Origin of the sequence: Streptomyces sp. NPDC002032, from assembly GCF_042890765.1 — a bacterium.
In the GTDB taxonomy this organism is placed as follows: domain Bacteria; phylum Actinomycetota; class Actinomycetes; order Streptomycetales; family Streptomycetaceae; genus Streptomyces.
This window is the reverse complement of sequence record NZ_JBIASM010000003.1, coordinates 704,723-749,404: the sequence shown is the minus strand read 5'-3', so window position 1 is coordinate 749,404 and position 44,682 is coordinate 704,723. Positions and strand designations below refer to the sequence as shown.

Below are 44,682 nucleotides of genomic sequence, written 5' to 3'. Positions count from 1 at the left end.
AGGGCGAGGGAGACGGGGTTGAAGGGGGCGTCGAGGGAGCCCATGGGGGTGGACTTGGTGATTTTGCCGACTTCGCTGGTGGGGGAGTACTGGCCCTTGGTCAGTCCGTAGATCCGGTTGTTGAAGAGGAGGATCTTGAGGTTGACGTTGCGGCGGAGGGCGTGGATGAGGTGGTTGCCGCCGATGGAGAGGGCGTCTCCGTCGCCGGTGACGACCCAGACGGACAGGTCGCGGCGGGAGGAGGCGAGGCCGGTGGCGATGGCGGGGGCCCGGCCGTGGATGGAGTGCATCCCGTAGGTGTTCATGTAGTAGGGGAAGCGGGAGGAGCAGCCGATGCCGGAGACGAAGACGATGTTCTCCTTGGCCAGGCCCAGCTCGGGCATGAAGCTCTGCACGGCGGCGAGCACGGCGTAGTCACCGCAGCCCGGGCACCAGCGCACCTCCTGGTCCGACTTGAAGTCCTTCATCGACTGCTTCGCCTCGGCCTTGGGCACGAGGGACAGCAGGTGATGGGGAGCGTCGGTCACCTCAGTCATTGATGGCCTCCTTGAGAACCGTCGCGAGCTGCTCCGCCTTGAAGGGCATTCCGTTGACCTGGTTGTACGACTGGGCGTCGACCAAGTACTTCGCCCGGATCAGGGTGGCCAGCTGTCCGAGGTTCATCTCGGGCACCACTACCTTGTCGTAACGCCTCAGGACCTCTTCGAGATTCCTCGGGAAGGGGTTGAGGTGGCGCAGGTGGGCCTGTGCGATGGGGTGTCCGGCGAGCCGTAGCCGGCGGACGGCGGCGGTGATGGGGCCGTAGGTGGAGCCCCAGCCCAGGACCAGGGTCCGGGCGTCCCCGGTGGCGTCGTCGACCTCCAGGTCGGGGACCTCGATCCCGTCGATCTTGGCCTGGCGGGTGCGGACCATCAGGTCGTGGTTGGCCGGGTCGTAGGAGATGTTGCCCGTGCCGTCCTGCTTCTCGATCCCGCCGATGCGGTGTTCCAGGCCCGGTGTGCCCGGGACGGCCCACGGCCTGGCCAGGGTCTCGGGATCCCGCTTGTAAGGCCAGAACACCTCGGTGCCGTCGGCCAGCGTGTGGTTCGGGCCGGTCGCGAACTGCACCCTCAGGTCAGGCAGGTCCGCCACGTCCGGGATCCGCCAGGGCTCGGAGCCGTTGGCGAGGTAGCCGTCGGAGAGCAGGAACACCGGGGTGCGGTAGGTGAGGGCGATCCGGGCCGCGTCGAGGGCGGCGTCGAAGCAGTCGGCTGCGGTGCGGGGGGCGACGATCGGGACGGGCGCCTCGCCGTTGCGGCCGTACATGGCCTGGAGGAGGTCGGCCTGCTCGGTCTTGGTCGGCAGCCCGGTGGAGGGACCGCCGCGCTGGATGTCCACGATCAGCAGCGGCAGCTCCAGCGACACCGCCAGCCCGATCGTCTCCGACTTCAGCGCCACCCCCGGCCCCGACGTCGTGGTCACCCCCAGCGCACCGCCGAAGGCCGCGCCCAGCGCCGCCCCGATCCCGGCGATCTCGTCCTCCGCCTGGAACGTCCGCACCCCGAAGTTCTTGTGCTTCGACAGCTCGTGCAGGATGTCCGAGGCCGGCGTGATCGGATACGAGCCCAGGTAGAGCGGCAGATCCGCCTGCCGCGCCGCCGCGATCAGCCCGTACGACAGCGCCAGGTTCCCCGAGATGTTGCGGTAGGTCCCCGCCGGGAACGCGGCCGCCGCCGGAGCCACCTCGTAGGACACCGCGAAGTCCTCGGTCGTCTCCCCGAAGTTCCAGCCCGCCCGGAACGCCACGATGTTCGCCTCGGCGATCACCGGCTTCTTCGCGAACTTCTGCCGCAGGAACGCCTCCGTCCCCTCCGTCGGCCGGTGGTACATCCACGACAGCAGACCCAGCGCGAACATGTTCTTGCTCCGCTCGGCCTCCTTCCGCGACAGCCCGAAGTCCTTCAGCGCCTCCACCGTCAACGTCGTCAGCGGCACCCGGTGAATGCTGTACGCGTCCAGCGACCCGTCCTCCAGCGGCGACGTCTCGTACCCCACCTTCGCCATCGGCCGCTTCGTGAACTCATCCGTGTTCACGATGATCTCCGCACCCCGCGGCACATCCGCGATGTTCGCCTTCAACGCCGCCGGATTCATCGCCACCAGCACGTTCGGCGCATCACCCGGCGTCAGGATGTCGTGATCGGCGAAATGCAACTGGAACGACGACACCCCCGGCAGCGTCCCCGCGGGCGCCCGGATCTCGGCCGGAAAATTCGGCAGCGTCGACAGATCGTTCCCGAAGGACGCCGTCTCCGACGTGAAACGGTCACCCGTCAGCTGCATACCGTCACCCGAATCACCCGCGAAACGGATGATCACCCGGTCGACGCGGCGGATTTCCTTGCCGGCTCCATCGGCGGCGCGCTCACCGCGCTGGCCGCCGATGGACCCACCGGCCCCGTCGGCCTGCTCGGCCGGGCTACTGACCTGGCTGGTCACTGAACTGGACCTCCTTCGAGGCGCGGACGTTCGTTCCCAAGGCCCACCCTACGTCCGGCAGGATTTCCGGCCCCGGGTCCGCCCGCATTCTGGACCGTCCCTTTCGGGTCGGTCTGTCCGACAGACGTCGTGCTCTACGCGAGTATTCAGATCCCCCGGCCTTCGCCGGCGCGCCGCCCCACCTGACAGAGTGTCAGGTGATCACGACCTCAGATAGGTGAGGACGGCCAGTACACGCCGGTGATCCCCGTCACTCGGGGACAGCCCCAGCTTCATAAAGATATTGCTGACGTGCTTCTCCACGGCGCCGTCGCTCACGACGAGCTGCTTGGCTACAGCGGAATTCGTCCGTCCCTCCGCCATCAGGCCCAGTACCTCCCGCTCGCGCGGGGTCAGGCCGGCCAGGACGTCCTGCTTGCGGCTGCGGCCGAGCAGCTGGGCCACGACCTCGGGATCCAGGGCCGTACCGCCCCGGGCCACCCGGACGACGGCGTCCAGGAACTCCCGGACGTCGGCCACGCGGTCCTTCAACAGGTACCCCACCCCGGTGCTGGAACCGGCCAGGAGTTCGGTGGCGTACTGCTCCTCCACGTACTGCGACAGCACGAGCACGCCTATCCCGGGGTGCTCGCGGCGCAGGCGCACGGCGGCGCGCACGCCTTCGTCGGTGTGCGTCGGCGGCATCCGCACATCGGCCACCACCACGTCCGGCAGCGCGTCCTCGGCGGCGAGCTCCGCCACCGTCTTGATCAGGGCTTCCGCGTCCCCGACGCCCGCCACGACGTCATGCCCCCGGTCGGTCAGCAGCCGGGTCAGGCCCTCCCGCAGCAGCACCGAATCCTCGGCGATGACCACCCGCACCCTGTCGTCCACGCTCAGCAGCTCCCGCGTCAAGTCATCCCGGGACCCCGCCCGGCGGGCCGCACCTCACGCCCCACCCCAAGCATCCCAGCCCCGCCGCCCCTCAGCCCCCGATTCCGCCCCCGCCGCCCATTCCAGCCCCGCCGGCGTTTGAGGCGCGGGGGTCCGGGGGCTGGCCCCCGGCAGCGGACCCGCACCTGCCAGCCTCCCCGGCGCCAGGCTCTGGGCTCGACCCCGATTCCAGCCTCGCCGGCGTTTGAGGCGCGGGGGTCCGGGGGCTGGCCCCCGGCAGCGGACCCGCACCTGCCAGCCTCCCCGGCGCCTGAGGGGAGAACGGGTGAAGGGTGGGGCGGGGAGGAAGCCCCGCGCAGCGGCACCCCCGCCCGACGGCCCCGGCCGCCCGGGGGAGCCCCCGTAACGGCCCGGTCCGGGCAGGGGCGCCCCCCGAGGGCCCCCGTAACGGCCCGGCCAGGGTTCAGGCCCGCCAGGGAAGCTCCGCCGTCACCACCGTGCCCCGCCCCTCCTCCGAGTCGACGAGCAGCACCCCGTCCACCGCGTCCAGCCGCTCCGCGAGCCCCGCCAGCCCCGACCCGCCCCGCGGATCCGCCCCGCCCCGCCCGTCGTCGGAGACCTGCAACAGCAGCCGTCCGCCGGACTTCCACACATCGACCCCCGCCCCCCGCGCCCCCGCGTGCTTGCTGACGTTCTGGAGCAGCTCCGAGACCACGAAGTACGCGATCCCCTCGATCGCGGCCACCGGCCGCCCCGGCAGGTCCACCGCCACCTTCACCGGCACCGCGCACCGCGACGCCACCGAAGACAGCGCCGCGTCCAGCCCCCGGTCGGTCAGCACCGCGGGATGGATCCCCCGGGCCAGGTCCCGCAGCTCCTGGAGGGCGACCTTGACCTCGCCGTGCGCCGCGTCGACCATCGCCGCCGCCCCCTGGGGATCCTCCGTCAGCTTCTCCTTCGCCAGTCCGAGGTCCATCGCGAGGGCGACCAGCCGCGCCTGCGCCCCGTCGTGCAGGTCCCGTTCGATCCGCCGCAGGTCGGCCGCCGCCGTGTCCACGACCACCCCGCGGTCGCTCTCCAGCTCACGGACGCGGTCGTCGAGGCGCGAGCGGCCGAGCAGGCCGCCGATGAGCACCCGGTCGACACCGGTCAGCGCCCGTACGACCCAGGGGGTGGCGAGGGTGATGAGCAGCCCGGCCAGGCAGGTGGCGGCGATGGCCACGGGGGAGTCGAGGTAGAAGGAGTAGTCGTCGTTCTGGAAGAGCTGGAGTCCCGGCTGGTTCGTGAAGGCGGGGAAGACCCAGAACCAGAGCGGGTACAGCAGGCTGCTCCAGCCGTACGCCCAGAGCGTCAGCGCCAGGCAGAAGGAGAACACCGCCCACGGGAAGTGGATCACGGAGTACAGCACGTGCCGCCAGGCGCTGCCGCTCTTGAGCAGCGCCCCCATCGAGGCCAGGGCCCCGCTCTTGCCCGCGCCCCCGCCCGCGCCCCCGCGGCCACCGGCCCGCACCGGCGCCGGATCGGCGAGCGCCACTCCCAGCAGGGCGCGGGCCCGGCCCCGCTCCAGGTGGCCGAAGCCCCGGCACAGCAGGAGCACGCCGGCCAGCACGGGCACGCCGATGAAGGTGACGAGCAGTCCGGCGCCGAGGGCCACGCCGGTGACGGCGAGCGAGAAGTACAGGGTGCTCAGCGGCAGCCCGGTCAGTACGAATCCCAGTTCCCGCCAGGTCCGCGCCGCCACGGGTGCCCGCAGCACCGTGACGAGCCCGCCCCGGCCGCCGTCCCGGCTCCCGCCCCCGCTCATGCCGTTGCCCATGATCCCGTCCCGCCCTCTCCTCGCACCGCTCTGCCGACTCCACCCTGCCGTCCGCCCCTATTCGGAACCATGCGGCGGGTCGGCGTCCCCGCCGGGGGGTTAACCCCACCCCCCCCGGCTCGCCGGGGTCCGCCCCTCCGCCTCGTCCGGGCCCGCCCCCCCCGCCTCGCCCGGGCCCGCGCCGCCCCGGACACGGAAGGGGCCCCCGTCCACCCGGACGGGAGCCCCTCCGCGTCACCTCAAGCCGACGGCTACGCCCGGTCGCACGGCTACGCCCGGTCGCGCCACGGGAGTTCCGCCGTCACCACCGTGCCCCCGCCCTCCGGGGACTCCACCAGGAACACCCCGTCCACCGCCCGCAGCCGTTCCGCGAGCCCCGCCAGCCCCGACCCGCCCCGCGGATCCGCCCCGCCCCGCCCGTCGTCCGAGACCCTGACCAGCAGCCGTCCGCCGGACTTCCACACTTCGACGCCCGCGTCCCTCGCCCCCGCGTGCTTGCTGACGTTCTGGAGCAGCTCGGAGACCACGAAGTACGCGATCCCCTCGATCGCCTCCGCCGGCCGCGCCGGCAGGTCCACCGCCACCTTCACCGGCACCAGGCACCGGGACGCCACCGATGACAGCGCCGCGTCCAGCCCCCGGTCGGTCAGCACCGCGGGATGGATCCCCCGGGCCAGGTCCCGCAGTTCCCGCAGCGCCAGCTTGACCTCGCCGTGCGCCTCGTCGACCATCGCCGCCGCCCCCTCCGGGTCCTCCAGCAGCTTCTCCTTCGCCAGCCCGAGCCCCATCGCGAGGGCCACCAGGCGCGCCTGCGCCCCGTCGTGCAGGTCCCGTTCGATCCGCCGCAGGTCGGCCGCCGCCGTGTCCACGACCACTCCGCGGCCCGTCTCCAGCTCCGCGATGCGCCGCTCCAGCTCGTCCGAGGGGGACAGCAGGCTCCGTACCATCGCCCGGTCCACGTTCGCCATGCCGCGCACCAGGTACGGCAGCACCGGCCACAGGACGAACAGCCCCGCGAGCGTTACCGTGAAGGTCAGCACCCCCCACGGCAGCCGGACCAGCTCGTACAGCACCGTCCGCCAGGCCACCGGGTCCTTCACGCCGGCCCACAGCCAGGCGAAGAACCCGCCCGCGCGCCGCGGCCCGGGCAGCGGGGTCGGCTCGGCCACCCGCACCCCCAGCAGGGCCCGCGCCCGCCCGCGTTCCAGCCGGCCGAGCTGACGGGACACATACAGGCCGCAAGCGAGCAGCGGCAGTCCGACAGCGGTCACGGACAGACCGCCGGCGGTCGCGACCATGAACACCGTGTACGTAAAACCGATCAACGCCAGGGGGAGGTTGCCCAGCAGATGGGCGATCTCCTTCCACGTGACCGCGTCGAACACGGGGCGCACGGGAGGAGGTGAGAGGGCTTGATCGTTCGCGGTCATGCGGCACAGCCTGCCAATTCCGCCCGTCCGATGCCATGGGGCGGCCCGGCGGCAGTGAACGGGGGATAACCCCACCCCGCGCAGCCCAGGCCCTAGACTCCCGTCCGTACCAGATCATCCAGATCATCGACAGTGGCCGAGGAACGAGGAACGGACGTGTCCGACCCAACGGTATCGACCGTGACCTTGACCGTGACCGCGGCCGACTACTTCCGGAGTTATTCGGTCGTCGGCCTCCTCGCCGTCCTCGGCGTGCTCTTCGTCGCCGTGGCCTTCGGCGCCGGCCGCCTGCTGCGGCCCGTGGTCCCGACGCCCGAGAAACTGCTGACCTACGAGTGCGGCGTGGACCCCGTGGGCGAGGGCTGGGCACACACCCAGGTCCGCTACTACGTCTACGCCTTCCTCTACGTCATCTTCGCCGTCGACTCGATCTTCCTGTTCCCGTGGGCGACGGTCTTCGCCGCCGCCGGTTACGGCGCCACGACCCTGGTGGAGATGTTCGTCTTCCTGGGGTTCCTGGCCGTCGGCCTGCTCTATGCGTACAAGAAGGGCGTCCTCGAATGGACGTGACACCTCAGCCTCAGCCGGCCCGGCCGGAGCCGCTCCCGGAGCCGCTCCCGGTACCGCTTCCCGAGCCCAAGCGCCTGGGAGTGCTCTCGCGACTGGCCCCGGAGCCGATGAAGGTGGTCCTGAACTGGGGCCGCCGCTACAGCCTGTGGGTCTTCAACTTCGGCCTCGCCTGCTGCGCCATCGAGTTCATCGCCGCCTCCATGGCCCGCCACGACTTCATCCGGCTCGGCGTCATCCCCTTCGCGCCCGGCCCGCGCCAGGCCGACCTGATGATCGTCTCGGGCACGGTGACGGACAAGATGGCCCCGGCCGTCAAGCGGCTGTACGAGCAGATGCCCGAGCCGAAGTACGTCATCTCCTTCGGCGCCTGCTCCAACTGCGGCGGGCCATACTGGGACTCGTACTCGGTCACCAAGGGCGTCGACCAGATCATCCCGGTCGACGTCTACGTGCCCGGCTGCCCGCCCCGGCCCGAGGCGCTGCTCCAGGGCATCCTCAAGCTCCAGGAGAAGATCGCCCGCGAGTCCCTCGCCGAGCGGTACGCGGCCGCGCCGTCCGTCTCCCAGCTGACCAGCGGGCTCGTCACGCCCCCGCCCGCCCCGGAGGCCGGAGCGTGAACCTCTACGACTCCCTCCCCGACGCCGCCCCGGCGGTCTTCGGCGCCGAGGCCGTGGCCTCGTACGCGTACGAGGTCCTCACGGTCGACGTCCCCGTCGGCTCCTGGATCCCCGCGCTGGAGATCGCCCGCGACAAGCTGGGCTGCACCTACTTCGACTGGCTGAGCGCGGTCGACGAGCCGGGCACCGGGTTCCGGATCTGCGCGCACGTCGTCTCCCTGGAGAACCACCGCGTGCGCCGCCTCCTGCTGCGCACCACCGTCCCGCACACCGCTCCCGCCCTGCCGTCCGCCGTCGCCGTGTACGCGGGCGCCGAATGGCACGAGCGGGAGACGCACGAGATGTTCGGGGTCGTCTTCACCGACCACCCCCACCTCGTCCCGCTGCTCCTCCCCGAGAACTTCGAGGGACACCCGCTGCGCAAGGACTTCGTCCTGGCGGCGCGCGTCGCCAAGGCGTGGCCCGGGGCGAAGGAGCCGGGCGAGGCCCACGACCCCGATGCCCCCAAGCGCCGCCAGATGCTCCCGCCCGGGGTGCCCGACCCGAACGACTGGGGTCCCCTCAAGGGCCAGCTCCCCCCGGCCCCGGCCCGCACCCCCCGCGCGGCCGGCGCCGGCCGCACCCCGCGCGAGGGCGCCCCGCCGCGCCGCACCCGCCCGGCAACGGAAGCCCCGGCCGCCCCGGCCGCCGAGGCCACCGGGGCGCCCGCGACGCCGGAGACCCCGCGCCCGGCCCGCCGCACCCGCTCGGTCTCGGAAGGCTCCGCCAGCCAGGCCACCGCCGCCCCCGGGACGGCCGACGCCCCGGCCCCCGGGGCACCCACGCCCGCGGTCCCGGACGGTCCGGCGGAAGCCCCGGCCCCGCGCCCGGCCCGCCGCACCCGCTCGGCCTCGGAAGGCTCCGCCAGCCAGGCCACCGCCACCCCCGGGGCGGCCGACGCCCCGGCCCCCCGCCGGACGGCCCCCCGCAGCGCGGACGCGCCGTGGCACCACGCGAAGCCCGCCTTCGAGGACCCCCCGGGCCCCGGCACCCCGGCCGCCCCGGACCCCGCGCCCAAGAGCGATCCGGCCGCACCCAAGACCGACCCGGCCGACCCGGCCGAGCCCGAACCCGACACCACCGGAGGCGACGCGTGAACGACGTCCTCGACGTCGCCCTGCGACTGATCGTCGTCTTCGCCGTCTTCCTCGTGCTCCCGCTCGTCATCGGGCAGACCGAGCACAAGGTGATGGCGCACATGCAGGGCCGCCTCGGCCCCATGTACGCCGGCGGCTTCCACGGCTGGGCCCAGCTCGTCGCCGACGGCGTGAAGTTCGCGCAGAAGGAGGACATCGTCCCGGCCAACGCCGACCGGCGGATCTTCCAGCTCGCCCCCGCCGTCGCGCTGCTGCCCTACCTCCTCGTCCTGCTCGCCATCCCCATCGGCCCGGGCGACGGTGCCGTCGGCCAGGTCATCGACGCCGGCCTCTTCTTCGCGCTCGCCGTCATGGGCGTCGGCGTCCTCGGCTCCCTCATGGGCGGCTGGGCCTCCGCCAACAAGTTCTCCCTGCTCGGCGGCCTGCGCACGGCCGCCCAGCTGCTCGCGTACGAGCTGCCCATGCTGCTCGCCGCCGCCTCCGTCGCCATGGCCGCCGGGACGGTCTCGCTGCCCGGCATCGTCGGCGCCTTCGAGTGGTGGTGGCTGCCCTGGCAGATCATCGGCGCGCTGGTCTTCTTCACCGCCGGGCTCGCCGAACTCCAGCGGCCCCCCTTCGACATGCCCGTCGCCGACTCCGAGATCATCTTCGGCGCGTACACCGAGTACACCGGCCTGCGCTTCGCGCTGTTCCTGCTCGCCGAGTACGCCGGCATCGTCGTCCTGTGCGCCCTCACCACCGTCCTGTTCCTCGGCGGCTGGCACGGCCCCTTCGGCGGTGACGGCCTCGGCTGGGTCTGGACCCTGCTCAAGGTCGCCGTCCTCGCCTTCGTCGTCATCTGGCTCCGCGTGAGCTACCCGCGCTTGCGCGAGGACCAGCTCCAGAAGCTCGCCTGGACCGTACTCATTCCCCTCGCGCTCGCCCAGATCGCGCTCACCGGCATCGTGAAGGTGGCGATCCAGTAATGCCCCCGATCCCCGGATCAGGTCTCGCCAAGGGCCTGGCCGTCACCCTGCGCACGATGACCAAGCGCGCGCACACCGCCCAGTACCCCGAGGTGCAGCCCGAGCTCCCGCCCCGCAGCCGCGGGGTCATCGGCCTGTTCGAGGAGAACTGCACGGTGTGCATGCTGTGCGCCCGCGAGTGCCCCGACTGGTGCATCTACATCGACTCCCACAAGGAGACGGTGCCCGCCGCCGCCCCCGGCGGCCGCGAGCGCAGCCGCAACGTCCTCGACCGCTTCGCCATCGACTTCTCCCTCTGCATGTACTGCGGCATCTGCATCGAGGTGTGCCCCTTCGACGCCCTGTTCTGGTCGCCGGAGTTCGAGTACGCGGAGACCGACATCCACGACCTCACCCACGAACGCGACAAGCTGCGCGAGTGGATGTGGACCGTGCCGGCCCCGCCCGCCCTGGACCCGGCGGCCGAGGAGCCCAAGGAGGTCGCCGCCGCCCGCAAGGCCGTGGAGAAGGCCGAAGCCGCCGCGGCCGCCGCCCGGGCCGCCGCCGCCGAGACCTCGCCCGGTACGCCCCCGACCACCACCCCGGAGGCCGACGCGTGAGCATCGCCACCGCCCCCCTGGCAGCCGCGGCCACCGCGGGCCACGGCTTCCTCTCGCCGACCGGCGTCGAGATCGCCTTCGTCCTCGTCGGCCTCGCCACCCTCGGCGCGGCCCTCGTCACGGTCACCACCCGGCAGCTCGTGCACGCCGCCCTGTGGCTGGTCGTCGCCCTCGGCGGGATCGCCGTCGAGTACCTGCTGCTGACCGCCGAGTTCATCGCCTGGGTCCAGGTCCTGATCTACCTCGGCTCCGTGGTCGTCCTCCTCCTCTTCGGACTGATGCTCACCAAGGCCCCCATCGGCCGCTCCCCGGACGCCGACTCGAACAACCGCTGGGTCGCCCTCGGCGTCGCCGGCGTCGCGGGAGCCGCGCTCGTCTGGGTGGTCGTCGACGCCTTCCGCACCACCTGGATCGACCTCGACGGCCCGGCCCAGGGCTCGACGAAGGTCTCCGGCGAGATCCTCTTCCAGCACTGGGTGCTGCCCTTCGAGGCGCTCTCCGTCCTGCTCCTGGCGGCCCTGATCGGCGCGATCGTGCTCTCCCGCCGCAACACCGCCGCCGAGGAAGCCGCCGCCGCCGACCGCGCTGCCGCCGACCGCGCTGCCGCCACCCGCGACGCCGCCGACCGCGCCGCCGCCGACCGCCCCGACGGCCGTACCGGGAAGGGACAGCGCTGATGCACCTCGCCTACCCCGCCGTACTGGCGGCCCTGCTCTTCGCGACCGGCCTCTACGGAGTCCTCGCCCGCCGCAACGCCATCCTGGTCCTGATGTCCGTCGAGCTGATGCTCAACGCCGTCAACCTCAACCTGGTGGCCTTCGACGTCTGGCTGCGCGACACCCTCCACGCCGGCCAGGCCCTCACCCTCTTCACGATCGCCATCGCCGCCGCCGAGATCGGCATCGGCCTCGCGATCGTGCTGATGGTCTACCGCAACCGCGGCACCTCGGACGTCGACCGGCTGCGCGACACCGCGGAGGGCCGCCACGGCGCCCACCCCGACGGCACGACCACGACCACGACCACCACCACCCGGCCGGAGGTCGCCGCGTGAGCACCACGACCCTCGCGGTCCTCGTTCCCCTCCTGCCCTTCCTGGGCGCGGTGGCAGGCCTGCTCCTCGGCCGGACCGCCCCCGGCTTCGTCCGCCCGCTCGCCATCCTGCCGACGCTGGGCGCCGCCGTACTGGCCGTGTTCGTCGCCGTCCGCCAGGGCGGCGGGGCGGCGATCGACACCGCCACCGAGCTGACCCCGACCGGCTCCGTGCCGATCGACCTCTCCCTCCACCTGGACGGCTTCGCCGTCCTCGTCGCCGTCCTCGTCGGGGTCGTCGCCACCTGCGTCCAGCTCTACTCGACGGCCTACCTCCGCGAGGACCCCCGCTACCCCTCCTACGCGGCGCTCGTCTCCCTCTTCACCTCCGCCATGCTGCTCGTCGTCTACTCCGGTGACCTGATGGTGCTTCTGGTCGGCTGGGAGGTCATGGGCATCTGCTCCTACTTCCTCGTCGGCCACTACTGGGAGACCGAGGCGGCCCGCTCCGCCTCCCTCAAGGCCTTCCTCGTCACCAAGCTCGGCGACGTCCCCTTCCTCATCGGACTGTTCGCCCTCGCCGCCGACGCCGGCTCCTTCCGGATCACCAAGATCCTCGATGCCGTTGCCTCCGGCGGGCTCGACCACCCGACGCTGATCGCGCTGCTCCTGCTCGCGGGCGTCGCCGGGAAGTCCGCGCAGTTCCCGCTGCACACCTGGCTCCCCGACGCCATGGCGGGCCCCACCCCGGTCTCCGCCCTGATCCACGCCGCGACGATGGTCGCCGCCGGCGTCTACTTCGTCGCCCGCCTCCTGCCCGTCTTCGCGGCCTCCCGCGCCGCACTGGTGGTCATGGCCGTGATGGCGGCCGTCACGATGGTCGGCTCCGCCCTCGCCGCCCTGGCCCAGGACGACATCAAGCGCGTGCTCGCCTACTCCACGGTCGGCCAGCTCGGCTACATGACCGGGGCCCTGGCCGTCGGCGACCGCGGCGCCGCCGTCTTCCACCTGCTGTCCCACGGCTTCTTCAAGGCGCTCCTCTTCCTCGGCGCCGGCGTGATCATCCACGCCGCCGGGACGAACTCCCTGGCCGCCATGTCCCGCATGGACGGCCTCGCCAAGCGCGTCCCCGACGCCTTCTGGACGATGACGCTCGCGCTGCTCGCCCTCGCCGCCATCCCGCCCTTCGCCGGCTTCTTCTCCAAGGAAGCCGTCCTCGTCGCCGCCGAGCACGCCGCCACCGGACACTCCGCCGCCGCCCCCAGCGCGGCCGGCTGGCTGGTGCTGGTCGCCGGAGTGCTGACGGCCCTGCTCACCGCCGCCTACGCCACCCGGCTGTGGCTGATGGCCTTCCGCGGCCGGGGCGCCGCCGCCCCCGACCACGGCAGGGAGCCCGTCGCCATGACCGGCGTGCTGTGGCTGCTGGCGATCCCCACGACCGCCTTCGGCCTCGCCGCGGGCCCCCTCGCCGACTGGTTCGACGGCAAGGAGCTCACCCCCACCGTGACCACCTCGGTCCTCGGTACGGGAGCCGCGCTCATCGGCGTCATGCTCACCTACGCCCTCTGGCAGCGCGCCACGGCCAAGGCCACCGCCACCGCCCGCGCCGCCACGGGAGCCCCCCCGGCCCCCGCGACGACCGCCCCCGCGGACACCCCGGACACCCCCGCCGCGGTGACGGCCGCCCGCTCCGCCGCCACGGCCGCCGCCGAGTCGGCCGCCGAAGCCCCCGAGGTCGCCGAGGTCGCCCACGACCACCCGGCCGTCCCCGCCGGCCCGGCCCCCGACCCCGGGCGCGCGCTGCTCGGCCCCCTGCACCGGCACGCCGCGGCCGGCTTCCACCTCGACGCCGTCTACGACCGGCTCTTCGTCCGCCCCGTCCGCGCGGCCGCGAGCCTGGTCCGCTTCCTGGACCGCGAGGTCGTGGACACGTACGTCCGCGGCGCGGGTGCCGGACCCCGGCTGCTCGGCAGCCTCGTCCGCCGGGCCCAGACCGGCAACGTGCAGAGCTACCTGAGCGCCCTGCTCGCCGGCGCCGTGGTCCTGGCGATCGCCACGGCCGTCCTCGCCAACGTCAACGCCGGATCGTGAGCCGAGAGTCAGCCGTGATCGATATCAGCCCGTCCGTGATGCAGTTCCTTCTGGCGTTCATCGTCGCCGCACCCCTCCTCGGAGCCGTCGCGGCGCTCCTGCCGGCCCCGCCCGGACTCAAGGGCAAGAGCCCCGAACAGGCCGTGCTCCGCCACGGCGTCACCGTCACCGGAGTCATCCTCGCCGCGGCGATCGCCCTCACCCTGGGCTTCGACCACGACGAACCGTCCCGCTTCCAGGCGACGACGGACATCAGCTGGATCCAGGCGCTGAACATCCGGATCCACCTCGGCATCGACGGCATCTCGCTCCCCCTCCTCCTGATGACCGCGCTGCTGTTCTTCCTCTGCGCGGTGTACAGCTACTTCAAGCTCCCCGAGGGCCCCTCCCCGAAGGCCTTCGTCGCCCTGCTCCTCGTCCTGGAGTCCGGCACCCTCGCCACCTTCGCCGTCCTCGACCTGCTGCTGTTCTTCCTCGCCTTCGAGATGGTCCTCATCCCGATGTACTTCCTCATCGCCCGCTGGGGCGGCGCTCAGCGGCAGGCGGCCGCCTGGAAGTTCATCCTGTACACCCTCCTCGGATCCGTGGTCATGCTCCTCGGACTGCTGCTCATCGGGCTGAACAGCGGCACTTTCGACATGGTGGCACTCGCCTCTGACAACGGCCGCGGACTGACCCACACCACCCAGATCCTGGCCGTCCTCGCCATCGGCATCGGCCTCGCCGTGAAGACCCCGATGTGGCCGCTGCACAGCTGGCTGCCGGACGCCCACACCGCCGCCCCCACCGTCGGATCCGTGCTGCTCGCGGGCGTCATGCTGAAGATGGGCACCTACGGGTTCGTCCGCATCCTGCTCCCCGTCACCCCCGACGGCATGCACACCTTCGCCCCCTACCTCGGCGCCTTCGCCGCCGTCGGCATCGTCTACGGATCCCTCGCCTGCCTCGCCCTCACCCGCAAGGGCAACAAGGGCGACCTCAAGCGCCTGATCGCGTACTCCTCCGTCGGCCACATGGGTTTCGTCCTGCTCGGCATCGCCTCCATGACCCCCACCGGCGTCAACGGCGCGCTCTTCGCCAACATCGCCCACGGTCTGATCACCGGCCTGCTCTTCTTCCTGGTCGGCGCCCTGAAGGACCGCTACGGCAGCAGCGACCTCGACACCCTCGCCGGAGTCACCGGCGCCGCCCTCTACGGCCGCGCCCCCCGCCTCGGCGCGCTCCTCGCCTTCGCCGCCGTCGCCTCCCTCGGTCTGCCCGGCCTGGCCGGCTTCTGGGGCGAGATGCTGGCCCTGTTCGGCGCGTTCGACCCCGCCGAGGGCCTCTCCCGGCCGGCCTTCCTCACCTACATGGCCGTCGGCGCCTTCGGCACCCTGCTGACCGCCGCCTACCTGCTGATCGTCGTCCGGCGGATCTGCATGGGCGACCCGAAGTCCGGCCCCGAGGTCACCCTCGCGGACGTCCAGCACTACGAGTTCGCCGCCTGGACCCCGCTCGTCGCCCTCACCGTCCTCGCCGGCCTGTGGCCCGCGACCCTCCTCGGCCTCACCGACCCGGCCGTCCAGAAGCTCCTCGCAGGAGGCAACGCATGACGGCCCCGACGGCCCTCGCCGCCGACACCCCCAGCCTCGTCCAGTCCGTCGACTGGCTCGCGATCGCCCCCGTGGTGGTCACCGCCGCCGTCGCGCTCGCCGTCCTGGTCGCCGACCTGTTCGTACCCGAGCGCCGCAAGCCGGTCCTCGGCTGGATCTCCGTCGCCGGCCTCGCCGCCGCGACCGTCCTCCTGCTCCCGCTGCGCGCCGGGGACCGGGCCACCTTCTGCCTCACCGGCGACCCCGGCGCCTGCAGTTACACCGCCGACCACTTCGCCCTCGTCGTCCAGTTCCTCGTCCTGGCCGGAGCCCTGGTCACCGCCCTGCTCTCGGTCACCGTCGTGCGCGAGGCGCGCATGCCCGCCGGGGAGTACTGGTTCCTGCTGCTCTCCTCCGCCGCCGGCGCGGCCCTGCTGCCCGCCGCCCGCGACCTCGCGACCCTGATCGTCGCCCTCGAAGTCGCCTCGCTGCCCGCCTTCGCCCTCGTCGGCATGCGCCGCGGCGACCGGCTGTCCTCCGAGGCCGCCCTGAAGTTCTTCCTCTCCTCGGTCACCGCCACCGCCGTGTCCCTGATGGGCGTCAGCTTCGTCTACGCGGCCACCGGCTCGCTGCACCTCACCCAGGTCGCCGGCCGGCTGGAAGACGTCCCCGGCCAGCTCGACACCCTCGCCATGGCCGGCGTCGCCCTCACCCTCGTCGGCTTCGCCTTCAAGACCGCCGCCGTGCCCTTCCACTTCTGGGTCCCGGACACCTACGTCGGCGCCCCGCTGCCCGTCGCCGGCTACCTCTCCGTGATCGGCAAGGCCGTCGGCTTCACCGGCCTGATCCTCGTCACCGTGGTCGCCTTCCCGGCGTACTCCGACATCTGGGGCCCCGCCCTGGCCGTCCTCGCCGCGCTCACCATGACCCTCGGCAACACCGCCGCCCTGCGCCAGTCCGCCGACCGCGCCCACAGCGCCGTGCGGCTCCTGGCCTGGTCCTCCGTCGGGCAGGCCGGCTACCTGCTGGTCCCGATCGCCGCGGCCGCCTACACCGGCCGCGACCAGATCGGCTCCACCGTCGCCTACGCGCTGATGTACGCCGCCGTGAACCTCGGCGCCTTCGCCGTCGCCGCGCTCGTCGCCCGTACGAAGCCGCTGAACCGCATCGCCGACTACCGGGGCCTGTACGCCGAGCGCCCCCTCGCCGCCCTCTCGCTGGCCTTCTTCCTGCTCTGCCTGGCCGGTCTGCCCCCGGGCCTCATCGGCCTCTTCGCCAAGGTCACCGTCTTCCGGTCCGCCGTCGACGCGGGCCTGGGCTGGCTCGCCGTCGTCATGGCCGCCAACGTCGTCGTCGCCCTGTACTACTACCTGCGCTGGACGGCGCTCCTGTTCCGTCCCGCCCAGGAGGGAGCGGGCGAGGAGAGCGCCCCGCGGACGAAGGCCCCCCGGCCGGTCACGGCGGCGATCGCCCTCACCGCCGTGACCGCCCTGGTCCTCTCCGGCGCCCCGCAGCTCGTCCTCCGCTTCGCCGCGGGCACCCTCTTCCCGCAGTGACCCGCACGCGGTAGCCCGTACGCGGTAGCCCGTACGCGGTAGCCCGTACGGAGCAACGCCCGCCGCCGCCCCCCGGCCCCGCCCACGGGGGCGGCGGCCCCGCCGTGCCCGGGGAACCAGACGCCTCCACCTCGCGTTGACCAGGAAGGGAGGGTCCACTGGACCGGAGACCCTCAGATCCTGGAAGGGGTCCCCCGCGCACCATTTGGAGGGCGTACCGTGCACCGCCGGCACAACGGGCTGAAGACCGCCGTACTCCTCGGCGGGCTGTCCGCACTCATCATCCTCATCGGAAGCTTCTTCGGACGGGGCGGCCTGATCGTCGCCCTCGTCGTCGCCCTGGGGACGAACGCGTACGCGTACTGGAACAGCGACAAGCTGGCCCTGCGCGCGATGCGCGCCCGCCCCGTCAGCGAGTTCGAGGCCCCCGAGCTCTACCGCATGGTGCGCGAGCTCTCCACCTCCGCCCGCCAGCCCATGCCACGGCTCTACATCTCCCCGACGGAAGCCCCCAACGCCTTCGCCACCGGTCGCAATCCGCGCAACGCCGCGGTCTGCTGCACCGAAGGCATCCTGCGGATCCTCGACGAGCGCGAGCTGCGCGGGGTCATCGGCCACGAGCTGAGCCACGTCTACAACCGCGACATCCTGATCTCGTCGGTCGCCGGCGCACTCGCCTCCGTGATCATGTTCCTGGTCAACTTCGCCTGGCTGATCCCGATCGGCCGCTCCAACGACGACGAGGGCCCCGGACTGTTCGGCATGCTGCTGATCATGATCCTCGGCCCGCTGGCCGCCTCCGTCATCCAGCTCGCCATCAGCCGCTCGCGAGAGTACGAGGCGGACGCCTCCGGAGCCCAGCTCACCGGCGACCCCCTGGCCCTGGCCAGCGCCCTGCGCAAGCTCGACGCGGGCACCAAGCAGCTCCCGCTGCCCCCCGAGCCCCAGATCGAGACGGCGAGCCACATGATGATCGCCAACCCCTTCCGCCCGGGCGAGGGACTCTCCAGGATGTTCTCGACGCACCCCCCGATGGCCGAGCGCATCGCCCGGCTCGAACAGATGGCAGGACGCAGCCAGTGAAAACCATCCTGAACGTCATTTGGTTCGTACTCAGCGGCGTCTGGCTCTTCCTCGGCTACTGCCTCGCCGGTCTGCTGCTCTGCATCACCATCATCGGCATCCCGTTCGGCATCGCGGCCTTCCGCATCGCGCTCTACGCCCTCTGGCCGTTCGGCTACACCACGGTCGAGCGCCACGACGCGGGCGCCGGCTCCTGCGTCGGCAACGTCCTGTGGCTGATCCTGGCCGGCTGGTGGCTCGCCATCGGCCACATCGTCACCGGCATCGCCCTCTGCGTCACGATCATCGGGATCCCCTTCGGCATCGCCAACTTCAAGATGGTGCCGCTCTCGCTGTTCCCCCTGGGCCGCGAAATCGTCCCCACCGACGCCCCCTTCGCCTCCCGCTGAGCGGAGTTATCCACAGGCCTGGCGGGCCGTCGGGGCGGTGGGTGACCATGGGTGCATGAACGAGACGGAGCAGTTGCCGAAGCAAGCCACCGCCCCCGTACCGCGCTGCGCCCGCGGATCGGGAACGGCCCTCCCCACCCCCCTGGGCAGCGGGACGGGCGGTCGGTCCGCGCTCATATCCGCCCGGCCGACTCCGGGCGCGGCGCTCACTGCCGGGAGGTGAACCGGCCCCGTACGCCGTAGAACAGCGCCCCCAGCGCCAGCACCGCGGCCCCCGTCAGCGCCGGGGCGAGGGGCAGCGCGCAGGCGAGCAGTACACAGCCGGACAGCCCGAGCGCTGCCACGGCCCGGTCCTTGACAGCTGAACCGAGAGTCCAAGCGGAGACGTTCGCGATCGCGTAGTAGGCCAGCACTCCGAAAGAGGAGAAGGCGATCGCGCCCCGCAGATCGGTGGTGGCCGCGAGCACCGCCACCACCGCGCCCACGGCCAGCTCGGCCCGGTGCGGCCCCCCGCGCCTCGGGTGTACGCGGGCCAGCGCGCGCGGCAGATGACCGTCCCGGGCCATGGCCAGGACGGTCCGCGACACCCCGAGCACCAGGGCCAGCAGCGAGCCCAGCGCCGCCAGCCCCGCACCCACCCGGACCACCGGCCCCAGTCCGGGCCACCCGGCCGCGCGCACCGCGTCGGCCAGCGGGGCCGCCGACCCCGCCAGCCCCTCGGCGCCGAGCACCGACAGCGCCGTCACCCCCACGGCGGCGTAGACGCCCCAGGCGATCCCCAGCGCGAGCGGCACCGCGCGCGGGATCGTGCGCTCCGGATCCCGCACCTCCTCGCCCAGGGTGGTGATCCGGGCATAGCCGGCGAAGGCGAAGAACAGCAGCCCGGCCCCCTGCAACAGCCCCGCCGCCCCCAGGTCCGGGCCGCCCAGCCGTCCCGCCCGCGCGGCCCCGGAGGTCAGACAGGCCACCACGACGGCGGCCAGCACGGCGAGGACCACCGCCACGATCAGCCGGGCGATCCGGGCGGACTTGCGCACCCCGCCGTAGCTCGCGGCGGTCAGCGCCACCACCGCCGCCACCGCCACGACGTGCTCCCGTCCGGGCCACGCGTACGCCCCGACGGTCAGTGCCATCGCCGCGCAGGAGGCCGTCTTGCCCACGACGAACCCCCAGCCGGCGACGTACCCCCAGAACGGGCCGAGCCGCTCCCGCCCGTACACGTAGGTCCCGCCCGAGGACGGATAGCGGGCGGCGAGCCGGGCCGAGGAGCGGGCGTTGCAGTACGCGACGAGACCCGCCAACGCCAGCGCCGCGAGGAGCCCGCCGCCCGCCGCGCGGGCCGCCGGGGCGAGGGCGGCGAAGATCCCGGCGCCGACCATCGCGCCGAGCCCGACCACGACGGCGTCCGCCACGCCCAGGGTGCGCTTCAGCTCGTTCACGTGCGGCAGGGTAGCCGCGCTAGATGACGCCCTCGCGGCCGGGAAGCGGCGTCCGCTTGCGCTCCCAGCCCTCCAGGGCCGTCAGGCAGGCGTGGTCCATGTGCCGCAGCCCGCTCAGGTCCAGCCGCACCGACGCCGCGTGCGGCACCGCCTCCAGGGAGTCCAGCAGCTTCGGCAGCTTCAGGAAGCTGGCGTTCCCCACCACCCGGACGCACAGCCCCTCGCCCTCCCACACCTCCTCGATGTGGACGTGGGAGGTCTCCCAGGCCGCCTTGGCGACGGCCAGCCCCAGCCCGACGAGCACCCCCTCGAAGAGGCTGGTCGCCACGATCGAGACGGCCGTCACCACCAGCACCACCGCCTCCCCCCGGTGCGTGCGCCACAGGGCGGCCACCGCCCGCGCCGGCAGCAGCTTCCAGCCGGCGTGCAGCAGCACCCCCGCCAGGGCCGCCAGCGGCACCACCTCCAGCACCTGCGGGAACGCCGCGGCGAACAGCAGCAGCCAGACGCCGTGCAGGATCCGGGAGGCCCGGGTGCGGGCCCCGGCCTCGACGTTGGCGGCACTGCGCACGATGACGGCGGTCATCGGCAGCGCCCCGAGGGCGCCGCAGACGGCGTTGCCCACCCCCTGGGCGATCAGCTCCCGGTCGTACTCGGTCCGCGGCCCGTCGTGCATCCGGTCGACGGCGGCGGCGCTGAAGAGGGTCTCGGCGGAGGCGATCAGCGCGAGCGCGACCACGCTCCCGACCGCCCCCACGGAGGCCAGCACCCCGAAGTCGGACCAGCCCGGCGGAGCCACCGCCGCCGGCACCCCGGTCACCCGCACGCGCTCCACCGGCAGCCGCAGCAGCTCCGCCGCGACGGTGGCGGCCGCCACCGCGACGAGCGCCCCCGGCACCAGCCGCAGCCGCGGCGGCATCCGGCGCCACACCACCAGGACCGCGATGGTCCCGGCCCCCAGGGCGACGGCGGCCCAGTCGGCCCGGGCCCCGAGCTCGTGCATCCCGCCCAGCTTGGCCAGGGTCGGCCCCGGGGCGTCGACCCCGCCCAGGGCGTAGAGCTGCCCGGTGATCAGCACCAGCCCGATCCCGGCCAGCATCCCGTGGACGACGGCCAGGGAGATCGCCCGGAACCACCGCCCGAGCCGCAGCACGCCCATGCCCAGCTGGAGCAGCCCGGCCGTCAGCACCAGCACCCCGAGGGCGGGCAGCCCGTAGCTGCTCACCGCCTCGTAGACGAGCACGGTCAGCCCGGCGGCGGGCCCGCTGACCTGGAGGGCGCTGCCCCGGAACCAGCCGGTGACCAGCCCGCCGACCACCCCGGTGACGATCCCGAGCTCGGCCGGCACCCCCGAGGCCACCGCGACCCCCACACAGAGCGGTAGCGCGACGAGCGCGACGACGACGGACGCCCCGAAGTCCGCACGGAAACTGCCGGGCCCAGGCATACGAGAACCCCCTGCCACACGGTGATTGACGATTCACCTAGCGTGGTGGGCGTGCCGGGCTGCGCCTAGTGACCACAAGGGGGCCGCGAAGGAGCGCGCGCCGCTCACGCCGGGCACACACCCCGCCGAGCGCCCGGCCGCCGCCAGGGCGGCCTGGCGACCCGACGCCCCGGCGGCGACGCGGCCCGACGCCCCGGGATGCCGCGGTCCGGCGACGCGCGACCCGGCGGGACGACGAAGGGCACAGCGCGGGCGACCGTCGGGGAAGGCCCCGGCGATCCGCCCCCGCTGTGCCCCGCGGGTCCGCTCCGCGGCGCGTCACGCGCACCGGGCAGCGGTGGTTCAGCGGTAGTTCACGAACTGGATCGCGAAGTCCAGGTCCTTGCCCTTGAGGAGGGCCTGGATGGCCTGGAGGTCGTCGCGGCTCTTGGAGCTGACGCGCAGCTCCTCGCCCTGGACCTGGGCCTTGACACCCTTGGGGCCCTCGTCCCGGATGATCTTCGCGACCTTCTTGGCGTTCTCCTGGGAGATGCCCTCCTCGATCGTCGCGAAGATCTTGTACTCCTTGCCGGACAGCTGCGGCTCACCGGCGTCGAGCGCCTTGAGCGAGATGCCGCGCTTGACCAGCTTGGTCTCGAACACGTCGAGGACGGCCTTGACGCGCTCCTCGGAGTTCGCCTCCATCAGGATCTTCTCGCCGGACCAGGCGATCGACGCGCCCGTGCCCTTGAAGTCGTAGCGCTGCGAGAGCTCCTTCGCGGACTGGTTGAGGGCGTTGTCGACCTCCTGCCGCTCGACCTTCGAGACGATGTCGAAACTGGAGTCGGCCATGTGCTGTGGCTCCTTGAAGTCGGCTGTGGTGTGCCCCGGAGGGCGCGGCCGGACATCCCCGGCCCGCTCGGCAAAGCCTAGCCACCGCGCCCGCGCGTGGCGCTGATCAATCCGGTGGCGAACCACCCCCGGGCATCGGGTATCGTTTACGTCGTTGCCAGGGAGCGCCGCCGCAAGGCGGAAATAATGGCAGCGTCTCTTGGCGGTGTGCCCGAGTGGCCAAAGGGAGCAGACTGTAAATCTGCCGGCTCAGCCTACCCAGGTTCGAACCCTGGCGCCGCCACGCGAGTGGAACCCCCGTTCATCTGCGGAAGCGCAGTGAGCGGGGGTTTCTTCGCATATTCCGGCTACGGAACCGGGTCGGTCACCGTCAGGTGGTAGGTGGTGTCCAGCCAGAAGCCGTTCGTGGCCGCCGCGTCGATCTCCAGCACGAACTGACCCGGCGGGAGCGGCGCGAGGGCGCACCACAGACCCCACGCGACCCTGGGTACGCCCGCGCTCTGGAAGGGCTTCGAGGAGAACTCGCTCAGCGGCAGCGGAGAGCTGTTCAGGGCGGCCGACGCCCGCACCGCTTCCAGCCGCCAGGGCTTGGTCACGAAGGGCACCGCCGGGCGCTGCGTGTTCAGCACCGGGAAGAACGGACGCCGACCCGCCGGGATGCTGCACCGCCGCACCACCCGGCCCCCGCGACTGCCCGCGAGGAACCACAGCCCGGCCGGCTGACGCCACCCGGCGTACGCCCCCGTCGTATCCGCCACGGGGCTCTCGGCGGCCGGCGCGGACAGGGCCCACTTCCACCACCTGGCGGCGAGCCGGCCACCCTCCGCCCCGCCGAGCCGCCAGTCGCCCTCGCCCATGCCCCCACCCCGGTACACCTCGTACGACCACCCCCTGCGGCCGATTCCGGTGACCCTATCGGGCCACTCCCGCGCACCGATGGGGGCGGATCGTCGTTCACGGTCCGTGACATGGACATCGGACGGACGAGGGAAGGCCGGAGGCGGGGTACTGCTCACCCTCCTCGGCGCGGGCATCCCGGCCCTGCTGGGAGCGGCACTGCACGGCCCGGCCGGCGAGCCCTACCGGGAAACCCGGCTCTCCTTCACCGCCGGCCGCACCGGGGGCCCGGCACCCGTCGCCGAAGGGGAGTTCACGCGGTTCCTGGACCGGGAGGTCAGCCCCGCCTTCCCCGAGGGCCTGGACGTCCGCGACGCACACGGACAGCGGCGCGCCGAGGACGGCACGATCCTGCGCCGGACCTCCTACGAAGTCGTCCTGCGCTACCCCGAGAACGAGGCCGAGGAGCGCGGCGCACGCATCGAGCACATCCGGCGGGCCTACGCGGACCGGTTCCGGCAGGAACCCGTCGGCCGCACCGACGACACGGTGACATCCGGGTTCTGACGGGCGCTCGGGGCCGGCCGGCTCAGTTGCCCGCCACGTCCTTCACCGCCACCGACACCGGCGTCGAACCCGACACCAGCTCCAGCGTCAGACCCGCCGTCGCCGGAGTGTCGACCAGCTCCGCCAGCACCGCCGCCACGTCGTCGCGCGGCACCCGGCCCGGGCCGGTGCGCGCCTCCAGCCGGACCAGCCCCGTACCGGGGTCGTCCGTCAGCGTGCCCGGACGCAGCACCGTCCACTCCAGACCCAGCCGGGTGCGCAGGTACTCGTCGGCCTCGCCCTTGGCCCGCAGGTACACGTCGAAGACCTCGTCCCCCTCGTGCCGCGGGTCGGCGCCCATCGAGGAGACCATCAGGAAACGGCGCACACGAGCCCGTTCCGCCGCATCGGCGAAGAGCACCGCCGCGCCCCGGTCCACGGTCTCCTTGCGCCTGGCACCGCTGCCCGGACCGGCGCCCGCCGCGAACACCGCCACGTCCGCACCGTGGAGGATCCCGGCCACGTGCTCGACCGAGGCCGACTCCAGGTCGCACAGCACCGGTTCGGCGCCCGCCTCCCGCAGATCGGCGCCCTGCTCCGGGTCACGGATGATGCCCGCGACCTCGTACCCGCGTGCGGCGAGCAGGCGCTCCAGCCGCAGCGCGATCCGACCGTGTCCACCCGCGATGACGATGCGCATGTCCCGACGGTACGACGAGCCGGGCGCCCGCGCCCGCGAACGCCCCGGCCCCCGCTCAGGGGCCGGGCTCCGTACGCCCCTGCCGGGGCAGGTCCAGGGCCACCGCCACCGCCGAGTCGCAGTACTCCCGTACGGCACTCGTCCGGGCTACCACCCGGCCCCGGTGGATCACGATCCGGCTGTACGCGAGGGACAGCACCCCCGCGATCCGGTCCCCGCGCACGGCCAGCAGCTCCGCCGGGAACCCCGCCTCCACCCGCACCTCCGGCAGCCCCATCACCTCCCGGGCGGCGGTACTCACCGTCTGGTAGGCCTCCGGGGCGCGGAGGCCGCCCTGGGAGGCGAGCAGGTACGCCGCTTCGAGCGGATCGCCCCGGCCGACCGGGTTCCCGGCATCCCGCAGCGCCCCGCTGCCGGCCGCGACCCGGACCCCGGCCGCGCGCAGGAGCCGTACGGGGGCGGTGCGCAGGCCGCGCCGCTCCAGGGCGGCGCAGTCCCCCTGGGGCAGGCAGGTCACCCGCACCCCGGCCGCGGCGAGCTGGTCGGCGGCCCGGGTGGCCGCCTCCAGCGGCAGCCGGGACAGACCGCCGCAGGGGCCGATGGTCACTCCGGGCCGCAGCCCCCCGGCCATCGCCGCCAGGCGGGCCAGCCGGGCCGGATCGTCACCGTCCGTGTGCAGGTCGACGGGACAGCCGTGCTCGGCGGCCAGTTCCAGTACGGCTTCGAGGAAGCCCGTGGGGTCCGGGTCCAGGTCGGGGCAGCCGCCGATCACCGAGGCGCCCATCTTGACGGCGTCGCGCAGCATGGCGACCCCGTCGGCACCGGCCATCCCGGTCAGCAGCCGGGGGACGGCCACGGCGGTCAGGTCGGTCAGCCCGCGCAGGGAGCGCCGGGCCTGGAGCGCCGCCTCCATGGGACCCAGGCCGTGCACGTCCCCGATCCGGATGTGGGAGCGCAGGGCGGTGGCACCGTGGCCGAGCTGGAGCAGGGCCGCCTCGGTGGCCCGGCGCTGCACCTCGTCGGGGGTGTACGAGACGGGCCCCTCGCCGTCGGCGGTGAGGGCGGTGTCCCCGTGGGCGTGCGGCTCGGCGGGGGCGGGCAGGAGCAGGTACCCGCGCAGGTCGACCCGGGCCAGGGCGGGCGCCGGGAGACTGCCCGCGGTGCCGACGGCCTGGATGCGGCCCCCGCTGAGCCGCACGTCGACGGTGCGCCCGTCGGTGAGCCGGGCCCCGGAGAGGAGCAGGCCGGTCGCCTCGGGCGGCGGGCCGACGAGGGGATCACGGGCGGATCCGGGCGAGGGGCGGTGGGCGGATCCGTCGCCGGGGCCGCGTCCCGCGCCCCCGGCCGGGTTGCGCGGGAAGGGGGAGGGCTGCTGCGGCTGGCTGTCGGACATCGCGCTCCTGCGGGGGCTCGGGCGGTTCCTGCGCCGTGGCCGCAGCCCGCGGCCCAAGATCACGCAGCGTGCTCAGAGCCTAGGGCGCGGGGCACGCCGGGTCGCGGAAGAGCGCAATAGTCGTACCGGTGTGGTGCCCGCCCCGACCGGCCGCTCGCGCTGTGAGCCCGGACACATTCGGCCCCCGGAATGGGTCGGAAGGGGGCTCCGGGCTCCCCGGTCGCGTCCGGGGAGCGGTGGCTGAGCCCAGTCCCCGCAAAGGATTTGGGCGTCGGCGGGCAACCGTGTAATGTCTTCATCGCTCGCCCCAATAGCTCAGTCGGTAGAGCGTCTCCATGGTAAGGAGAAGGTCTGCGGTTCGATTCCGCATTGGGGCTCTGGTGAGAGAGGTTCCCCACCCTCGGGTGGGGAGCGGATCTCATCAAAGCGGCGTAGCTCAGTCGGTAGAGCAAGCGGCTCATAATCGCTGTGTCACCGGTTCAAGTCCGGTCGCCGCTACACCCAGTAGCCGATTGCGGGGTCGGTCTCCCGATCGGCTACTCTTTTATGCGTTCATCCGTCCCATAGTCCGTCAAGGAGCACTCACGTGGCTGCCACCGACGTCCGCCCGAAGATCACGCTGGCCTGCGTGGAGTGCAAGGAGCGGAACTACATCACCAAGAAGAACCGGCGTAACAACCCGGATCGCATGGAGATGAAGAAGCACTGCCCGCGTTGCAACTCGCACACCGCGCACCGCGAGACCCGCTGATCCTGGCGAAGTCTCGAATATAGGCACCGTCATGAGGTCGTCCCCTTCAATGGGGGGCGGCCTCGTGTCGTTTCTGCGCCCGGTCCTTGATCGGTGATCTCTGATTCCTGATCTCTGATCTCCGGTCGCCGAGCGGCCGTCCGTAGACTTTTTTTGTCCCTTCAACAGGAGGTAGTGAGCCATGGCCCTCGACCAGACCTTCGTGGGGCGGACCTACCCGCCCACCGATCCTTACGAGGTCGGCCGGGAGAAGATCCGCGAATTCGCGGTTGCGGTGGGTGACGAAAATCCCGTCTACGCCGACCCCGAAGCCGCCAAGGCGTTCGGTCACCAGGACGTGATCGCCCCGCCGACCTTTGTGTTCGCCATCACGTTCGCGGCCGCGGGCCAGGTCATCGCGGATCCGCAGCTGGGGCTGGACTACAGCCGCGTCGTGCACGGCGACCAGAAGTTCGCCTACGTCCGCCCCGTGCGGGCGGGGGACCGGCTCACCGTCACCTCCACGATCGAGGCCGTGAAGTCGCTCGCGGGCAACGACATCATCGACATCCGTGGCGAAGTCCACGAAGAATCCGGCGAGCACGTGGTGACCGCGTGGACCAAGCTCGTGTCCCGCGCTCCCGAGGAGGCCTGAGATGACCGCCCAGATCCAGTACGCGGACGTCGAGGTCGGCACCGAGCTGCCGGCGGCCTCCTTCCCCGTGACCCGGGCCACGCTGGTCCGCTACGCCGGTGCGTCGGGTGACTTCAACCCGATCCACTGGAACGAGAAGTTCGCCAAGGAGGTCGGACTGCCGGACGTGATCGCGCACGGCATGTTCACCATGGCCGAGGCGATCCGCGTGGTGACCGACTGGACGGGCGACCCGGGTGCGGTCGTCGAGTACGGGGTCCGCTTCACCAAGCCGGTGGTCGTCCCGAACGACGACCAGGGCGCACTGATCGAGGTCAGTGCGAAGGTGGCCGCCAAGCTGGACGACAACCGCGTACGGGTCGACCTGACGGCGATGAGCGCGGGCCAGAAGGTCCTCGGCATGTCCCGCGCGGTGGTCCAGCTGGCGTAGGGGGTTGGGGGCGGGGTCCGGGGAGCCGGGCCTTCGCTGGGCGGGATCAGGGAGGGTTTGGTGGTCTCCCGTCAGTCTCATCGTCCTTCCGTGTCGGGCCGGTCCCTCAAGGGCGCTCCTTCGTCGCGTCGCTTCGCGATGGCCTTCGGCCACCCTTGACCGACCGTCCCGCCACGGAAAAACGAAGACTGCCGGGAAACCCCCAAAAGAACGTTCACGGGGCAGTGGACCGGTCCATTCCTCCTCAGGGAGCCAAGACCCCTACCGCCGAGGGGCCAGGTGGGCCCGACATCCGGCCCTCCCAGACCAGATTCCGGGCCGGGGGCGGCCAGACCACACGAGACAGCGATACGACGAGCCTGTGGCTCCAGCAGAAGCCCCCGCGCATCAGATCGCTACGCGCTTCGCCCGGCATAGCGTCCGCCGGCCGTCTGTGGCTGGACATAAGCCGCCCAAGGCGAAGAAATGGCCTTACTTGGCGGGCGACCGCCCCCCCGGCGGACGGAGAGCGGCGGACGGAGATCGGCGGACGCCCCCCCCGACAGACGGTGACCGGCGGACGCCCCCCCGGCGGACGGAGATCGGCGGACGGAGAGCGGCGGACGGAGATCGGCAGATGACGATCCCCAGACGACGATCGGCAGGCGACGATCGCCCTCAACCCGCATGAAAACTCACTCTTGTCGCTCTCTCACTCCATCACGGCCGCAGGCGCCTGACTGCCGGCCCTCGATCGCCCCTTGGGCGGCTTATTCCCAGCCACAGGCGGCCGGCGGACGCTATGCCGAGAGAAGCGCGTAGCGATCTGATGCGCCGGATGTTCCGCCCGGTTGTTCTGGTCGCTGTTTGGTGTGGTCTGGCCGCCCCCGGTCCGGAATGGCAGTACGCGGGCCTGATGGCGGGCCCACCTGGGGTCCCTTGCGGTGGGGGTCTCGGCTCCCTGATGACGATCGGCCAGGCTCTCTGCCCCGTGAACGTTCTTTTGGGGGTTTCCCGGCAGTCTTCGTTTTTCCGTGGCGGGACGGTCGGTCAAGGGTGGCCGAAGGCCATCGCGAAGCGACGCGACGAAGGAGCGCCCTTGAGGGACCGGCCCGACACGGAAGGACGATGAGACTGACGGGAGACCACCAAACCCTCCCTGACACCGCCCAGCGAAGGCCCGGCTCCCCACCCCCCGCTCCGCACACCGGTCCCGCCCCCTTGACGTAGTTAGTGAGTGAGCACTAATTTTAGGGCATGGTCAGGATGAGCGCAGAAGAGCGGCGCGAGAGCGTGATCCGTGCGGCGGCCCGGGAGTTCGCCCGTGGGGGGTACTACGGGACGTCCACCGAGGCGATCGCCAAGCGGGTAGGGGTTTCGCAGCCGTACCTCTTCCGGCTCTTCCCGAACAAGCAGGCGATCTTCCTCGCCGCCGCCGCCAGTTGTCTGGAGACCACCCGACGGGTGTTCGCCGAGGCGGCCGAAGGGCTGGAGGGCGATGAGGCCCTGCACGCCATGGCGGACGCGTACACGCGGCTGATCGCCGAAGATCCGCACGTCCTCCAGATGCAGCTCCAGATGTACGTCACCGTCGCCGCCGCCGAAGCGGCCGGCGACAGCGAGCTCGGCGAGCTCGTGCGCGCCGGCTGGCTGGAGTTGTGGGACACCGTCTCGGTGCCGCTGGGCAGTGACGTCAAGGAGACCACGACGTTCATGGCCTTCGGGATGCTCATCAACACCCTGGCCGCGATGGGCTTCCCGCCCGGACATCGCATCTGGGAGGGGCTCTACCCCTCGGCCCGCGCCAAGGAGCGCAACGAGCGCAACGAGCGCAACGAGCCCAAGGGGCCCGAGGCGGCCGCTAGCGCTACAGGCGCTACCGGTGCCGCAGGCGTCGCCGGGGGGCAGTAACCGCCCCCCGGCATCAACCGGAAGCCCCTACGCCGCCCGCCCCGCCCGCACACCCGCCCCACCCGCACCTCTGCACCTCTGCACCTCTGCACGTCCGCGCGCGCACCCGGAAGCCCTCCTGCCCACCCGGGCATCCGTGTGGCGTCAAAAGTTAGTCAGCAATAACTAACAACCTCAGGGGACATCGTGAACCAGCACGACCGGCTCAGCAGGCCCGCGGTCTGGGCCCTCATACTCACCGGGGCCGCCAGCTTCATGGCCGCCCTGGACAACCTCGTCGTCACCACCGCCCTCCCCGCCATCCGCGCCGACCTCGGCGGCAAGCTGGAGGACCTGGAGTGGACGGTGAACGCGTACACGCTCACCTTCGCCGTCCTGCTGCTGTTCGGCTCCGCCCTCGGGGACCGCTTCGGGCGTCGCCGGCTCTTCATGGCCGGGCTCGCGACCTTCACCGCCGCCTCCGCGGCCGCCGCGCTCTCGCCCGGCATCGACGCGCTGATCGCCGCCCGCGCGGTGCAGGGCGTCGGGGCCGCCGTGATGATGCCGCTCTCGCTTACCCTGCTCGCCGCCGCCGTCCCGGCCGCCCGGCGCGGCATGGCCCTCGGGATCTACGGAGCCGTCGGCGGGCTGGCCGTCGCCAGTGGCCCGCTGATCGGGGGCAGCCTCACCGAGCACATCTCCTGGCAGTGGATCTTCTGGCTCAACGTGCCGATCGGCCTCGCCCTGCTCCCGCTCGCCCGCCTGCGCCTCGCCGAGTCCACCGCGCCCAACTCCCGCCTCGACGTCCCCGGCACCCTGCTGATCAGCGGCGGCCTCTTCGGCATCGTCTACGGCCTGGTCAACGCCAACGCACACGGCTGGACCAGCGCCCCCGTCCTCACCGGCCTGATCGCGGGCAGCGCCCTCGTCGGCGGCTTCATCCACCACGGCTTCCACAACGCGAACCCCATGCTCCCCATGCGGCTCTTCCGTGACCGGGGCTTCTTCGGGATCAACCTCGCCAGCCTGCTGATGTACCTCGGCATGTTCGGCTCGATCTTCCTGCTCAGCCAGTTCCTCCAGGGCGTCGCCGGCTACTCGCCCACCCAGGCCGGGCTGCGCATGCTCCCCTGGACCGGCATGGCCGTGATCGTCGCCCCGATCGCCGGGATCCTGTCCGACCGGATCGGCGGCCGGCCCGTCGTCGTCGCGGGGCTCGCCCTCCAGGCCATCGGCCTCGGCTGGTTCGCGATGGTCCTGAGCCCGGACGTCTCCTACGCGGCCCAGCTCCCGGCCCTGGTGCTCAGCGGGATCGGCATGTCCCTCTTCTTCGCCCCGGCCAACAACGTCCTGATGTCCACCGTCACCCCCGCCGACCAGGGCAAGGCCTCCGGTGCCAACAACGCCCTCCGCGAGGTCGGCGGAGCCCTCGGCGTGGCGATCCTGGCCTCGGTCTTCTCCGCCCGGGGCGGTTACGAGACCCCGCGGGCCTTCACCGACGGCACCGTCCCCGCCCTGTGGATCGGAGCCGCCGCGGTGGCCCTGGCCGCGGGCCTGGCCCTGCTGCTGCCGCGCCGCACCAGGACGGCGACAGCCCCGGACGCCCCGGCCCCCGTCCCCCTCCCCGCCAAGACGCCCGCCGCCCGCTGAGCCCCGCCCGCTGAGCCCCGCCCCCGCCCCGCCCCCCGAGGAGAGTCCGTCGTGCCCGACATCCCCTGGTCCGCGCCCACCCCCGCCGCCCCCGGCGCCGAGGTCTACGTCATGGCCTCCCGCTTCGAGACCGAGACCCTCATCGGCGCCCTCAGGTTCTTCCTCAAGGCACCCGGCATCATCCGCCAGATACGCAAGGCCCCCGGCGCCCACGGCGCCGCCCTCCGGGCCCGCGTCAGCCGCCGCACCTTCCTGACCCTGTCCGCCTGGGAGGACCGGGACGCCCTCTACCGCTTCGCCGGCAGCGAGCCGCACCGTACGAGCGCGCGCGAGGCCGCCGCCTACACGAAGGAGTCGGCCTTCACCTTCTGGACCGTGCCGGCCTCGGAACTGCCCATCGGCTGGGCCGAGGCCGAGCGCCGTCTGGCGGAGCGGAAGCGGGGCCACTGAGTGCCCCTCCGGGATGCGGGGGAGGTGGACCGTACTCTTGTCCACGTGCAGGAACTCCACGATGCCCCCCTCGCCCCGCTGACCACCTTCCGCCTCGGCGGCCCCGCGGCCCGGCTGGTCACCGCGACCACCGACGCCGAGGTCGTCGCCGCCGTCCGTGCCGCGGACACCAGCGGCACCCCCCTGCTGATCATCGGGGGCGGCAGCAACCTGGTCATCGGCGACCAGGGCTTCGCCGGGACCGCCCTGCGCATCGCGACCACCGGCTTCGCCCTCGACGGCACCACCCTGGAACTCGCCGCCGGCGAGAACTGGAGCGATGCCGTCGCCCGCACCGTCGAAGCCGGTCTCGCGGGCATCGAATGCCTCGCCGGGATCCCCGGCTCGGCCGGCGCCACCCCGATCCAGAACGTCGGCGCGTACGGCCAGGAGGTCTGCGACACCATCACCGAGGTCGTCGCCTACGACCGCACCAGCGGCGAGACCGTCACCCTCTCCGCCGCCGACTGCGACTTCCGGTACCGCAACAGCACCTTCAAGGACCAGCCCGACCGCTACGTCGTCCTGCGCGTGCGCTTCGCCCTGGAGGACGCGGGCGGCCTCTCCGCCCCGGTCAAGTACCCGGAGACCGCCCGGGCCCTCGGCGTCGAGGCCGGGGACCGCGTCCCGGCCGCCGTCGCCCGCGAGACCGTCCTGCGCCTGCGCGCCGGCAAGGGCATGGTCCTCGACCCCGCCGACCACGACACCTGGTCCGCCGGCTCCTTCTTCCACAACCCGATCCTGACCGACGAGGCCTACGCCGCCTTCCTCGCCCGCGTCCAGGACCGCCTCGGCCCCGACACCGCCCCGCCCGCCTACCCGGCCGGCGAGGGCCGTACGAAGACCAGCGCGGCCTGGCTGATCGACAAGGCCGGCTTCACCAAGGGCTACGGCAGCGGCCCCGCCCGCATCTCCACCAAGCACACCCTGGCCCTGACCAACCGCGGCGCGGCCACCACCGAAGACCTCCTCGTCCTGGCCCGCGAGGTCGTCGCCGGAGTCCACGCGGCGTTCGGCGTCACCCTCGTCAACGAGCCGGTGACGGTCGGCGTCCGCATCTGAACGTGCACTGCCCCCGGCACGGGGCCGGGACCGACCCCACGCGCCTGGTGGGCCGCGAGATCAGCCGGGTCGTCGCCTCCTGGCACATCTGCGAGGGCGAGCGCTCCGAGGCGCCGCTCGACGTCTGGCTGATCGACAGCTCCGGCGAGTCCACGCGGATCACCACCGGCTCGGACCAGTGCCTCATCGTCGAGTCCGCCGCGCCCCACGAGCCCTACGACATGGGGGAGTGGGGCCGGATCGAGGTCGGCGAGGACCTCGGCGACCACCCCTTCCTGCGCCACCTCGGGCAGACCGTCGAGGCGGTCGCCGAGTTCGCACTGCCCGCGCAGGGCCGCACCCACCTGGAGATCGGCTTCCCGGACGGCCACCGGGTACGGGCCGACTGCCACGAGGGGGACCTGCGGCTCACCCGCTGAGCCAGTGGTCGATCCCGTCCAGCAGCTTGGCCTGCACCTCGGCGGGCGCCGCGCTGCCGCGCACCGACTGCCGCGCCAGCTCGGCGAGCTCCCGGTCGGTGAAGCCGTGGTGGCGGCGGGCGATCTCGTACTGGGCCGCGAGCCGGGAGCCGAACAGCAGCGGGTCGTCCGCGCCGAGCGCCATCGGCACCCCGGCCTCGAAGAGGGTGCGCAGCGGCACGTCCTCGGGCCGCTCGTACACGCCGAGCGCGACGTTGGACGCCGGGCAGACCTCGCAGGTGATCTGCCGGTCGGCGAGCCGCTGGAGCAGCCGGGGGTCCTCGGCGGCCCGCACCCCGTGCCCGACGCGGGAGGCGTGCAGGTCGTCGAGGCAGTCCCGGACGGAGGAGGGGCCGCTGAGCTCGCCGCCGTGCGGGGCCGCGAGCAGGCCGCCCTCGCGCGCGATGGCGAAGGCCCGGTCGAAATCGCGGGCCATGCCGCGGCGCTCGTCGTTGGAGAGCCCGAAGCCGACGATGCCGCGGTCGGCGTAGCGGACGGCCAGCCGGGCCAGGGTGCGGGCGTCCAGGGGGTGCTTCATGCGGTTGGCGGCGATGACGACCCGCATCCCGAGGCCGGTCTCCCGGGAGGCGGAGTCCACCGCGTCCAGGATGATCTCGACGGCGGGGATCATCCCGCCGAGGAGGGGGGCGTAGGAGGTGGGGTCGACCTGGATCTCCAGCCAGCCGCTGCCGTCCCGGACGTCCTCCTCGGCGGCCTCGCGGACCAGGCGCCGGATGTCGTCGGGCTCGCGCAGGCAGGAGCGGGCGGCGTCGTAGAGCCGCTGGAAGCGGAACCAGCCGCGTTCGTCGGTGGCGCGGAGCTTGGGTGGCTCCCCGGCGGTCAGGGCGTCCGGCAGCCGGACGCCGTACTTGTCGGCGAGCTCCAGCAGGGTCGACGGTCGCATCGAGCCGGTGAAGTGCAGGTGCAGGTGTGCCTTCGGCAGAAGCGTGAGATCGCGTGCGTGCTCCATTTGTTGATCCTGCCGTACCGGCGCGCCCGGCGGGAGGGGGTTTTACCGATCGGGGTCTTGCGCGAACGCCTGACCGGGGTTCCGGGCGGGGCCGCGGCGCCCCGGCGCGCGGGCCGGGAACGCCCGAGCGGCGGCTCCCCCGGGGGAGCCGCCGCTCGGAACGCGCGCTGGAACGGGGAGTGCCGCAGGCGTCAGGCCTTGGCCTCCGCCAGCAGCTTCTGGATCCGGGACACGCCCTCGACCAGGTCCTCGTCGCCCAGGGCGTAGGAAAGGCGCAGGTAACCGGGGGTGCCGAAGGCCTCGCCGGGGACGACCGCGACCTCGGCCTCGTCCAGGATCAGGGCCGCCAGCTCGACGGAGGTCTGCGGGCGCTTGCCGCGGATCTCCTTGCCGAGCAGGTCCTTGACCGCCGGGTACACGTAGAACGCGCCTTCGGGGGTCGGGCAGAAGACGCCGTCGATCTCGTTGAGCATCCGCACCATCGTCTGGCGGCGGCGGTCGAAGGCCGTGCGCATCGCGTGGACGGCGTCCAGGTTGCCGGAGACGGCGGCCAGCGCCGCGACCTGGGCGACGTTGGAGACGTTCGAGGTGGCGTGCGACTGGAGGTTGGTCGCGGCCTTGACGACGTCCTTCGGGCCGATGACCCAGCCCACGCGCCAGCCGGTCATCGCGTACGTCTTGGCGACGCCGTTGACGATGATGCACTTGTCGGCCAGCTCGGGGACGATCGCCGGGAGCGAGACGAACTTCGCGTCGCCGTAGACGAGGTGCTCGTAGATCTCGTCGGTCAGGACCCACAGGCCGTGCTCGACGGCCCAGCGGCCGATGGCCTCCGCGTCGGCCTCGGTGTAGACGGCGCCCGTCGGGTTGGACGGGGAGACGAACAGGACGACCTTGGTGCGCTCGGTGCGCGCGGCCTCCAGCTGCTCGACGGAGACCCGGTAGCCGGTGGTCTCGTCGGCGACGACCTCGACCGGGACGCCGCCCGCGAGGCGGATCGACTCCGGGTAGGTGGTCCAGTAGGGGGCCGGGACGATGACCTCGTCACCCGGGTCGAGGATGGCGGCGAAGGCTTCGTAGATGGCCTGCTTGCCGCCGTTGGTGACCAGTACCTGGGAGGCGTCGACCTCGTAGCCCGAGTCGCGCAGCGTCTTGGCGGCGATGGCGGCCTTCAGCTCGGGCAGACCGCCGGCCGGCGTGTAGCGGTGGTACTTCGGGTTGCGGCAGGCCTCGACCGCGGCCTCGACGATGTAGTCCGGGGTCGGGAAGTCGGGCTCGCCCGCGCCGAAGCCGATCACCGGGCGCCCGGCGGCCTTGAGAGCCTTGGCCTTGGCGTCCACGGCGAGGGTGGCGGACTCGGAAATGGCGCCGATACGGGCGGACACCCGGCGCTCGGAGGAAGGCGTTGCAGAGGTCATGCGGCCAATCGTCCCAGACGGCCGAGAAGCCCCGCACACCGTTTCAGTTACCGGACGGAGCAGGTCCGGACGGCTTCTGTTCGACGTCAGGGCCCGGACCACGTACACTCACCTGTCGTTGGTCCTCGCCGACCGCCCCAGAGCGTGAGCACTCCGTGCACTCGCTCGGATGCGGTAGGTTGGGGAACGCAAAGGGTCGTAGCTCAATTGGTAGAGCACTGGTCTCCAAAACCAGCGGTTGGGGGTTCGAGTCCCTCCGGCCCTGCTCCACACTCCCAGTCGGATGTGTGCGCAGGTACGTACTTCGATGCAACGCCGTGCGGCGCAACCGGGCGCGGCTACGGCCACGACCCGGATTCAGGTGAGAGACGTGACGGACGCCCTGGGCTCCATCGACATGCCTGACGCCGAGGACGACACTCGCGAGAAGAAGGCCCGCAAGGGCGGCAAGCGCGGCAAGAAGGGCCCTCTGGGCCGGCTCGCGCTGTTCTACCGCCAGATCGTCGCGGAACTCCGCAAGGTCGTATGGCCCACCCGGAACCAGCTCACGACGTACACCTCCGTGGTGATTGTCTTCGTCGTCATCATGATCGGTCTGGTGACCGTGATTGACTATGGGTTCCAGGAAGCCATCAAGTTCGTCTTCGGCTGATCCCCGCGGAGGGCGGCGCCTTGATGGGTGCCGCCCGTTTTCGCATGTTCCACCACCTTTTGTATCCAGGAAGAAGCAGCCACCGTGTCTGACCCGAACCTGAACGCGAGCCACGACTCCGTCGAGTCCGTCGAGGACGAGCTCGACATCGTCGAGGCGGCAGACGCTGTGGACCCCGACGAGGCCGAGCTCGCCGATGCCGAGGCCGGCATCGCCGCCGAGGAAGCCGCGCTGCACGTCGAGGACGAGGTCGACGCAGAGGCTGTAGAGGCTGAGGGCGACGCCGAGGCCGCCGAGGACGAGGACTCCGAGGGCGACGCGGACGCGGACGCCGAGGACGAGGGTGACGTCGAGGCCGAGGCCGGCGAGGAGGCCGAAGAGGCCGCCGACGCCGAGCCCGCCGAGCCGGTCGACCCCGTACAGGCCCTCCGCGACGAGCTGCGCCTGCTCCCCGGCGAGTGGTACGTGATCCACACCTACGCGGGCTACGAGAAGCGCGTGAAGGCGAACCTGGAGCAGCGTGCCGTCTCGCTGAACGTCGAGGAGTTCATCTACCAGGCCGAGGTGCCCGAGGAAGAGATCGTCCAGATCAAGAACGGCGAGCGCAAGAACGTCCGGCAGAACAAGCTGCCCGGTTACGTTCTCGTCCGCATGGATCTGACGAACGAGTCCTGGGGCGTCGTCCGCAACACCCCGGGTGTCACCGGCTTCGTCGGCAACGCCTACGACCCGTACCCGCTGACCCTCGACGAGATCGTCAAGATGCTCGCCCCCGAGGCGCAGGAGAAGGCCGCCAAGCAGGCCGCCGAGGACGCCGGTCTGCCGGCCCCCGCGGTCAAGCGCACCATCGAGGTCCTGGACTTCGAGGTCGGCGACTCGGTCACCGTCACCGACGGCCCGTTCGCCACGCTCCAGGCGACGATCAACGAGATCAACCCGGACTCGAAGAAGGTCAAGGGCCTCGTCGAGATCTTCGGCCGCGAGACCCCGGTCGAGCTGAGCTTCGACCAGATCCAGAAGAACTGATCCAGGGCTTCTGAACGACGCTTCCGAAACAGGTCAGATCGCCCCCCTAAGGGCGGTCTGACCTGCTCGGTTTTTAGCCCCGCACCTATACCCGCTATCGTGGTGCGGTATGCCTCCATCCGGATGACCGGTTGGCGGCTGAAAACTCTCACTAGGACCCGGAGAGAGCAATGCCTCCCAAGAAGAAGAAGATCACGGGGCTTATCAAGCTCCAGATCAAGGCCGGTGCGGCCAACCCGGCTCCGCCGGTCGGCCCCGCGCTCGGTCAGCACGGCGTCAACATCATGGAGTTCTGCAAGGCCTACAACGCCGCGACCGAGTCGCAGCGTGGCATGGTCGTGCCGGTGGAGATCACGGTCTACGACGACCGTTCCTTCACCTTCATCACCAAGACTCCGCCGGCCGCGCGCCTCATCCTGAAGAGCGCGGGCGTGGAGAAGGGCTCCGGCGAGCCGCACAAGACCAAGGTCGCGAAGCTGACGCGTGACCAGGTCCGCGAGATCGCCACGATCAAGATGCCCGACCTGAACGCCAACGACATCGACGCCGCCGAGAAGATCATCGCCGGCACCGCGCGTTCGATGGGCATCACGGTCGAAGGCTGATACAGCCACCCCCAGCACCACAGTGGTAGGACCAAGCGCTGGTCCGCACCACGACTCCACGCCTGAAGTCACAACACAGGAGCAGAAGTGAAGCGCAGCAAGACTCTCCGCGCTGCGGACGCCAAGGTCGACCGGGAAAAGCTGTACGCCCCGCTCGAGGCCGTCCGTCTCGCCAAGGAGACCTCCGCGACCAAGTTCGACAGCACCGTCGAGATCGCCTTCCGCCTGGGTGTCGACCCGCGCAAGGCCGACCAGATGGTCCGCGGCACCGTGAACCTCCCGCACGGCACCGGCAAGACCGCCCGGGTCCTGGTCTTCGCGACCGGTGACCGTGCTGCGGCCGCGGAAGCCGCCGGCGCCGACATCGTCGGCGACGACGAGCTCATCAACGAGATCGCCAAGGGCAACCGCCTCAACGAGTTCGACGCCGTTGTCGCCACCCCGGACCTCATGGGCAAGGTCGGCCGCCTCGGCCGCGTGCTCGGTCCCCGTGGCCTCATGCCGAACCCGAAGACCGGCACCGTCACGATGGACGTCGCCAAGGCTGTCACCGAGATCAAGGGTGGCAAGATCGAGTTCCGCGTCGACAAGCACTCGAACCTGCACTTCATCATCGGCAAGGTCTCCTTCTCCGATGAGCAGCTGGTCGAGAACTACGCGGCGGCCCTGGACGAGATCATCCGTCTGAAGCCGTCCGCCGCGAAGGGCCGCTACATCAAGAAGGCCGCCCTGAGCACCACGATGGGTCCCGGCATCCAGCTGGACTCCAACCGCACCCGGAACCTCCTCGTCGAGGAAGACCCGGCTGCTGTCTGATCCGGCTCCCGCCTGATCGGACCACCGAGTGGCCGAACGGGCCCCGTGCCCCCCTTCACCGGGGGGCGCGGGGCCCGTTTTCGTCGTCCGGGGCGTTAGTGCCGCGCGGCTTCGTGTGTGTGCCACGTAAGGTCGGGGGAAATCGAACACAATCACACCAGGGGTGGGGACTCCATGCTCATGCACCGCAAGAGGGCCGCGGGGGCCGCGCTGGCCGCCGTACTGCTCGTGGCCGGGGCCACGGCCTGTGAGGGCGGCAAGAAGGACGGCGCCGGCAAGGCGGCCCCTTCGGCGGCTTCCGTCCGTCCGTCCGAGCCGCCGGCGCCGGCTCCGGCCGCCGGGAACGCCACCGAGGCGCTCACGGCCGCGTACAAGAAGACCTCGGCCGCCAAGTCGGCCAAGGTGCACATGACGATGAAGATGTCCGGCGGGCTCGGCGGCGAGAGCGTCGAGATGACGGGCGTCCAGGGCTGGGACCCGCAGGTCATGGACATGACGATGAAGGGCGGCCCCGGCCAGTCCGGCGTCGAATCCGTGCACATGATCATGGACAAGGACGTCATGTACATGGAGCTGCCGACCGGCTCGCCGATGGCGGCGGGCATGGAGGGCAAGCGCTGGATGAAGATCGACATCAAGGCCGCGGCCGAGGCCTCGGGGGACGCCGAGGCGCTGAAGCAGCTCGGCGGCGTCGGCGACCTGGGCGGGATGGGCCAGAGCCAGGACCCCGCCAAGCAGCTGGGCATGCTGCTCGCCTCCCCGAACGTGAAGCTCGTCGGCCCGGAGAAGGTCGCGGGCGCCGACACCCGGCACTACAAGGGCACGCTGACCGCCGAGGAGATGCTCGCCGCGAACAAGGGCGCCACGGCGCTGCCGGAGGCCGACCGGACGAAGCTCACCGACGCCATGAAGAAGGCCGGCATCAAGGGCTACGACATGGACGTCTGGGTGGACGAGGACGGCTACCCGGCCCGCATGAAGGTCGCCATGGGCACGCCCGAGGGCTCCCTCGACGTGGACGCCTCCTACTCGGACTACACCACGACGGCGACCGTCCAGGCCCCGCCGGACAACGAGACCGTCGACCTGTTCGGGATGCTCTCCCGGCTGGGGGAGGGCGCGTGAACCGGATCGTACGCAAGCGGGCCGGCGCGGTGCTCGCGGGCGCGGCCCTGCTCGTCGGCGGGCTCACCGCCTGCGACGGCGCGAAGAAGGACGGCGCGGCCAAGGACGCGGCGGACGCGGGCGCGGCAGCGGGCGCGGCGGCGGGCGCGTCCCCGGCGCCGTCGCCCGTGGAGGCGGTGAAGGCGTCCTGGCTCAAGACGGCGGCCGCCAAGTTCGCCATGGCCGAGGTGCGCTCCACGGGGAGCGACGGCAAGGTCTCGACCCAGACCGGCACGAAGGGCTGGTACCCGTCGTCCCACGACCTGACGGTCAAGGGCCCCACGTCCGAAGCGCGCTCCGTCATGACCGGCGACGTGATCTACACGCAGCGCAAGGAGCCGGTCAACGGCAAGGCGTGGATGAAGCTGGACCTCTCCGTGGACGGCAAGCCCGGGGTGCGGATGAACGAGGACCCGGCGGAGTACCTCGCCCTGCTCCTGGGCCAGCCCAAGGTCGCCCTGGTCCCGTTCTCCCCGTCCGACGCCCCGGGGACCCGGCACTACCGGGCTGCCCTCACCGGCGCGGACCTCCAGGCGGCCGACGAGGCGACCAAGGTGATGCCGGAGAAGGACCGCCAGTACCTCCACGAGTCCGTGAAGCACCTCACGGTCCTGGAGGCGGACGTGTGGATCGGCAAGGACGACTACCCGGTGCACGCCCTGACGGTGAGCCACGACGACAAGGGCGTCTCCAGCACCCAGGCCACCTTCGACGGCTTCGGCCAGGTCGCGCCGGTCGCGGCCCCGCCGGCCGACCAGGTCGCCGACTTCGACGAGGTGCTGAAGGGCGGCTGAGGGGCGATTTGCTTCGTCCGGTTGCCTTCGCGTACGCTTCCGGAGAAGCCAAAGACCGCTGGTCGTTGCCGTGCTCGAAAGAGTGCGGTGGCCGAAGGATTCGCTGCGAGCGGACGTCCTGCGCAGGTGTTCGAGGAAAGTTCCCGGAATTCATTTCGGTCGAGCCGTGCCCCGTGCGCCATGCGCCGGGGCGTTTTGCTTGTCCAGCCCCTTCTGAGCGGTCCTCATCACCCGGAAGGAGGCCGACGCTCTATGGCAAGGCCCGACAAGGCTGCTGCGGTAGCCGAGCTTGAGGACCAGTTCCGCAGCTCGAACGCCGTTGTGCTGACCGAGTACCGGGGTCTCACCGTTGCGCAGCTCAAGACGCTGCGTCGTTCGCTCGGTGAGAACGCCCAGTACGCCGTGGTGAAGAACACGCTGACCAAGATTGCGGCCAACAACGCCGGGATCACTTCGCTCGACGACCAGTTCACCGGTCCGACGGGCGCCGCCTTCATCACCGGTGACCCGGTGGAGTCGGCGAAGGGTCTTCGTGACTTCGCCAAGGAGAACCCGAACCTCATCATCAAGGGCGGTGTCCTTGACGGTAAGGCGCTGACCGCCGATGAGATCAAGAAGCTCGCGGACCTCGAGTCCCGCGAGGTTCTGCTCAGCAAGCTGGCCGGCGCGTTCAAGGGCAAGCAGTCCCAGGCTGCCTCGCTCTTCCAGGCGCTGCCGTCGAAGTTCGTCCGCACTGCGGAAGCGCTTCGCGTCAAGCTCGCCGAGCAGGGCGGTGCCGAGTAATTCGGCTCGCGCACTGATCTACGCCGCCTAGTGCGTGGGTCGTAGCGGGCCGTTACGCCCGCCTCTCAATACATCCGGCACCTGCCGAATTAGTGGAAGGATCGCCCATCATGGCGAAGCTCTCTCAGGACGACCTCCTCGCCCAGTTCGAGGAGATGACCCTCATCGAGCTCTCCGAGTTCGTGAAGGCCTTCGAGGAGAAGTTCGACGTCACCGCCGCCGCGGCCGTCGCCGTTGCCGCCCCGGGTCAGGGTGGTGGCGACGCCGCCGCCGCCGCCGAGGAGCAGGACGAGTTCGACGTCATCCTCACGGGTGCCGGCGACAAGAAGATCCAGGTCATCAAGGTCGTGCGCGAGCTGACCTCCCTGGGTCTGAAGGAGGCCAAGGACCTCGTTGACGGTGCTCCGAAGCCCGTCCTCGAGAAGGTCGCCAAGGAGGCCGCTGACAAGGCCGCCGAGGCCCTCAAGGCTGCCGGCGCCGGCGTCGAGGTCAAGTAACACCTCGGGGGCCCTCTGAGGCCCCTTCCAAGGGCGATCACCCGTAAGGGTGGTCGCCCTTTGGCGTACCCGCAGTGCCTGACTTGCCCTGGTCTCGTTGGGGAGTAGGGTGATCATCGTTGCTCCGGAGCAGGGTCCCGAGATGATCCGCTCGGAGCACGGGGCCTTGACGAACGGCCAGCGGCGCGCAATTCTCAGAGCCGTCGCCAGCTCGGTCGGTCCGATCCGAGATCCGAGGCATGGATCGACTACGAAGAGGGCAGTACTGATACGCGCTCTGTGTGCGAGGGCGTCGCTAGCGTGGGACGCAGGGTTGGTTCGAAACAACATGGGGAAGGCCTGTTGCCGGTTTCCGGAAACCTGGTCTGGACATCAGTGAGCCGAGTGGCTACACTGACCCTTTGCGCTGCCTGTTAGCTGACCCCTGCCCGTCGCCAGGGTCATGCCCACGCTTGAGCACACTTGATTGATATGCCCTGACCTGGCCTTTCCGGCCGGCCGGGGGAGTCCGTCTTCTGTGTCGGCTGGGACCGGTACGCGCGTAGTGAGTCCGAGCCCTCGGAAGGACCCCCTCTTGGCCGCCTCGCGCAACGCCTCGACCAATACGAACAACGGTGCCAGCACCGCCCCGCTGCGCATCTCCTTTGCAAAGATCAAGGAGCCCCTCGAGGTTCCGAACCTCCTGGCGCTGCAGACCGAGAGCTTTGACTGGCTGCTCGGCAACGCCGCTTGGAAGTCCCGCGTCGAGTCGGCTCTTGAGAGTGGACAGGACGTCCCCACCAAGTCCGGTCTGGAAGAGATCTTCGAGGAGATCTCGCCGATCGAGGACTTCTCCGGGTCGATGTCGCTGACCTTCCGCGACCACCGTTTCGAGCCGGCGAAGAACTCTGTCGACGAGTGCAAGGACCGCGACTTCACGTTCGCGGCGCCGCTGTTCGTCACAGCCGAGTTCACGAACAACGAGACCGGAGAGATCAAGTCTCAGACGGTCTTCATGGGCGATTTCCCGCTCATGACCAACAAGGGCACCTTCGTCATCAACGGCACCGAGCGTGTCGTCGTGTCGCAGCTTGTCCGTTCCCCCGGTGTCTACTTCGACTCCTCCATCGACAAGACGTCCGACAAGGACATCTTCGCGGCCAAGATCATCCCGTCCCGGGGTGCCTGGCTGGAGATGGAGATCGACAAGCGCGACATGGTCGGTGTCCGCATCGACCGCAAGCGCAAGCAGTCCGTCACCGTCCTCCTGAAGGCTCTCGGCTGGACCACCGAGCAGATCCTGGAGGAGTTCGGCGAGTACGAGTCCATGCGCGCCACCCTGGAGAAGGACCACACCCAGGGTCAGGACGACGCGCTGCTCGACATCTACCGCAAGCTGCGTCCGGGCGAACCGCCGACCCGCGAGGCCGCTCAGACGCTGCTCGAGAACCTCTACTTCAACCCGAAGCGCTACGACCTCGCCAAGGTCGGCCGCTACAAGGTGAACAAGAAGCTCGGCGCCGACGAGCCGCTGGACGCCGGTGTGCTCACCACCGACGACATCATCGCGACGATCAAGTACCTCGTCCGGCTCCACGCGGGCGAGACCGAGACCATCGGTGAGTCGGGCCGTTCGATCGTCGTCGAGACCGACGACATCGACCACTTCGGCAACCGTCGTCTGCGCAACGTCGGCGAGCTCATCCAGAACCAGGTCCGCACGGGTCTGGCTCGTATGGAGCGCGTCGTCCGCGAGCGCATGACGACCCAGGACGTCGAGGCCATCACGCCGCAGACCCTGATCAACATCCGGCCGGTCGTCGCCTCCATCAAGGAGTTCTTCGGCACCAGCCAGCTGTCGCAGTTCATGGACCAGAACAACCCGCTGTCGGGTCTGACCCACAAGCGCCGCCTGTCGGCGCTGGGCCCCGGCGGTCTGTCCCGTGAGCGGGCCGGCTTCGAGGTCCGTGACGTCCACCCGTCGCACTACGGCCGCATGTGCCCGATCGAGACCCCCGAAGGCCCGAACATCGGTCTGATCGGCTCGCTCGCGTCCTACGGCCGCGTCAACGCGTTCGGTTTCGTCGAGACCCCGTACCGCAAGGTCATCGACGGTGTCGTCACCGACGACGTCGACTACCTGACGGCCGACGAGGAAGACCGCTTCGTCATCGCCCAGGCCAACGCCGGCCTGTCCGAGGACATGCGCTTCACCGAGAACCGCGTGCTGGTCCGCCGTCGTGGCGGCGAGATCGACTACATCGCCGGCGACGACGTCGACTACATGGACGTCTCCCCGCGCCAGATGGTGTCCGTCGCGACCGCGATGATCCCCTTCCTGGAGCACGACGACGCCAACCGTGCCCTCATGGGCGCGAACATGATGCGCCAGGCCGTTCCGCTCATCAAGGCGGAGGCGCCGCTCGTCGGCACCGGCATGGAGTACCGCTGTGCGGTCGACGCCGGTGACTCGATCCGCGCGGAGAAGGACGGTGTCGTCCAGGAGGTCTCGGCCGACTACATCACCGTCGCCAACGACGACGGCACGTACACCACGTACCGCGTCGCGAAGTTCTCCCGCTCGAACCAGGGCACCTCGGTCAACCAGAAGGTCATCGTCAACGAGGGCGACCGGATCATCGAGTCCCAGGTCCTCGCCGACGGTCCCGCGACCGAAGAGGGCGAAATGGCCCTCGGCAAGAACCTGCTCGTCGCGTTCATGCCCTGGGAAGGTCACAACTACGAGGACGCGATCATCCTGTCGCAGCGCCTCGTACAGGACGACGTCCTCTCCTCGATCCACATCGAGGAGCACGAGGTCGACGCCCGTGACACCAAGCTGGGCCCGGAGGAGATCACCCGGGACATCCCGAACGTCTCCGAAGAGGTCCTCGCCGACCTCGACGAGCGCGGCATCATCCGCATCGGTGCGGACGTCGTCGCCGGCGACATCCTGGTCGGCAAGGTCACGCCCAAGGGTGAGACCGAGCTGACCCCGGAGGAGCGTCTGCTCCGCGCGATCTTCGGTGAGAAGGCCCGCGAGGTGCGTGACACCTCGCTCAAGGTTCCTCACGGTGAGATCGGCAAGGTCATCGGTGTCCGCGTCTTCGACCGCGAGGAGGGGGACGAGCTTCCCCCGGGCGTGAACCAGCTGGTCCGCGTCTACGTCGCCCAGAAGCGCAAGATCACCGACGGTGACAAGCTCGCCGGCCGCCACGGCAACAAGGGTGTCATCT

Annotated in this window: 43 protein-coding genes and 4 tRNA genes (1 of these 47 running past the window's edge); 34 read left to right on the top strand and 13 right to left on the bottom strand. The window is 71.4% G+C overall.

Annotation, left to right across the window (positions count from 1 at the left end; all coding sequences use genetic code 11):
• The 5 genes from ACFYYT_RS11620 to ACFYYT_RS11600 all read right to left on the bottom strand — a co-directional run.
• On the bottom strand, positions 1–536 hold a 536-nt coding region (locus ACFYYT_RS11620), incomplete at its 3' end, for a 2-oxoacid:ferredoxin oxidoreductase subunit beta (RefSeq protein ID WP_351831845.1).
• Complete coding sequence (locus ACFYYT_RS11615; RefSeq protein ID WP_388607561.1) at positions 529–2,478, bottom strand: 2-oxoacid:acceptor oxidoreductase subunit alpha; 1,950 nt, start codon at positions 2,476–2,478, stop codon at positions 529–531. The genes ACFYYT_RS11615 and ACFYYT_RS11620, both read right to left, overlap by 8 nt.
• Before the next feature lie 201 nt (positions 2,479–2,679).
• Entirely contained in the window at positions 2,680–3,339 is a 660-nt protein-coding gene (locus tag ACFYYT_RS11610; protein ID WP_030161942.1) for a response regulator transcription factor, read from the bottom strand.
• Positions 3,340–3,814: 475 nt separating this feature from the next.
• Complete coding sequence (locus ACFYYT_RS11605) at positions 3,815–5,167, bottom strand: sensor histidine kinase (protein ID WP_388607558.1); 1,353 nt, start codon at positions 5,165–5,167, stop codon at positions 3,815–3,817.
• Positions 5,168–5,436: 269 nt separating this feature from the next.
• Complete coding sequence (locus ACFYYT_RS11600; protein WP_351831418.1) at positions 5,437–6,597, bottom strand: sensor domain-containing protein; 1,161 nt, start codon at positions 6,595–6,597, stop codon at positions 5,437–5,439.
• A gap of 156 nt (positions 6,598–6,753) precedes the next feature.
• On the opposite strand from ACFYYT_RS11600, the gene ACFYYT_RS11595 reads away from it, so the two are divergent.
• The 12 genes from ACFYYT_RS11595 (at position 6,754) to ACFYYT_RS11540 (ending at position 18,206) form a co-directional block, all read left to right on the top strand.
• Complete coding sequence (locus ACFYYT_RS11595) at positions 6,754–7,167, top strand: NADH-quinone oxidoreductase subunit A (protein ID WP_351831421.1); 414 nt, start codon at positions 6,754–6,756, stop codon at positions 7,165–7,167.
• Positions 7,158–7,784, top strand: a complete 627-nt coding sequence (locus tag ACFYYT_RS11590; protein WP_351831423.1) for an NADH-quinone oxidoreductase subunit B family protein — start codon at positions 7,158–7,160, stop codon at positions 7,782–7,784. Before ACFYYT_RS11595 ends, ACFYYT_RS11590 begins: the two co-directional genes overlap by 10 nt.
• Positions 7,781–8,920 (top strand): NADH-quinone oxidoreductase subunit C, encoded by a 1,140-nt coding sequence (locus ACFYYT_RS11585; protein ID WP_388607554.1) that lies wholly within the window; start codon positions 7,781–7,783, stop codon positions 8,918–8,920. The genes ACFYYT_RS11590 and ACFYYT_RS11585 overlap by 4 nt, the downstream gene beginning before the upstream one ends.
• Positions 8,917–9,885, top strand: coding sequence for a complex I subunit 1 family protein (locus tag ACFYYT_RS11580; RefSeq protein WP_351829773.1), 969 nt, complete (start codon positions 8,917–8,919; stop codon positions 9,883–9,885). Before ACFYYT_RS11585 ends, ACFYYT_RS11580 begins: the two co-directional genes overlap by 4 nt.
• Positions 9,885–10,484 (top strand): NADH-quinone oxidoreductase subunit I, encoded by a 600-nt coding sequence (locus ACFYYT_RS11575; protein WP_351829776.1) that lies wholly within the window; start codon positions 9,885–9,887, stop codon positions 10,482–10,484. The genes ACFYYT_RS11580 and ACFYYT_RS11575 overlap by 1 nt, the downstream gene beginning before the upstream one ends.
• Positions 10,481–11,161 (top strand): NADH-quinone oxidoreductase subunit J, encoded by a 681-nt coding sequence (locus tag ACFYYT_RS11570; RefSeq protein ID WP_388607551.1) that lies wholly within the window; start codon positions 10,481–10,483, stop codon positions 11,159–11,161. The genes ACFYYT_RS11575 and ACFYYT_RS11570 overlap by 4 nt, the downstream gene beginning before the upstream one ends.
• On the top strand, positions 11,161–11,538 hold the full coding sequence (nuoK, locus tag ACFYYT_RS11565; RefSeq protein ID WP_351829778.1) for an NADH-quinone oxidoreductase subunit NuoK: 378 nt from the start codon (positions 11,161–11,163) through the stop codon (positions 11,536–11,538). Before ACFYYT_RS11570 ends, nuoK begins: the two co-directional genes overlap by 1 nt.
• Complete coding sequence (locus ACFYYT_RS11560) at positions 11,535–13,607, top strand: NADH-quinone oxidoreductase subunit L (protein WP_351829781.1); 2,073 nt, start codon at positions 11,535–11,537, stop codon at positions 13,605–13,607. Before nuoK ends, ACFYYT_RS11560 begins: the two co-directional genes overlap by 4 nt.
• 38 nt (positions 13,608–13,645) lie before the next feature.
• Positions 13,646–15,199, top strand: a complete 1,554-nt coding sequence (locus ACFYYT_RS11555) for an NADH-quinone oxidoreductase subunit M (RefSeq protein WP_351829784.1) — start codon at positions 13,646–13,648, stop codon at positions 15,197–15,199.
• Positions 15,196–16,734 (top strand): NADH-quinone oxidoreductase subunit N, encoded by a 1,539-nt coding sequence (locus tag ACFYYT_RS11550; RefSeq protein ID WP_351829787.1) that lies wholly within the window; start codon positions 15,196–15,198, stop codon positions 16,732–16,734. The genes ACFYYT_RS11555 and ACFYYT_RS11550 overlap by 4 nt, the downstream gene beginning before the upstream one ends.
• Positions 16,735–16,953: 219 nt before the next feature.
• A complete protein-coding gene (gene htpX / locus ACFYYT_RS11545; protein ID WP_351829790.1) occupies positions 16,954–17,817 on the top strand; it encodes a zinc metalloprotease HtpX in 864 nt (287 codons plus the stop codon).
• On the top strand, positions 17,814–18,206 hold the full coding sequence (locus tag ACFYYT_RS11540) for a YccF domain-containing protein (protein ID WP_351829793.1): 393 nt from the start codon (positions 17,814–17,816) through the stop codon (positions 18,204–18,206). Before htpX ends, ACFYYT_RS11540 begins: the two co-directional genes overlap by 4 nt.
• Before the next feature lie 206 nt (positions 18,207–18,412).
• Here the strand turns inward: ACFYYT_RS11540 and ACFYYT_RS11535 are convergent, their stop codons facing one another.
• From ACFYYT_RS11535 to ACFYYT_RS11525, 3 genes are all read right to left on the bottom strand, one after another.
• Positions 18,413–19,645 (bottom strand): amino acid permease, encoded by a 1,233-nt coding sequence (locus ACFYYT_RS11535; RefSeq protein WP_351829795.1) that lies wholly within the window; start codon positions 19,643–19,645, stop codon positions 18,413–18,415.
• A 19-nt stretch (positions 19,646–19,664) separates the two neighbouring features.
• On the bottom strand, positions 19,665–21,092 hold the full coding sequence (locus tag ACFYYT_RS11530) for a SulP family inorganic anion transporter (RefSeq protein WP_351829796.1): 1,428 nt from the start codon (positions 21,090–21,092) through the stop codon (positions 19,665–19,667).
• A 342-nt stretch (positions 21,093–21,434) separates the two neighbouring features.
• Positions 21,435–21,923: a YajQ family cyclic di-GMP-binding protein gene (locus tag ACFYYT_RS11525; protein WP_281204205.1), complete on the bottom strand. Its 489-nt coding sequence runs from the start codon at positions 21,921–21,923 to the stop codon at positions 21,435–21,437.
• A gap of 201 nt (positions 21,924–22,124) precedes the next feature.
• Between ACFYYT_RS11525 and ACFYYT_RS11520 the strand changes: the two genes are divergently transcribed.
• Positions 22,125–22,206: transfer RNA gene (locus ACFYYT_RS11520), tRNA-Tyr, on the top strand.
• Positions 22,207–22,270: 64 nt separating this feature from the next.
• On the opposite strand, the gene ACFYYT_RS11515 is transcribed toward ACFYYT_RS11520, so the two are convergent.
• Positions 22,271–22,780, bottom strand: coding sequence for a hypothetical protein (locus ACFYYT_RS11515; protein WP_351829798.1), 510 nt, complete (start codon positions 22,778–22,780; stop codon positions 22,271–22,273).
• Between the two features lie 106 nt (positions 22,781–22,886).
• On the opposite strand from ACFYYT_RS11515, the gene ACFYYT_RS11510 reads away from it, so the two are divergent.
• Positions 22,887–23,327 (top strand): DUF3574 domain-containing protein, encoded by a 441-nt coding sequence (locus ACFYYT_RS11510; protein WP_351829800.1) that lies wholly within the window; start codon positions 22,887–22,889, stop codon positions 23,325–23,327.
• A 22-nt stretch (positions 23,328–23,349) separates the two neighbouring features.
• On the opposite strand, the gene ACFYYT_RS11505 is transcribed toward ACFYYT_RS11510, so the two are convergent.
• Positions 23,350–24,006, bottom strand: coding sequence for an SDR family oxidoreductase (locus tag ACFYYT_RS11505; RefSeq protein ID WP_351829803.1), 657 nt, complete (start codon positions 24,004–24,006; stop codon positions 23,350–23,352).
• A 55-nt stretch (positions 24,007–24,061) separates the two neighbouring features.
• Positions 24,062–25,399 carry an amidohydrolase family protein gene (locus ACFYYT_RS11500; RefSeq protein ID WP_351829805.1) on the bottom strand — a complete coding sequence of 446 codons (1,338 nt, stop codon included), beginning with the start codon at positions 25,397–25,399 and terminating at the stop codon, positions 24,062–24,064.
• A gap of 304 nt (positions 25,400–25,703) precedes the next feature.
• On the opposite strand from ACFYYT_RS11500, the gene ACFYYT_RS11495 reads away from it, so the two are divergent.
• The 10 genes from ACFYYT_RS11495 (at position 25,704) to ACFYYT_RS11450 (ending at position 32,703) form a co-directional block, all read left to right on the top strand.
• Positions 25,704–25,776: transfer RNA gene (locus ACFYYT_RS11495), tRNA-Thr, on the top strand.
• 48 nt (positions 25,777–25,824) lie between these two features.
• Positions 25,825–25,897, top strand: a tRNA-Met gene (locus tag ACFYYT_RS11490).
• An 88-nt stretch (positions 25,898–25,985) separates the two neighbouring features.
• Positions 25,986–26,150: a 50S ribosomal protein L33 gene (rpmG, locus tag ACFYYT_RS11485; protein ID WP_007265873.1), complete on the top strand. Its 165-nt coding sequence runs from the start codon at positions 25,986–25,988 to the stop codon at positions 26,148–26,150.
• A gap of 181 nt (positions 26,151–26,331) precedes the next feature.
• On the top strand, positions 26,332–26,784 hold the full coding sequence (locus tag ACFYYT_RS11480; RefSeq protein WP_351829808.1) for a MaoC family dehydratase N-terminal domain-containing protein: 453 nt from the start codon (positions 26,332–26,334) through the stop codon (positions 26,782–26,784).
• Between the two features lies 1 nt (position 26,785).
• Complete coding sequence (locus tag ACFYYT_RS11475; protein WP_351829810.1) at positions 26,786–27,214, top strand: MaoC family dehydratase; 429 nt, start codon at positions 26,786–26,788, stop codon at positions 27,212–27,214.
• 1,236 nt (positions 27,215–28,450) lie between these two features.
• Positions 28,451–29,104, top strand: coding sequence for a helix-turn-helix domain-containing protein (locus ACFYYT_RS11470; RefSeq protein ID WP_351831456.1), 654 nt, complete (start codon positions 28,451–28,453; stop codon positions 29,102–29,104).
• A gap of 186 nt (positions 29,105–29,290) precedes the next feature.
• Positions 29,291–30,733: a DHA2 family efflux MFS transporter permease subunit gene (locus ACFYYT_RS11465; protein WP_351831453.1), complete on the top strand. Its 1,443-nt coding sequence runs from the start codon at positions 29,291–29,293 to the stop codon at positions 30,731–30,733.
• A 51-nt stretch (positions 30,734–30,784) separates the two neighbouring features.
• Positions 30,785–31,183 (top strand): DUF3291 domain-containing protein, encoded by a 399-nt coding sequence (locus ACFYYT_RS11460; protein WP_351831451.1) that lies wholly within the window; start codon positions 30,785–30,787, stop codon positions 31,181–31,183.
• Positions 31,184–31,207: 24 nt separating this feature from the next.
• A complete protein-coding gene (locus tag ACFYYT_RS11455; protein WP_351831448.1) occupies positions 31,208–32,284 on the top strand; it encodes a UDP-N-acetylmuramate dehydrogenase in 1,077 nt (358 codons plus the stop codon).
• A gap of 2 nt (positions 32,285–32,286) precedes the next feature.
• Positions 32,287–32,703: a hypothetical protein gene (locus tag ACFYYT_RS11450; RefSeq protein WP_351831446.1), complete on the top strand. Its 417-nt coding sequence runs from the start codon at positions 32,287–32,289 to the stop codon at positions 32,701–32,703.
• On the opposite strand, the gene ACFYYT_RS11445 is transcribed toward ACFYYT_RS11450, so the two are convergent.
• Positions 32,693–33,712, bottom strand: coding sequence for an adenosine deaminase (locus tag ACFYYT_RS11445; protein ID WP_351831443.1), 1,020 nt, complete (start codon positions 33,710–33,712; stop codon positions 32,693–32,695). The genes ACFYYT_RS11450 and ACFYYT_RS11445 overlap by 11 nt on opposite strands.
• A gap of 191 nt (positions 33,713–33,903) precedes the next feature.
• Positions 33,904–35,130, bottom strand: coding sequence for a pyridoxal phosphate-dependent aminotransferase (locus tag ACFYYT_RS11440; RefSeq protein ID WP_351821562.1), 1,227 nt, complete (start codon positions 35,128–35,130; stop codon positions 33,904–33,906).
• A 192-nt stretch (positions 35,131–35,322) separates the two neighbouring features.
• On the opposite strand from ACFYYT_RS11440, the gene ACFYYT_RS11435 reads away from it, so the two are divergent.
• The 10 genes from ACFYYT_RS11435 to rpoB form a co-directional block, all read left to right on the top strand.
• Positions 35,323–35,395: transfer RNA gene (locus ACFYYT_RS11435), tRNA-Trp, on the top strand.
• A 105-nt stretch (positions 35,396–35,500) separates the two neighbouring features.
• On the top strand, positions 35,501–35,782 hold the full coding sequence (gene secE / locus ACFYYT_RS11430) for a preprotein translocase subunit SecE (RefSeq protein WP_243333337.1): 282 nt from the start codon (positions 35,501–35,503) through the stop codon (positions 35,780–35,782).
• Positions 35,783–35,866: 84 nt separating this feature from the next.
• Positions 35,867–36,808: a transcription termination/antitermination protein NusG gene (gene nusG / locus ACFYYT_RS11425; protein WP_351821565.1), complete on the top strand. Its 942-nt coding sequence runs from the start codon at positions 35,867–35,869 to the stop codon at positions 36,806–36,808.
• A 170-nt stretch (positions 36,809–36,978) separates the two neighbouring features.
• Entirely contained in the window at positions 36,979–37,413 is a 435-nt protein-coding gene (gene rplK / locus ACFYYT_RS11420; RefSeq protein ID WP_351821568.1) for a 50S ribosomal protein L11, read from the top strand.
• 87 nt (positions 37,414–37,500) lie between these two features.
• Positions 37,501–38,229, top strand: coding sequence for a 50S ribosomal protein L1 (gene rplA, locus ACFYYT_RS11415; RefSeq protein WP_351821571.1), 729 nt, complete (start codon positions 37,501–37,503; stop codon positions 38,227–38,229).
• Positions 38,230–38,403: 174 nt separating this feature from the next.
• Complete coding sequence (locus ACFYYT_RS11410; protein WP_388607537.1) at positions 38,404–39,354, top strand: hypothetical protein; 951 nt, start codon at positions 38,404–38,406, stop codon at positions 39,352–39,354.
• Positions 39,351–40,187 carry a hypothetical protein gene (locus ACFYYT_RS11405; protein WP_351821576.1) on the top strand — a complete coding sequence of 279 codons (837 nt, stop codon included), beginning with the start codon at positions 39,351–39,353 and terminating at the stop codon, positions 40,185–40,187. The genes ACFYYT_RS11410 and ACFYYT_RS11405 overlap by 4 nt, the downstream gene beginning before the upstream one ends.
• 252 nt (positions 40,188–40,439) lie before the next feature.
• Positions 40,440–40,970 carry a 50S ribosomal protein L10 gene (gene rplJ, locus ACFYYT_RS11400; RefSeq protein WP_266574556.1) on the top strand — a complete coding sequence of 177 codons (531 nt, stop codon included), beginning with the start codon at positions 40,440–40,442 and terminating at the stop codon, positions 40,968–40,970.
• 110 nt (positions 40,971–41,080) lie between these two features.
• Complete coding sequence (gene rplL, locus ACFYYT_RS11395) at positions 41,081–41,467, top strand: 50S ribosomal protein L7/L12 (RefSeq protein ID WP_351821579.1); 387 nt, start codon at positions 41,081–41,083, stop codon at positions 41,465–41,467.
• A gap of 574 nt (positions 41,468–42,041) precedes the next feature.
• On the top strand, positions 42,042–44,682 hold the 5' portion of the coding sequence (gene rpoB, locus ACFYYT_RS11390; protein ID WP_351821582.1) for a DNA-directed RNA polymerase subunit beta. The gene runs 842 nt beyond the window's last position; the window shows 2,641 of its 3,483 coding nt (coding positions 1–2,641); its start codon is at positions 42,042–42,044; its stop codon lies off the right edge, out of view.

Bases quoted from the DNA above. Each gene is read 5' to 3' on its own strand.
- ACFYYT_RS11445 (WP_351831443.1), bottom strand. From the start codon at position 33,712: ATGGAGCACGCACGCGATCTCACGCTTCTGCCGAAGGCACACCTGCAC.
- ACFYYT_RS11525 (WP_281204205.1), bottom strand. From the start codon at position 21,923: ATGGCCGACTCCAGTTTCGACATCGTCTCGAAGGTCGAGCGGCAGGAG.
- ACFYYT_RS11600 (WP_351831418.1), bottom strand. From the start codon at position 6,597: ATGACCGCGAACGATCAAGCCCTCTCACCTCCTCCCGTGCGCCCCGTG.
- ACFYYT_RS11505 (WP_351829803.1), bottom strand. From the start codon at position 24,006: ATGCGCATCGTCATCGCGGGTGGACACGGTCGGATCGCGCTGCGGCTG.
- ACFYYT_RS11480 (WP_351829808.1), top strand. From the start codon at position 26,332: ATGGCCCTCGACCAGACCTTCGTGGGGCGGACCTACCCGCCCACCGAT.
- ACFYYT_RS11470 (WP_351831456.1), top strand. From the start codon at position 28,451: ATGGTCAGGATGAGCGCAGAAGAGCGGCGCGAGAGCGTGATCCGTGCG.
- rplK (WP_351821568.1), top strand. From the start codon at position 36,979: ATGCCTCCCAAGAAGAAGAAGATCACGGGGCTTATCAAGCTCCAGATC.
- ACFYYT_RS11575 (WP_351829776.1), top strand. From the start codon at position 9,885: ATGCCCCCGATCCCCGGATCAGGTCTCGCCAAGGGCCTGGCCGTCACC.
- ACFYYT_RS11555 (WP_351829784.1), top strand. From the start codon at position 13,646: ATGCAGTTCCTTCTGGCGTTCATCGTCGCCGCACCCCTCCTCGGAGCC.
- ACFYYT_RS11515 (WP_351829798.1), bottom strand. From the start codon at position 22,780: ATGGGCGAGGGCGACTGGCGGCTCGGCGGGGCGGAGGGTGGCCGGCTC.
- rplJ (WP_266574556.1), top strand. From the start codon at position 40,440: ATGGCAAGGCCCGACAAGGCTGCTGCGGTAGCCGAGCTTGAGGACCAG.
- ACFYYT_RS11530 (WP_351829796.1), bottom strand. From the start codon at position 21,092: ATGCCTGGGCCCGGCAGTTTCCGTGCGGACTTCGGGGCGTCCGTCGTC.
- ACFYYT_RS11500 (WP_351829805.1), bottom strand. From the start codon at position 25,399: ATGTCCGACAGCCAGCCGCAGCAGCCCTCCCCCTTCCCGCGCAACCCG.
- rplL (WP_351821579.1), top strand. From the start codon at position 41,081: ATGGCGAAGCTCTCTCAGGACGACCTCCTCGCCCAGTTCGAGGAGATG.
- ACFYYT_RS11590 (WP_351831423.1), top strand. From the start codon at position 7,158: ATGGACGTGACACCTCAGCCTCAGCCGGCCCGGCCGGAGCCGCTCCCG.
- ACFYYT_RS11475 (WP_351829810.1), top strand. From the start codon at position 26,786: ATGACCGCCCAGATCCAGTACGCGGACGTCGAGGTCGGCACCGAGCTG.
- ACFYYT_RS11410 (WP_388607537.1), top strand. From the start codon at position 38,404: ATGCTCATGCACCGCAAGAGGGCCGCGGGGGCCGCGCTGGCCGCCGTA.
- ACFYYT_RS11440 (WP_351821562.1), bottom strand. From the start codon at position 35,130: ATGACCTCTGCAACGCCTTCCTCCGAGCGCCGGGTGTCCGCCCGTATC.
- ACFYYT_RS11605 (WP_388607558.1), bottom strand. From the start codon at position 5,167: ATGGGCAACGGCATGAGCGGGGGCGGGAGCCGGGACGGCGGCCGGGGC.
- ACFYYT_RS11550 (WP_351829787.1), top strand. From the start codon at position 15,196: ATGACGGCCCCGACGGCCCTCGCCGCCGACACCCCCAGCCTCGTCCAG.
- nuoK (WP_351829778.1), top strand. From the start codon at position 11,161: ATGCACCTCGCCTACCCCGCCGTACTGGCGGCCCTGCTCTTCGCGACC.